The organism is Agrobacterium sp. InxBP2, assembly GCF_026191755.1.
GTDB classification, from domain to species: Bacteria; Pseudomonadota; Alphaproteobacteria; order Rhizobiales; family Rhizobiaceae; genus Agrobacterium; species Agrobacterium pusense.
Window position 1 is genome coordinate 1 of the sequence record NZ_JAINDY010000027.1, and the last position, 57,671, is coordinate 57,671.

The following is a 57,671-nucleotide window of genomic DNA, read 5'->3' on the forward strand; positions in this document are numbered from 1 at the left end:
ATTCCTTGATTTATTTAGAACGAAAGACTTCGTCGCCAGCAGCGCCGCCGCCCTCGTTCAGTGAGCGGACTTATAAATCCATCACCTCAAACAAGTCAACACACCTACCGTCAAAAAACTGACATTTTTGGTAAGTTGTTGAAATATATTAGGATAATTAGCCATTTATGCGAAAACCCACAGAATGCGCCAAATCCCGCGAGCGTTTTGCTGCGCACCGGCCATCTGCGCCTTTTAAAACGTCCGAGCCTTCCCGCGGCGACCGCCATTTTGCCGGTGGCATATCTTCGAAAGCGGCGTGGCCGGCTGTCAAACCGTCGTGTCGTGCATTAAAACAACAAGAAGACGCTCATATGCTACCCTAATACCAGGCTCCTTTGCATGACCAGAACACCAGCGCCAATAAAGACCGACTTACCTGAACTTCCCGTCAGCGCTGTTCTCGCGGAAATCGCAGGTGCCTTGTCGGGGGCGAGACGTGCGGTTCTCTCGGCCCCTCCCGGGGCGGGCAAAACGACGCTGGTGCCGCTTTATCTCCTACAGCAGAGGTGGCGGGGCGACGGAAAGATCATTCTTCTCGAGCCACGCCGGCTTGCGGCCCGCGCAGCGGCGGGACGCATGGCCGATCTCCTGCATGAAGATGTCGGTGACACCGTCGGATACCGCATGCGGCTCGACAATCGTATTTCATCAAAAACCCGGATCGAGGTGGTAACGGAAGGCGTATTTGCCCGGATGGTTCTGGATGATCCCGAGCTTTCCGATGTCTCGACGGTGATATTCGACGAATTTCATGAGCGCTCGCTCGACGGAGATTTCGGGCTGGCGCTGGCCCTCGACGTCCAGGCCGGTTTGCGTGAGGACCTGCGGATCCTCGTCATGTCCGCAACTCTCGACGTTGAGCGCATCAGTGCGCTTATGGGTGGCGCTCCGGTCATTCAAAGTCTTGGAAGGACCTTTCCGATCGACATTCGTTACGAGGAACGCTGGCAGGGCATGCCGGTCGATGAAAAGGTGGCAAGGGCGGTTAAGGAAGCCCATGCATCGGAAACGGGGTCCATTCTGGCCTTCCTGCCCGGACAGTCGGAAATTACCCGGACGGCCGCAAGGCTGGAAGGACATTTCCCCGACGATACGGATATCATCCCGCTTTACGGCAATCTTTCTCAGAAGGAGCAGGACGCCGCAATCAAGCCGGCAGCCTCCGGGCGACGGAAGATTGTCCTTGCAACATCGATAGCGGAGACCTCGATAACCATCGATGGTGTGAGGGTCGTGGTCGACAGCGGTCTGCAGCGGTTGCCGGTTTTCGAACCGGCGACCGGCATCACCAGGCTTGAGACCGTGCGAGCATCACGCGCCTCGGCCGATCAGCGCGCCGGCCGCGCCGGCCGAACCGAGCCCGGTGTTGCCATTCGCCTCTGGCATCAGGGGCAGACGGCAGCACTCAGTGCATTTACGCCGCCGCAAATTTTGGCGAGCGATCTTGCCGGCCTTGCGCTCGATCTTGCCCATTGGGGTGTTCATGACCCCTCGTCTCTCGCCTTTCTGGACGCGCCACCTGAGGCTGCCCTCAAAGAATCGGTCGCACTCCTGAAAAATCTTGGCGCCCTTGATGAAAGCGGCGCAGTGACGCCGCAGGGCCGCCTGATGCGAGGCCTCTCCCTGCCGCCGAGGCTCGCAGCGATGGTGATTGCAGCCGCAGGCGAAGGCTCGGGAAAAAAGGCGGCGATGCTTGCGGTCATGCTGACGGAACAGGGCCTGGGCGGAAATGATATCGATCTCGATGACAGACTGCGGCGCTTTCTTGCCGATAGAGGTGAAAGGGCGCAGGCGGCGCGCAAGCTGGCTTTCCGCCTTCTCGACACAGTCGGTGATATGCCGGCGGCAAACGACCTGCCGAGCGAGGCAGGACCGCTTCTGCTGCACGCATATCCGGACAGGATCGCGCTTCAGCGCGGCGCGCGCGGCCGGTATGTCATGGCGAATGGCCGCGGGGCTGAACTGGCTGAAACGGAGCGGCTGGCGGCGAGCCGAATGCTTGTTGTCGCTGACATTACGGGACGAGCCGCGCAGCCGCGCATCCTTGCGGCGGCCGGCATCGACAGGGCCGATATAGAAGAGCGTATGCCACATCTTATCGTTCAGCAGGATCAGCTGCTGTTCGACAAGGCGAGCGGACAGGCGCGGGCGCGTCGGGTAGTGCGTCTGGGCGCCATCATTCTGGACGAAACGCCCCTGCCCCGTCCCGACGGTGAGCAGGCAGCGCAAGCGCTCGCCAACGGCGTTCGGGATTTCGGCATCGGCATACTTCCTTTTTCGAAAGAGACCGCGCAATTGCGCGATCGGATCGGATTTCTGAATGCCAGCATCGGAGAGCCCTGGCCGGATGTCAGCGACGAGGCGTTGCTTTCGCGGCTGGACGAATGGTTCATCCCTTTTCAGCATGGCGTCCGGAGCCTTCAGGACATCCGGCCCGGCAGTCTTTCCGAAGGGATTCTGTCCCTGGTGCCACATGAGGTCGCCCGAGATCTCGGCAGGCTGGCGCCGACCCATTTCGAAGCGCCGACGGGCCAGCGGCATCCCATCCGCTATGACGCCAGCGAGCCGACGCTTTCCATTCGCGTGCAGGAGCTTTTCGGGCTGAAGGCGCACCCGGCCATTGCGCAGGGGCGGTTGCCGCTGCTCCTGGAATTGACGTCGCCGGCGCACAGGCCGATACAGACGACGCGTGATCTTCCCGGCTTCTGGGCGGGATCGTGGAAGGACGTGCGGGCAGATATGCGTGGTCGCTATCCGCGTCATCCGTGGCCGGAGGATCCCGCCGATGCCCTGCCGACCAGCCGTGCGAAACCGCGCGGAACGTGATGATGACAAGGGTAAAGGAGACGAAGGTGGCTGGCCATCCGATCGAAACCACCAGGCTTGGCCGCGCCAGCCGCAGGATAAGGTTGCAGACCATTGTGTGGCTTCGCTGGCTGGCGGTTGCGGGACAGACGGCGACGATCCTGCTTGTCGCCTTCGGGCTGAATTTTCCGCTGCCACTTTTGGCCTGCGGCCTTTTGATCGCGGCGCTGGCGCTCGCCAACCTTTTTCTCACCGCCCGTTTTCCCTCCACCTACCGGCTGGAGCCGTGGGAAGCGACATTGCTGCTGGCCTTTGACCTTTTGCAATTGACGGCGCTGATCTATATCACAGGCGGACTTTCCAATCCTTTCGCGCCGCTGATCTGCGTGCAGGTCATCATTGCCTTTGCCTCCCAACCGTTGCGGCATTCCCTCATTCTCCTCGGCTTTGCCGTCATCTGCTCGACGGCGATCGCCTTTTCGCCCTTTCCGGTTCCCTGGTATCCGGGTGAGGTCTTGCCGATCCAGCTTCTGCTGCATGTCGGCACCTGGGTGGCGATCATTGCCACCACGTCTTTCGCAGCTTTTTATGCCTATCGCGTTTCCCACGAAGCCAATCAGCTCGCGGATGCGCTGGCTGCGACCGAACTGGTGCTGGAACGGGAAAAACATCTTTCACAGCTCGACGGCCTGGCGGCCGCCGCAGCGCACGAGCTGGGTACGCCCCTTGCGACCATCAGCGTCGTCGCCAAGGAGATGGAGCGGGAACTTGGGGATGATGAGAAATATGGCGAGGACATAGCGCTGCTGCGCAGCCAGAGCGAAAGATGCCGCGACATTCTGCGTCGTCTCACCTCCCTGTCCGCCGACAATGAGGAGCACATGCGCCGCCTGCCGCTTTCATCGCTGATCGAGGAGGTAATGGCGCCGCATCGCGAATTCGGCATTCGTCTGGAACTGGTTGAAAAGAACAATCGCGCCGACGAGCCGGTCGGAATCCGCAATGCCGGCATCATCTACGGCCTTGGCAACCTCATTGAAAATGGCGTGGATTATGCGCGCGAAAAAGTCACCGTAACGGTGGATTACGATCATCAGAACGTTGCAGTCATCATTGAAGACGATGGGCCAGGTTATGCCCATGACGTGCTTGCCCGTATCGGCGAGCCCTATGTGACCGAACGTCACAATGACACACGTGCAGGTGGGCTCGGGCTCGGGCTCTTTATCGCCAAGACCTTGCTGGAGCGCTCCGGCGCCACCGTCGCGTTCGAAAATCGCGGCACAACCGGAACCGGCGCGCGGGTCACAATCGTCTGGCCTCGGGCGCTCATGGAGGATAAAAGAAGCCGTTGACTTTACCATTCACGCTGAAGCGGCAATAAGAACAAGATAAGCCGATGACGTTGCCGGAAGGCCGGAGACATGAAGACAGAAGACCAGACCTCATCCAAAAGCGCGCCGGCGGACGATATCGATCCTATCGGACCTGACAAATCTCTGCTGATCGTTGATGACGATGGCCCTTTCCTGCGGCGGCTTGCCCGGGCCATGGAGACACGTGGCTTTATTGTCGACACTGCCGAGACCGTGAGCGAAGGCATCGCGCGTTCCAAGGCTGCGCCGCCGAAATATGCGGTTGTCGATCTGCGGCTTGCGGATGGCAACGGGCTGGAGGTGATCGAAGCCATCAGGCAGAACCGCGACGACACGCAGATCGTCGTTCTGACCGGCTACGGCAATATCGCCACCGCTGTTACCGCCGTAAAGCTGGGGGCGCTGGACTATCTGGCCAAGCCTGCCGATGCCGACGACGTGTTCAACGCCCTGACGCAGCGCAAGGGTGAAAAGACGGAAGTGCCCGAAAACCCGATGTCAGCCGACCGGGTTCGGTGGGAGCACATTCAGCGCGTTTATGAAATGTGCGAGCGCAACGTCTCGGAAACGGCGCGGCGACTGAACATGCACCGAAGGACGCTGCAGCGTATTCTCGCGAAGCGCGCGCCCAAATAAGCGCCTATTCGCCAAAGCTGCGCCCGGTGGTCCATTCCGCCAGCATAAGCCGGGTCGCAGCGGTTCTGGAAAAATCCAGCATGACAGATTTGCGGGTCGCCGGCGGCAATTTATGTTCCGGCGCGTCGCGAAGCATGTGAGCGCCATACCCATCCGACAGTATCAATCCGCATTCCTCCGGGAATATATCGGTTGGAACTTCCGGATGGGTGGCAAAAAACAATCGATCGCAATGCAGGCGGTATTCCGGCCATTTGCGATCGACGCGGAAATCCTCGATCGAGGATTTGATCTCGATGATCCAGATTTCACCCTTGACCGACAGGCTGATGAGATCTGCCCTTCGCCCGCTTGCAAGCGGCAGTTCCGGCAAGACCGAGTGGCGCATTTCGTGCAAGAGCACCTGCACGCCGCGGCGCACCAGCATCGCCTTGTCCGACTGGCGGCCGTCGATTAACGGATTATTGTTGGTAACGGAAAGAATAGTCATGGATAAAGGCTGCTGAAGCGTTTGGCCTATTGTTGCAAAAAAGGCAATCAACCGGCAATTTTAAATGCGGTGCCGTTTCGCGGCTGCACAACGGCTTGCCAAGAGCGGCTGAATGGAAAATAACCGATTTATCCTATTAAGCCTACTCCTTCGCACAATTTGGCGAATTTTCCGCGAGAACGACATGCGCATCCGTACCCCATTGACCATACTCGGTCTGACGGCAGCACTGGCACTGGCCGGCTGCGCCGAAACTACCTCCCAATCCGCCACTCCAACATCAGGCAAGATCGCAGCCTCCGTACCGGTTGCTGATCCCGTTCCGGCGAAAGTCGAGACGGTGCAGATCTTCAATGATGTTTATGGTCCGGTGACCGATGCGGGCTATGCGCTGCCGGCCATTCCGATCAACCGTGTGAATGAGAAGTACCGTCGCCAGATCGTCGAGTTCCAGACCAACGAGCGTCCCGGCACGATCATCGTCAATACGCGCGATCGTTTCCTTTATTATATCCTCTCCGGCAACCGCGCCGTGCGTTACGGCATCGGCGTCGGCAAGGCTGGTTTCGCCTGGGCCGGTGAAGCCTATGTGGCCTGGAAGCAGGAATGGCCGATGTGGCATCCGCCAAAGGAAATGGCAGACCGCAAGCCGGAAGTGGCGAAATATGTCGAGGCCGGCATGGGCCCCGGCCTTTCCAACCCGCTCGGCGCGCGCGCCATGTATCTCTTTAACGAAAAGGGACAGGATACGCTGTTCCGTATCCACGGTTCGCCCGAATGGGCCTCGATCGGCACCGCCGCTTCTTCCGGCTGCATCCGCATGATCAACCAGGATGTGATCGATCTTTACAGCCGCGTCCGCCCAGGCCGCAGCACCAAGGTCGTCGTGATCCAGTAAGGGCCGCAACAGCAGATCAAGAAAAAGCCGCCGGGAAACGTCCCGGCGGCTTTTTTACTGGTGAAAAGGGCGGAGATTACGCCGCCTGCTTTGCCTTCAGCTCGAGGCGGCGGCGGTGCAGGACCGGTTCAGTGTAGCCGTTCGGTTGCTCCCGGCCCTTCAACACCAGTTCGACAGCAGCCTGAAAGGCTACCGATCCTTCAAAGTCAGACGCCATCGGCAGATAGGCCGGATCGCCTGCATTCTGCGCGTCGACCACAGCCGCCATGCGCTTCATGGTCTCGACGATCTGCGCCTCTGTCACGACGCCGTGGCGCAGCCAGTTCGCCATGTGCTGCGCTGAAATGCGAAGCGTCGCGCGATCCTCCATCAGACCGATATTGTTGATGTCTGGTACCTTGGAGCATCCGACACCCTGATCGACCCAGCGCACGACATAGCCTAGAATACCCTGCGCATTGTTGTCGAGTTCACGCTGGATTTCTTCCGGCGTCCAGTTGGGACGCGGCGCAACCGGCACTGACAGAATGTCGGAAAGCTTCGCACGGCCGCGGCTTTTCAGCTCTTGCTGAACAGCGGCGACATCGACCTTGTGATAATGCGTGGCATGCAGCGTCGCAGCGGTCGGCGACGGCACCCATGCGGTGTTGGCGCCGGCCTTCGGATGCGCAATCTTCTGCTCCAACATCGCCGCCATCAGGTCGGGCATGGCCCACATGCCTTTGCCGATCTGCGCATGGCCGGAAAGACCGCATTCTAGCCCGATATCGACGTTCCAGTTTTCATAAGCGGCGATCCAGGCGGCCTGCTTCATGTCGCCCTTGCGGATCATCGGACCCGCTTCCATGGAGGTATGGATTTCGTCGCCGGTACGGTCGAGGAAGCCTGTATTGATGAAGACCACACGATCCTTCGCTGCGCGAATGCTTTCCTTGAGGTTAACAGTGGTGCGGCGCTCCTCATCCATGATGCCCATCTTCATGGTGTTTGGCTGCATGCCGACAAGCTCTTCGACCCGCGTGAAAATCTCGTTGGCGAAGGCCACTTCTTCCGGCCCATGCATCTTCGGCTTCACCACATACATGGAGCCGGCCCGAGAATTCTGGCGTCGCCCGGAAGGGCCGACGTCATAGAGTGCAATGAGCGCCGTGACGACGGCATCCATGATGCCCTCGGGTACTTCACGCCCATCCCGGTCAAGGATTGCCGGATTGGTCATGAGATGACCGACATTGCGCACCAGCATCAGCGACCGGCCCGGCAGCGTCAGCGCGGAGCCATTGGGCGCTGTATAATAGCGATCCGGGTTGAGGCGGCGTGTGAAAGTGTGGCCACCCTTCGAGACCTCTTCCGTCAGGTCTCCACGCATCAGGCCGAGCCAGTTACCGTAGACCAGAACCTTGTCCTCGGCATCGACGGCGGCAACCGAATCTTCGCAATCCATGATGGTCGTCAGGGCGGATTCAAGAATGACATCAGAGATGCCCGCCCTGTCGCCCTTGCCGATTTCGGTCGAGGGATCGATCACGATTTCGGTATGCAGACCGTTCTTGCCGAGCAGGATCGTCGCGGGCTTTGCCGCTTCCCCGGTGAAACCCTTGAATTGCGTTTCGTCCTTGAGACCGGTCCCGCCATTGCTGGCAACAAGCTGCAGCAGCCCATCGACGATCTCGAAACCGATGACATCAGACCAGCTGCCGCTCAAAAGCGGAGCGGTTTCATCGAGGAAGTTGCGCGCCCAGGCGATGACCTTTTCACCGCGCTTCGGGTTATAGGCCCTGCCCTTCTCGGCACCATCGGCATCGGAAATGGCATCCGTGCCGTAAAGTGCATCGTAAAGCGAACCCCAACGGGCATTGGCGGCGTTCAGCGCATAACGGGCATTCATGACGGGAACAACGAGCTGCGGACCGGCGACGGCAGCAATTTCCGGATCGACGTTGCTGGTTTCCACCTTGAAATCAGGACCTTCCGGCAAAAGGTATCCGATTTCCCTCAGGAATGCCTCGTATACATCGAAATCCGAGGGGGCACCGTTCTCTCGGTACCAGCCGTCGATTTTTTCCTGCAACGCATCGCGCTTGGCGAGCAGTTCACGGTTCTTCGGAGAAAGCTCGTGAACAATGGCCGAAAAGCCTTCGAAGAACGCCTCGCTGTTTAGACCCGTGCCCGGCAGGACATCTTCAGTCAAAAAGGCATAAAGCCTGTCATCGATGGAAAGGCCGAATTTATTCGTGCGGCTCACATGCGCCTCCTCTATTCTGGAAACACAGATTGGACGCGGAGGCGGGCGCTCGTCAATTGCGGCAGCCAGCCAAATATTATTTCCTTTTTGGAAACAATGCAGCCGATAGTCGCCGTTTTCTACAAAAGCGCCTGGAGATCCTTGATGCGGTCATTCACCAGCCAGCCGTAATAATTTTCCTCCGGCAACAGTGGCTGTTCCCCGCCTGCGGCGCGCTGGCGGTTCTTTTGGGCCAGAATGGCAGCGCGCTGTTGCGACCCACCGACATTATAAAGCGTGGAGGTCACGCCCGGATTCTTCGAAATGTCCATATCGGCAATCGACCGGTAATCATCGATCGATCTGCGGATAGAGGCCGCCATGAAAGCCAGCGAGCGGTCGGGGTCCATGATGGCGGTGTAGACCGCGGTGGCGTCGTTCTCGTCCAGCTTCTCATAACCCGACGTTCTCGCCACCATGTCGGACAGCATCAGCGCCGTCAGCGGATTTATTTGGCCGAGGCCGAAGGTCTGGCCGGCATAAAAGGGCTGGAAGAACACAGCACTGAAACGGTTGTTCGGATAGGTCACGCCATCGACGGTCTTGCCGCGGAAACTGTCATCCCATACATCTTCCCGGCAGTTCCAGAGACTGTAAGAATCCTTCTTCGACTGGCATTTGGAAAATTGCGAATGCGTCAGAAACTGCGCAATCGTTTCATCCTTATAGCCGAAACGGAAGCTGCTACCCGCGTAAGAAGCTGCCTTGACGTAATAAGACTGCAGCCGGTCATAGGCATCGACATTATAAGTGTGTTCGCCAACGATCGCGCCGATCATATGGATCGGATCAATCCCGTAACGCCCGGCCGTCGACTTGATCTTGGCGATCAGCGCCTTGTCAGAAGACAAAAGATCGATGACCTTCTGGTATTTGCGCTCAAAAGACGTGTTGGACGCCTTGGTTCTTTTTGCGGAAGCACCGGGAACGCCCGGTTGCTCGGCATTGCGATTGCCCGGCGGCACGACCGTTGCGGCCTCCACATAAGAAGACGCGGTGACGGTGAACGTCAAAGCAGCGGCAAATGCCAGAAGAGTTTTGCGCACGAGCGAATGCCTTTTCTCAAGCCTGCGGCTTCTGCCAGCGAAAGGTGCTGGAAAACCTGATCATTCCACTAAAACGGTTCCAATCGGAATGCAGCCCTTCCCATAAACAAAATGCGGGCTGAATGCGAGATGAGGCAGATAAAATAAAAGAGTGCGGCAAATATGGCCGCACTCTTCTTTCCTCGATCCCTGAAGTCTTCAGAGAATATAGCGCGAGAGGTCCGTATCGGCGGCGAGGTCGCCGACATGTTTACGGACATATTCCTGGTCGATCTTGACGGCGGAACCGCCACGATCCGGCGCGTTGAAGGAAATTTCGTCCAAAACACGCTCCATTACCGTCTGCAGACGGCGGGCACCGATATTTTCGACCGACGAGTTGAGATGAACGGCCACATCAGCCAGAGCATCGATGGCGTCGTCGGTGAAGTCGAGATCCAGTTCTTCCGTCGCCATCAGCGCCTTGTACTGGCGGATGAGGCTTGCTTCCGTCTCCGTCAGGATACGGCGGAAATCTTCCCTCGTCAGTGGCTTCAGCTCAACGCGGATCGGCAGGCGGCCCTGAAGCTCAGGCAGGAGATCCGACGGCTTCGCCACATGGAAGGCGCCCGATGCGATGAACAGGATATGGTCGGTCTTGACCGGCCCATATTTGGTCGAAACCGTCGTGCCTTCGACGAGCGGCAGCAGGTCGCGCTGCACGCCTTCGCGCGAGACGCCGGCGCCCATGCCGCCATCGCGGGCCGCAATCTTGTCGATCTCGTCAAGGAAGACGATGCCGTCATTTTCCACCGACTTGACCGCTTCGCGCTGGATCATCTCATTGTCCAGCAGCTTGTCGGATTCGTCGCGGATAAGGTCGGCATAGGATTTCGACACCGTCGTGCGCACCTTCTTGGTGCGTCCGCCCATGGCCTTGCCGAACATTTCCGACAAGTTGAGCACGCCAATATTGGCGCCCGGCATGCCCGGGATTTCGAAACCGGGCATGCCCGATCCGCTATCGGCCACCTCGATGTCAATTTCCTTGTCGTCCAATTCACCATCGCGCAGCTTCTTGCGGAAGCTCTCGCGCGTGCCTGGTGACGCGGTTGAGCCGACCAACGCGTCGAGCACGCGCTCTTCCGCGCTCTGATGCGCCTTGGCCTGCACTTCGGCGCGCTTCTTTTCGCGCACGAGGCCGATACCAATCTCTACAAGGTCACGAATGATCTGCTCGACATCGCGGCCCACATAACCGACTTCGGTGAACTTGGTGGCTTCAACCTTGATGAAAGGCGCGCCGGCCAACTTGGCGAGGCGGCGCGAGATTTCCGTCTTGCCGACACCGGTCGGCCCGATCATGAGAATATTTTTCGGCATGACTTCGTCGCGCAGGCTCTCATCGAGCTGCTGGCGACGCCAGCGATTGCGCAGCGCAATCGCGACCGCCCGTTTTGCATCGTGCTGACCGATGATGTGGCGGTCCAGTTCCGAGACGATTTCCCGGGGAGAAAAAGTGGTCATTCTGTCCTCTCGGCTTTCCTGTTCCGGCCGGCCATTCGGCCCGGCCCACAGGACCCATTGGTGAGAAATACGCTTACTCGGCGTCGAGCGTTTCCACGACGAGATTGTGATTGGTATAAACGCAGATATCGGCGGCGATATCGAGCGCCTGCCGGGCCACGTCTTCGGCCGACTTGTCGGTATCCATCATGGCGCGGGCGGCAGCGAAAGCATAATTGCCCCCGGAACCGATGGCGATTGCGCCGTGCTCGGGCTCCAGCACATCGCCATTGCCGGTAATGGCAAGCGTGGTGGATTTATCGGCGACCAGCATCATCGCTTCGAGATTGCGCAGATATTTATCCGTGCGCCAGTCTTTTGCGAGTTCCACGGCGGCGCGCATGAGCTGGCCGGGATATTGCTCGAGTTTCTTCTCGAGGCGGTCAAGCAAAGTAAAAGCATCGGCCGTCGCGCCTGCGAAACCGGCAATCACTTCACCCTTGCCGATGCGGCGAACCTTGCGGGCGTTGCCCTTCATGACGGTCTGGCCGAGGCTCACCTGCCCGTCGCCAGCCATGACGACCTTGCCGCCCTTTCTGACTGTAATGATTGTTGTCATCAAACACCTGTCTGCCCTGCCGGGCCTGGAGTTAACGGGCCGGGTTGCGGCCCTTTTCGGGTTCTATGTAAGTCTGGTTTTTGCGATTGCAATCATCGGGATCACACCGGGTTTTCCGCAGGTCAGCCAATACGATGGAACAACTGGATATTTGTGTCCCGTGCTGATAAGGAACGGCGACATTTTCACGGAGCGGCCAAAATGGCAGAACGTAAAGGCGAGATTATCCGCAAGACCAACGAAACTTCGGTTTCGGTGCGTGTGGATATCGACGGCACCGGCAAATCGAAAATTTCCACCGGCGTGGGATTTTTCGACCATATGCTGGACCAGCTGAGCCGCCATTCGCTGATCGACATGGAGATCGAGGTTCAGGGCGACCTGCACATCGATGATCATCACACCGTGGAAGATACTGGCATCGCCATTGGCCAGGCGATCGCGAAGGCGCTTGGCGAGCGGCGCGGTATTACCCGCTACGCCTCGCTCGACCTTGCCATGGACGAGACGATGACCAAGGCCGCCGTCGATATTTCCGGCCGGCCGTTCCTCGTCTGGAACGTCAATTTTTCCGCGCCAAAGATCGGCACCTTCGACACGGAACTGGTGCGCGAATTCTTTCAGGCGCTCGCCCAGAATGCCGGCATCACGCTGCATATCCTGAACCATTACGGCGCCAACAACCATCATATCGCCGAAACATGCTTCAAGGCCGTTGCCCGCGTTCTTCGCACGGCAACCGAGATCGACCCCCGGCAGGCAGGCCGCGTTCCCTCAACAAAGGGCATGCTGGCCTGACGCCAAAGCTGTCAGGAAGCCCATGACAAGCTATCTCGTTCTGGAAGCCCCCAACGGGCCGGACAGGGACCACAAGACGACCCGATTCATTGCCGATCGTTTCGTCTGGCTGGCTCTCTTTGCGCCATGGTTATGGCTTGCGATCAACCGGCTGTGGCTGGGGACGGCTATCGTTGTCATCGCACTCGTTGCGGCCGGACAAGTCTCGATGTTAGCCGGATTCGAACCTGCCGGAATTCTTGTTGGTTTCACGATTGGGCTCATAACAGCGCTGGAGGGACGCAATTTTCTCGTCCGGCACCTGATCCGCAAAGGTTGGACGCTGAAGTCAGTCGTTTCCGCCCCTGATCTTTCGAGCGCCGAAGACATATATTTCTCCGGTCTCTCCGAAAACGCTGACGCGGAAGAACAGCTGTCGCACCCGGTCTGGACCCCTTCGCCGCAAAAGAGCGGCGGCAAAAACTTCGTCAACGATCCCGCCGGATCGTTTCTTTTCGACTTGAATGGAAGGCGCTGACATGCGTGTCGCGATCATCGACTACGGCTCGGGCAACCTGCGTTCGGCCACCAAAGCTTTCGAGCGTGCCGCGCGTGAAGCCGGCATCAACGCAACCATCGATTTGACCGACAAGCCGGATCACGTCGCCTCGGCGGACCGCATCGTGCTGCCTGGTGTCGGTGCTTATGCCGACTGCCGCGCCGGTCTGGATGCCGTTCCCGGAATGCATGAGGCGCTCCTTGAAGCCGTCGAGAAAAAGGCGCATCCCTTCCTCGGCATCTGCGTCGGAATGCAGCTCATGTCATCCCGCGGGCTGGAAAAGACTGTTAGCACCGGGCTCGGCTGGATCGAGGGTGACGTCGTGGAAATGACGCCTGCCGATAAGAACCTGAAGATTCCGCAGATCGGCTGGAACACGCTGGAAATCCGCCACGCCCACCCCCTGTTCGACGGCATCAAGACCGGCGCGGATGGCTTGCACGCCTATTTCGTGCATTCCTATCATCTGGCGGCCAAGCACTCGACGGATGTCATCGCCACCACAAATTACGGTGGCGCGATGACGGCTTTCGTCGGTCGCGACAATATGGCCGGCGCGCAGTTCCACCCGGAAAAAAGCCAGACGCTCGGCCTTGCCCTGATTTCCAATTTCCTGCGCTGGAAGCCCTGACATGATTCTTTTTCCCGCAATCGACCTTAAAGACGGCCAGTGCGTTCGCCTGAAACTCGGCGATATGGACCAGGCCACCGTCTATAATACCGACCCCGGCGCACAGGCGAAAGCTTTCGAGGATCAAGGCTTTGAATGGCTGCATGTCGTTGATCTCAACGGTGCGTTCGCCGGCCAGACGGTCAATGGCGCGGCGGTTGATGCCATTCTGAAGGCGACGAAAAACCCGGTGCAGCTGGGCGGCGGCATCCGCACGCTCGATCATATCGAGGCCTGGCTGAGCCGTGGGCTTGCTCGCGTCATTCTCGGCACCGTGGCGGTGCGCGATCCGGTTCTGGTCATTGAAGCCTGCAAGCGTTTTCCCGACCAGGTCGCCGTCGGTATCGATGCCAAGGGCGGCAAGGTTGCGGTGGAAGGCTGGGCGGAAGCCTCCGAACTCGGCGTGATCGAGCTTGCCAAACGTTTCGAAGGTGCCGGCGTCGCGGCCATCATCTACACCGATATCGATCGTGACGGCATTCTGGCCGGTATAAATTGGGCCTCGACGCTGGAACTGGCCGACGCCGTCTCCATCCCGGTCATCGCGTCCGGTGGTCTTGCCTCCATCGACGACATCAAGCGCATGTTGCAGCCGGATGCGGCAAAGCTCGAAGGCGCGATTTCCGGCCGCGCGCTTTATGACGGCCGTATCGATCCGGCGGAGGCGCTCGCCCTCATCAAGGCCGCAAGGGAGGTACGCGTATGACCCTAAAAGCCCGCGTTATTCCCTGCCTGGATGTGAAAGACGGCCGTGTCGTCAAGGGCGTGAACTTCGTCGATCTGATCGACGCCGGCGACCCGGTCGAGGCGGCGAAAGCCTATGATGCGGCAGGCGCGGACGAACTCTGCTTCCTGGACATTACCGCCTCTTCGGATAATCGCGACACGATATTCGATGTGGTTTCGCGCACGGCCGATCATTGCTTCATGCCACTGACCGTCGGTGGCGGCGTTCGCGCCGTCGCCGACATCCGCAAGCTGCTTCTGTGCGGGGCCGACAAGGTTTCGATCAATTCCGCAGCGGTCAAGGATCCCGACTTCGTGGCGCAGGCGGCCGACAAGTTCGGCAACCAGTGCATCGTCGTTTCCATCGACGCCAAGCGGGTTTCGAAGGATGGAGAAGAAGGCCGCTGGGAAATCTTCACCCATGGCGGCCGCCAGCCGACGGGTATCGACGCCGTGGAATTCGCCATCAGGATGGTCGAACGCGGCGCTGGCGAATTGCTCGTCACATCGATGGACCGCGACGGCACAAAGAGCGGTTACGATATCGGCCTGACGCGCAGCATTGCCGATCAGGTTCGAGTCCCCGTCATCGCTTCGGGGGGCGTCGGCACACTGGACGATCTGGTGGCAGGGGTTCGGGATGGCCATGCGACTGCGGTGCTTGCCGCTTCGATCTTCCACTTCGGCACTTATTCGATCGGTGAAGCCAAGAACTACATGGCCGAGCATGGCATCGCCATGCGTCTCGACTGATTGCAGGATTCCCCCATGAGCGCATTTTCCCTTTCCGATCTGGAGCGCATCGTCGCAACCCGCGCCGCTGCCTCTCCTGACGAATCCTGGACGGCCAAGCTGGTTGCGGCCGGCCAGGAGCGTGCGGCGAAGAAACTCGGCGAAGAAGCCGTGGAAGCCGTCATTGCGGCCATCGCAAAAGACCGCGACGGGCTGAAGAACGAAGCGGCGGACCTGCTTTACCATCTGCTGGTGGTTTTGAAGATCGCCGACATCCCGCTGAATGAGGTTTTCGCCGAGCTGGAGCGCAGGACCGGGCAAACCGGTCTTGCGGAAAAGGCAGCGAGGCCGACATCATGAAGATCGAGGCAGGCAGCGGGGAGAGAGGCATGCCGAGCACACTCGATCATTTCCGACCGGATGAATATTCGCCCTACCACTTCTTCAGTTCGGAAGAATGGTCGAAGTTTCGTGCCGACACGCCATTGACGCTTTCTGCCGACGAGGTCAAACGGCTGCGTTCGCTGGATGATCCGATCGATCTGGATGAGGTGCGGCGCATCTACCTGTCTCTGTCGCGCCTGCTGTCTTCCCATGTGGAAGCATCGCAGCTGTTGTTCGAGCAACGCAACCGCTTCCTCAACATGGCTGACGTCAACAAGACGCCCTTCGTCATCGGCATCGCCGGCTCCGTTGCCGTTGGCAAATCCACGACGGCACGTATTCTGAAAGAGCTTCTGGCGCGCTGGCCTTCCAGTCCCAAGGTCGACCTCATCACCACTGACGGATTTCTCTATCCGAACGAGGTATTGCGGCGCGAGAATCTGATGGAGCGCAAAGGCTTCCCGGAGAGCTACGATATCGGCGCGCTCCTGCGTTTCCTGTCGGCCATCAAGGCGGGCCAGCCCAATGTCAAGGCGCCGCGTTATTCGCACCTGACCTATGACGTTCTGCCGAACGAGTTCACTGTCATCGACCAGCCGGATATTCTCATCTTCGAAGGCATCAACGTGCTGCAATCGCGCGACCTGCCGGCAGGCGGGAGGATCGTGCCGATCGTTTCCGACTTCTTCGATTTCTCGATCTATATCGACGCTGATGAAGGCCTTATTCACAACTGGTATGTGAACCGGTTCATGAATCTGAGAAAAACCGCCTTCCGCGATCCTAATTCATTCTTCAACCGTTATGCCTCGATCAGCGAAGAAGCGGCGCTCAGCATTGCTGAAGGCCTCTGGCAGAACATCAACCTGAAGAACCTGCGGCAGAACATCGTGCCGACCCGCCCGCGCGCCGACCTTATTTTGCGCAAGGGCAAAAACCACCTGATCGACACGGTCGCGCTTCGCAAATTGTGAAAGATGCCGCGAAGGCGGCATCTCTGTCGCAGCGATTACAAGGCGTTATCAGGCAAGGTCTGGAATGCGCAGCACCTGGCCGGGGTAAATCTTGTCGGGATGGGTCAGCATCGGCTTGTTGGCTTCGAAGATGATATTGTTCTTCGCACCATTGGCCTTGCCATATTGGGCTTCCGCAATCTTCCAGAGGTTGTCACCCTTCTTGACGGTGTAGAAGACGGGTTCCTTTGCCGGCGCTTCGGCCACAGTCAGCTCGCCGGCCTCGACCTTGGAAATGCCGAGCGTGTTGCCGACCGCGATGACTGCTTTTTCGAAAATCGACTGATCGGCCACTTCGCCCTTGAGGACGACCTTGTCATCCACAACCTCGACCTGAACCTTGTCCGTGCCGAGATCGTGGGAAGCGAGTTCCTTCTTCACCGCTTCGACATCAGGGGCGTCGTCACCGCCGATACCAAGCTTCTTTCCCGCTTCCTTGATGAAATTGAACAGACCCATAGCACCCTCCTTGGTTGTAGGGAGGCTTACCAGACGATATTTGAAGCTCTATGACAAGGGCGAAAGATTCGTCGTCTGATCGTCGCCTATTCGCCCGAAGGTTTGCCGCGCATCTTCTTGATATCGGAGCGACCGGACTTCGCCTTGAGGCGGCGCTCGACGGAGCCCTTGGTGGGTTTGGTGGCCTTGCGCACCGGCGGCGGGGGGGCGGCGGCTTCGAGGATCAGTTCCTTCAGGCGCTCGCGCGCATCCTCACGATTGCGCTCCTGGCTGCGAAACCGGCTCGCTTCGATCATCAGCACGCCTTCTTTTGATACGCGCCTGCCACCGAGCCGCAACGCATTGACCTTCACCCTTTCCGGAAGGGAGGGTGAATTCGCAATGTCGAAAAATAGCTGAACCGCTGTCGAAACCTTGTTGACGTTCTGGCCGCCCGGCCCGCCGGCCAGCACGAATTGCTCCGTCAGCTCCCAGCCGGCAATAGTGATGCGGTTATTGATGTGAAGCGGGTCGCTGGCCATGTTTTCTCTCCGCGCCGGTGATGCCACAGATCGTGAAAAATGAAAACAAGGACAAAACGAAAGAACCCGGCAAAAAGGAACCCGGCACTTGGGCCGGGTTCCCTTCCTCCTCATAAACGAGGCTTATTCATTCTGCCGCGAGCAAAAGGCCCGGCGCTGCGTCACGAACCTTGCTGTCGACGTGGTCTTCGAACTTGGTGAAGTTCGTGACGAACATCGACACCAGCTTCTTCGCTTGCGCGTCATAAGCTGCGCCATCGGCCCAGGTGGAACGCGGATCGAGGATCGCGCTGTCGACACCCTCAAGCGACTGAGGGACGGCGAAGCCGAAATTCGCATCGGTGCGGAACTGTGCGTTCTTCAGATCTCCAGTGAGAGCGGCGGTCAGAAGCGCGCGGGTGGCCTTGATGGGCATACGCTTGCCAATGCCGTAAGCGCCGCCGGTCCAGCCGGTATTGACCAGCCAGCAATCCACACCGTGCTTGCCGATCAGCTCACGCAGCAGGTTGCCATATTCGGCCGGATGGCGCGGCATGAAGGGGGCGCCAAAGCAGGTAGAGAATGTCGCTTCCGGCTCGGTCACGCCCTTTTCCGTGCCGGCGACCTTGGCGGTGTAACCGGAGAGGAAGTGGTACATGGCCTGCTCCGGTGTCAGCCGGGCAATCGGCGGCAGAACGCCGAAGGCGTCAGCCGTCAGCATGATGATCGTCTTCGGGTGGCCGGCAATGCCCGTCTCCGATGCATTCGGAATGAAGTGCAGCGGATAGGCGCTGCGGGTGTTTTCCGTCAGCGAATTGTCGTTGAAATCAGGAACGCGGTTTTCGTCCAGCACGACGTTCTCGAGAACCGTGCCGAAACGGCGGGTAGCGGCGTAAATTTCCGGCTCGGCTTCCGCCGAAAGCTTGATCGCCTTGGCATAGCAGCCGCCTTCGAAATTGAAGATGCCGTGTTCGCCCCAGCCATGTTCGTCATCGCCGATCAGCGTGCGCGACGGATCAGCCGACAGCGTGGTCTTGCCGGTGCCGGAGAGGCCGAAGAAAACGGCAGAATCACCCTGCGGACCGACATTGGCCGAGCAATGCATGGGCATGACACCCTTGGCCGGCAGCAGGTAGTTCAGCACCGTGAAGACCGATTTCTTGTTTTCACCGGCATAAGACGTGCCGCCGATGAGAACGAGGCCGTTGGTCAGATCGCAGGCGATGACTGTTTCCGAACGGACACCATGACGGGCCGGATCTGCCTTGAAGCTCGGCAGGTTGATGATGGTGAGCTTCTGCTTGAAGCCCGCCAGTTTTTCCTGCTTCGGACGGATCAGCAGATTGCGGATGAACAGCGAATGCCAGGCGAGCTCGGTGACGACGCGTGTCGGCAACGCATTTTCCTCATCGGCGCCGCCGATCAGGTCCTGAACATAGAGCGTCTTTCCGGCGGCATGGGCCAACATGTCCTGGCGCAACAACTCGAAGTTTTCCGGCGACAGCGGCTTGTTGTTGTCCCACCAGATGGTGTTCTCGGTGGACGCGTCGCGCACGACGAATTTGTCCTTCGGAGAACGGCCCGTGTGCTGGCCGGTGACGGCGCGCAGCGCACCATCGATGGTCAGCTCGGCCTCGCCGTTGCGGATTGCCTCTTCGTATAGTTCGCTCTCATTGAGGTTATAAAAGACGCGGGAAGCCTTGCCCAATCCGAGTTCTGCAACTCCGTTGGCAGGATTATGAACCCCAATCTCGGTCATGACGCGTTCCTTGTTAATGACGATAAGGCCGTTGAAATTTTCACGGAAAATACGTGGCACCTCTTGGAAACGCAAGAGCCGAAGTTTAAAAAACTTAGTAATTTCAATATATTAATCGATTTAAAAGATTTTATTTCTTTTTAAATCGGTTGAAGACGCATTAAAATTCAGCTGCGGCGTCTCTACGAAATCTCCCCGTCCTATCCTTGCGATTTTGGGGTGAGTTTTCCTTTGCCACAATTTGTTCCACCTTTATACTCAAGAGAGTGGCTCGCGGCGCACAACCTGGCTGGGTGAATGTCGGGAGTTACGAGAAAATGACGATGGAGACCAACTACATGCAGACGATCGCGCTTGTCGACGATGACCGGAATATTCTCACTTCGGTATCGATCGCGCTCGAAGCCGAAGGCTACCGGGTCGAAACGTATACGGACGGCGCTTCCGCGCTTGACGGGTTGATCGCCCGTCCGCCGCAGCTCGCCATTTTCGATATTAAGATGCCCCGCATGGATGGCATGGAGCTTTTGCGGCGCCTTCGCCAGAAGTCGGATCTGCCGGTCATCTTCCTCACCTCGAAGGATGAAGAGATCGACGAATTGTTCGGCCTGAAGATGGGCGCGGACGACTTCATCACCAAGCCGTTCTCGCAACGCCTTCTGGTGGAACGCGTCAAAGCCATCCTGCGCCGCGCCAGCAGCCGCGAAGCATCCGCCGCAACCGGCAACGTTCTGAAGCCGACGGCAGACCAACAGGCGCGCACACTCGAGCGCGGGCAGCTCGCCATGGATCAGGAACGGCATACCTGCACCTGGAAGGGCGAACCGGTAACACTGACGGTAACCGAATTCCTCATCCTGCATTCGCTGGCACAACGTCCAGGTGTCGTGAAAAGCCGCGACGCGCTGATGGATGCCGCTTATGACGAGCAGGTCTATGTGGACGACCGCACCATCGACAGCCACATCAAGCGTCTTCGCAAGAAGTTCAAACTGGTCGATGGCGACTTCGATATGATTGAAACGCTTTATGGCGTAGGATATCGCTTCCGCGAAGCGGCTTGAACGAGCCGACTCACGCAGAAGGCACCGCCCGGTATGGGGTGGTAAGGACTTGAATACGTGTTGAAAAAAACGCCGGAAACCGTCTCGGACAGTGACGATGCCGAAGAACGCGGCAGCGAACGCCGCCATCGTATCCATCCGCTGACGATCATCCGGCGCATTTTCGGCAATGCGGTGTTTTCCAGCCTCACGCGCCGCATCCTGTTCTTCAACGTCGCCGCGACGGTGGTTCTAGTCGGCGGCATTCTCTATCTCAACCAGTTCCGCGAGGGGCTGATCGATGCGCGCGTGGAAAGCCTGCTGACGCAGGGCGAAATCATAGCCGGCGCGGTTTCCGCTTCCGCCTCTGTCGATACCAACTCAATCACCATCAACCCGGAAAAGCTGCTCGAATTGCAGGCGGGACAGAGCATTACCCCTGCCCCCAATGATGAGGACCTGAGTTTCCCCATCAATCCGGAACGCGTGGCGCCGGTGCTACGGCGGCTGATTTCGCCAACGCGCACCCGCGCGCGGCTGTTCGATGCCGATGCCAATCTGCTGCTCGACTCCCGCCATCTTTATTCGCGCGGTCAGGTGCTGCGCTTCGACCTGCCGCCAGTAACGCCCGAGACGCAGACCTGGGGCGACTGGTTCACCAGCATGTTCAACCGCATGCTGCAGCCGAGCAGCCTGCCGCAATACAAGGAAGCGCCCGGCGGCGATGGCTCTATCTATCCGGAAGTGATGAACGCGCTGACCGGCGTGCGCGGCGCGGTCGTGCGTGTCACGGAAAAGGGTGAGCTGATTGTTTCCGTGGCCGTACCGGTACAGCGCTTCCGGGCCGTGCTCGGCGTTCTGCTGCTTTCGACACAAGCGGGCGATATCGACAAGATCGTGCATGCCGAGCGCCTCGCCATCATGCGCGTCTTTGGCATCGCCACGCTGGTCAACATCGTGCTGTCGCTGCTCCTCTCCTCCACCATCGCCACGCCGCTGCGGCGGCTGTCGGCGGCCGCGATCCGCGTGCGCCGCGGGGCGAGAACCCGTGAGGAAATACCGGATTTCTCGGCGCGCCAGGATGAGATCGGCAACCTCTCTATTGCGCTGCGTGAAATGACGACGGCGCTTTACGACCGTATCGATGCGATCGAAAGTTTCGCCGCCGATGTCAGCCATGAGCTCAAGAACCCGCTGACCTCGCTGCGCAGCGCCGTGGAAACCCTGCCGCGCGCCAAGACCGAAGAGTCCAAACAGCGCCTGACCGAGATCATCTTCCACGATGTGCGCCGTCTCGACCGCCTGATCAGCGATATTTCGGACGCCTCACGGCTTGACGCCGAACTGGCGCGCGCCGACGCCGCGCCGCTCGATCTTGATGTGCTGATGAAGGGTCTGGTGGATATATCCCGCCAGATAAGCACCAAGAAGAAAAGCGTGACGATCGACTATGTTGTCGACCGGAAAGCGGGCGCAAAGACCTCCTTCGTGGTGAACGGCCACGATCTGCGTATCGGCCAGATCGTCACCAACCTCATCGAGAATGCGCGCTCCTTCGTTGCCGAAGAAAGCGGCCGCATCACGGTACGCCTCTCCCGTCACAAGGATCGTTGCATCGTGCAGGTAGAGGACAACGGGCCCGGCATTCAGGCCGAAGATATCGACCGGATTTTTGAGCGTTTCTACACCGACCGGCCGGCGAGCGAAGGTTTCGGACAGAACTCCGGTCTTGGTCTTTCCATCAGCCGCCAGATCGCGGAAGCCCATGGCGGCAGCCTGCGGGCAGAGAACGTCGTCGACAAATATGGCGTGATATCAGGCGCGCGCTTCACCCTGTCGCTGCCGGCGGCCGAAACCCATGAACGCTGAACGCTTCAACCTGCATGCAACCGCCATCGTTGTTCAAAACACCGGCATCCTTTTCACGGGGCCGTCGGGCAGCGGCAAAAGCGAACTCGCCTTCAGCTTCCTGACGGAGGCGGAACGGTGCGGATTGCCGGCCGCATTGATCGCGGACGATCAGATTTTCGTGTATCGCGATGGCGAGGCCATCATCGCCGAACGGCCGGAAGCTATCGCCGGCCTGTTGGAATTACGCGGCAGCGGCATTGTTTCACTTAAAAGCATTGCGCGCGCGCCGCTACATTTCGCCGTCACGACAGTTGTTTCACCCGAAAATCCAAGACTTCCCGAAGATGACGAGATGTTATCGCTGCCGTGCGGCGGGCATCTTCCGCTTCTGCGTATTCCGCTTTCAAGTCTCACGCCCTATGGAAAATTTGCTGCACTTGCTCAGAATCTTTTCAAAACGAATGTGAAGTGACGATGATTCGGGCGATTTTAGGCTTGCGATTCGCATTTTCCTCATCAAGATGAAATCCCACCGATGGACAGGATTGCCGCGTTGCGATAGTCGGCAATGAGAGTGCGTGTGCAAGGGAGCATTTCATGATCGGACTAGTGCTTGTCACCCATGGCAAGCTGGCTGAGGAGTTTCGTCATGCGTTGGAGCATGTCGTCGGTCCCCAGAAATTGATCGAGACGGTCTGTATCGGTCCCGAAGACGACATGGATCAGCGCAGGCAGGATATCATCGACGCTGTCGCGCGCGCCAATGACGGCAATGGCGTCATCATCCTGACGGACATGTTTGGCGGCACGCCTTCCAATCTTGCGATTTCGGTCATGAATAACGGCAATGTCGAAGTCATCGCCGGGGTTAACCTGCCGATGCTGATCAAACTTGCCGGCGTTCGCAGCGAAGACAATATGGACAAGGCCCTTCAGGACGCATCCGATGCCGGCCGCAAATATATCAACGTCGCCAGCCGCGTTTTAAGCGGCAAATAAGAAGTCAGCCCATGTCGCCACTCTCCCGGGAACTACCGATCATCAACAAACGCGGTCTCCATGCCCGGGCATCAGCGAAATTCGTTCAGATGGTTGAAGGCTTCGACGCGACCATCACGGTTTCGAAAGACGGCATGACCGTCGGCGGCACCTCGATCATGGGTCTCATGATGCTGGCGGCCAGCCCCGGATGCAGTGTCTATGTCGAGGCGAGCGGCAATCAGGCCGAAGAGGCGCTCGCCGCACTTGAGGCCCTTGTCGCCGACCGGTTCGGCGAAGAAGCCTGAGCCGGCGCCATATAAAGACATAAAGACTTCTTTATATCATTATTGCCAGATCGTTCGTGGCCTGCTAAACCGCTGCTACGTAAAAAGCCGGGCCGCAATGTGCGGCGCTTCTGATCTGGAGAATCTCATGAGCCTTGAGAAGGACTACATCGTCGCCGATATCAACCTTGCCGCATTCGGCCGCAAGGAACTGGACATCGCCGAAACCGAAATGCCGGGCCTGATGTCCTGCCGCAAGGAGTTCGGTGAAAGCAAGCCGCTGAAGGGCGCCCGCATTTCCGGTTCGCTTCACATGACGATCCAGACCGGCGTTCTCATCGAGACGCTGAAGGAACTCGGTGCAGACATTCGCTGGGCCTCCTGCAACATCTTCTCGACCCAGGACCATGCTGCAGCGGCCATTGCGGCAGCCGGCATTCCGGTCTTTGCCGTCAAGGGTGAGAGCCTGACGGAATATTGGGAATATACCGACAAGATCTTCCAGTGGACCGACGGCGGTCTCTCCAACATGATCCTCGACGATGGCGGCGATGCCACCATGTACATCCTGCTGGGCGCACGCGCGGAAGCTGGCGAAGACGTGCTCTCCAATCCCGGCTCCGAAGAAGAAGAAATTCTCTTCGCGCAGATCAACAAGCGCCTCAAGGCTTCGCCCGGCTGGTTCACCAAGCAGCGCGACGCGCTGAAGGGTGTCACCGAAGAAACGACGACCGGCGTGCACCGCCTCTACGACCTCAGCAAGAAGGGCCTGCTGCCTTTCCCGGCGATCAACGTCAATGACAGCGTCACCAAGTCCAAGTTCGACAACAAGTACGGTTGCAAAGAATCGCTGGTTGACGGCATTCGCCGTGCAACCGACGTGATGATGGCCGGCAAGGTTGCCGTGGTGTGCGGATACGGCGATGTTGGCAAGGGTTCGGCCGCTTCGCTGCAGGGCGCCGGCGCCCGCGTGAAGGTGACCGAAATCGACCCGATCTGCGCACTGCAGGCCGCCATGGACGGTTTCGAAGTCGTTCGCCTGGAGGACGTTGTTTCCTCCGCCGATATCTTCATCACCACGACAGGCAACAAGGACGTCATCCGCATCGAGCACATGCGCGAGATGAAGGACATGGCGATCGTCGGCAATATCGGCCACTTCGACAACGAGATTCAGGTCGCATCGCTGCGTAACCTGAAGTGGACGAACATCAAGCCGCAGGTCGACATGATCGAGTTCCCGAAGGGCAACCGCATCATCCTGCTGTCCGAAGGCCGTCTTCTGAACCTTGGCAACGCCACCGGTCACCCCTCCTTCGTCATGTCGGCCTCCTTCACCAACCAGGTTTTGGGCCAGATCGAACTCTTCACCAAGCAGGGCGAATACAAGAACGACGTTTACGTGCTGCCGAAGCACCTCGACGAGAAGGTCGCACGCCTCCATCTCGAGAAGCTTGGTGTGCGCCTGACTGAACTTTCCGACGTTCAGGCAGATTATATCGGCGTCTCGAAGCAGGGCCCGTTCAAGGCGGACCACTACAGATATTAATTTCATAGTTAATATCCACTGAAATTACACAATATCTAGATGCCGCGCGCTTGACAAAGCGCGCGGCATCTTTTTTGCGCGCTCCCTTTTCGCAGATTTATGAAGGCGGTATTGTCATCAGACTTGATTCGGACGCACCACAGGGCGGTGCGGGCGAAATGGGATGTCTTGTCGAAGATGCGGCACATAGGACGGAGACAGACCGGGGATGTCGGTTCAAAATTCGGATCTGCGCAAGCAGACAGTTCAACGCGTTAAAAACACGCAAGCGGGCGTGGCATTGAGCGCACAGACTCTGGTGCGTTTTGGCGCATCTGCGGACGGAAAACCGGTGTTCACTTTTCCTGGAAACGCTCTGGCACGTTGCCGGCTGGCAATCCGTGCGATCCGGACCGGCATTTCACGGCTTCCCGTCCTGCTTTCCGGCACGTTTTTGGCCGGTTCAGCCACCCTGGCGCTGGCGCAGGATGGACTTGCGGCCAAAGCCGGCGCCCGGCTGTTTTCATCAGGTGAAACCATAACCTATTCGCTTTTCGTGGGTATGCTTTCCGCGACGCTGTTTTCAGTCGTCTGGCTGGTGCGCCAGCGCGGCAATATAGAGGCGGAGAGCAGCGAATTTCGCCAGGCGCTTGCCCAGTCTCACCACAAGATCGCCAAATACGAAGCGCTGATTTCCGACAAGAGCCGCCGCATCGTCATCTGGGATGGCGCAGAAAACCGTCCGGAATTTCTGGGGCAGCTGCCGGCCGAGACAGGCGTGCCGCAGGCGGACCAGGATTTTCTGGCCTTTGGCCGCTGGCTGAAACCGGCATCCGCCAGTCAGCTTGAGAAATCCATTGAGAAACTTCGTAGCCACGCACAGAGTTTCGATCTCACCATCGAAACGCATCGCGGCGAAGTTATCGAGGTTCAGGGCCGGGTTTCCGGCGGCAATGCCTTTGCACGCTTCATCGCCCTCAACAATCTGCGTGCGGAGCTCGCCGAACTGCAGGTGGAGCGTGAACGGCTGATCGCTTCCGTCTCGACTTTTCAGGAACTTCTCGATTCCATCGAGCAACCCGTCTGGCGTCGCAATGGCGAAGGCGAACTTATCTGGGTGAACCATGCCTATGCACAGGCAGTGGATGCGCGGAACGCTGAACAGGCCATTCAGGAGAAACGAGAACTTCTGAACACGGTTACCCGGCAGAAGATACGCGCGGCCGCGACCCCGGAATCGCCCTATCACGACCGTATTTCCACGGTGGTTGCGGGTAATCGCAGTTTCTTCGATGTCGTCGACATCAAAACGGCGGGCGGGTCTGCCGGTATCGCCATCGATGCCACCGAGGCCGAAACCATCAGCGAGGAACTGAAGCGGGTTCTGAAGAGCCACGCCGAAACGCTGGATCATCTGGCAACGCCCGTCGCCATTTTCGACGGCCGGCAGCGGCTGCAATTCTATAATCAGGCTTTTGCGACCCTGTGGGGCCTCGACCTGGTGTTCCTCGAATCCGGGCCTGACAATTCAGAGCTTCTCGACAGGTTGCGCACCGCCGGCAAATTGCCCGAGCAGCTCAACTGGAAGAACTGGAAGGAGACGGCGCTCTCCGTATACCGTTCGCTCGATACCAAGACCGATCTCTGGCACCTGCCCAACGGGCAGACACTGCGGGTGATTGCCACGGCTCATCCGCAGGGTGGCGCAACCTGGGTTTTCGAAAACCTGACCGAGCAGGTCGATCTGCAAATGCGCTACAACACATTGGTGAAAGTGCAGGGCGAAACCATCGACCATCTGGCCGAGGGGGTCGCCGTGTTCGGTGCGGACGGTCGTATTCGCCTGTCGAACCCGGCATTCCGGGCGCTGTGGGGCGTGACTGCCGAACAGGCCGAAACCGGAACGCACATCCGCGCCATCGAAACCGCCTGCGCACCATCCTACGACGGGCCGGACGGCTGGCGCGCCTTCAGCCAGTTCATCACCAGTTTCGATGATGAGCGGCCATCCCGGCAAGGCACACTGGAACTGCTTTCCGGCCTCGTCCTCGATTATGCGATCATTCCGTTGCCGGATGCGCAGACCATGCTGACCTTTGTCAACATGACGGACAGCGTACGGGCTGAGCGCGCCCTTATGGAAAAGAACGACGCTCTTCTCAAGGCAGATGAGCTGAAGAATGACTTTGTGCAGCATGTTTCCTATGAGCTGCGTTCGCCGCTGACAAACATTATCGGCTTCACCGATCTCCTGAAGACCCCGGGCCTTGGGGAATTGACGGAGCGGCAGGCGGAATATCTCGACCATATTTCCACGTCCTCCTCGGTCCTTCTGACGATCGTCAATGACATTCTCGATCTTGCGACCGTCGATGCCGGCATCATGCAACTCAATTATTCGGATAATGACCTGAACGAATTGCTGGAAGATGTTTCGGTGCAGATCGCGGACCGGCTGCAGGAAAGCGGCATTTCACTTCAGATCGTCGCCCCGGCTCATCTCGGCAGCCTGGTGGCAGACCACCAGCGCCTGAAGCAGATCCTCATCAAGCTCCTAACCAATGCGATCAATTTCGCGCCGGAAGGGTCTTCAGTTACGCTTTCCTGCCAGCGCAGCGAAGGTGACTTCATATTCTCTGTCGCGGACAAGGGACCGGGCATCCCGGAAGACATGCTGAAAACGGTCTTCGACCGTTTTTCGACCCGCGGCAATGGCGGCCGGCGAACCGGCGCCGGGCTTGGCCTTTCCATTGTCGAAAGTTTCGTCAGTCTCCACCACGGAACGGTTAGCATAGACAGCCGGCCCGGCAACGGCACCACCGTCACCTGCCGCATTCCTTCCGCCACGCGTCCGCATTCCATTGCCGCAGAATGAGCGAAAATGTCTTGCCGATCACCATTCCTCTTGCGGGGGAAAAGGACACCATCAGGCTCGGTGAAGACCTCGCGCTGGCGCTGAAGCCCGGCGATTGTCTGGCGTTGGTCGGCGACCTTGGCGCCGGTAAATCGACGCTTGCCCGCGCCTTCATCCGGGCGATGGCGGACGAGCCGGATCTTGAGGTTCCGAGCCCCACCTTCACCATCATCCAAACCTATGCCACCCGCATTCCGGTCGCCCATCTCGACCTCTACCGGCTTTCGGATGTTTCCGAACTGGATGAGCTCGGCATCGATGAGATGCTGGAGGATGGCATCTGCCTGATCGAATGGCCGGATATAGCAGGAGAGATTCTGCCACCCGGCCAGACCGTAACCCTGACGCTGACACATTCCGGTGAAGGGCGGATCGCCTCCATCGAGGCTCCGGCAAAACCGAAAGCGCGGCTTGAGCGGGTTTTTGCCATCCGGGAATTCCTCGCCAGAAATGGCAGAGGTGACGCGGTCCGCCGCTTTCTGAGCGGCGATGCTTCCACCCGTGCCTATGAGACCATCTCCACCGATGGCCCGGACCTTATCCTGATGGATTGGCGCCGCCCCTTGAAAGGCGCCATCGTCGCCGACGGCAAGACCTATGCGGAGATTGCCCATCTCGCCCAGGATGCCCGCTCCTTCGTGGCGATCGGTAATTATCTGCGGAATCGCGGCTTTTGCGCGCCGGAGATCATCGCAGCGGACATCGACCAAGGCATTCTCCTGTTGCAGGATCTGGGGCTAGATGGAGTGTTAGCCGCCGATGGCGCCCCAATCGAGGAGCGCTATCTGGAAAGCGTTGCCTTTCTGGCGGCACTTCATCAAGCGTCACAACCCGGTCCCCTGCCCGTGGGTGATGGCAGCACCTATGAGGTTCCACCCTTTGACCGGCAGGCGATGAAGATCGAGGTCTCGCTGCTGGTGGAATGGTATCTGCCCTATAAGCGCGGCAGGCCACTGTCCGATGGCGAGAAGCAGGAATATTACGCCATCTGGGACGCTCTGATCGATTCGCTTGCGGATTGCGAAAACGGGCTGCTGCTGCGCGACTTCCATTCGCCAAATATCCTCTGGCAACAGCAGAATGCCGGCATACGACAGGTCGGCCTGATCGATTTTCAGGACGCGATGATTGGCCCGACCGCCTATGATCTCGCTTCCATTGTTCAGGATGCCCGGGTTACAATCGAGCCCGGATTGCAGGCACGCCTGCTTTCGCATTATCTCGAGAGCAGGCGACACACGCCTTCTTTCGATGAGGCTGCTTTTCTCAAGGCCTTCTCCATCATGTCGGCGCAGCGCAACTGCAAGCTTGCCGGTATCTGGGTCAGGCTGATGGAACGGGATGGCAAACCCGGTTATATGAAGCATATGCCGCGGACGTTCCGCTATCTCGCCGCAGCGCTTTCGCATCCGGAACTTGCGCCGCTCAGAGACTGGTGCCTGCGCATGGGCATGGACTTTAACGACTGAAAGACGGTTGACCACGATGACGATCAAAAACGCGATGGTGCTGGCCGCCGGGCTCGGTACTCGGATGCGCCCGATCACCGATACGATCCCGAAGCCACTCGTACAGATCGCCGGCAAGCCAATGATCGATTATGTGCTCGACGCCCTGGTCGAAGCCGGTGCCGAAACAATTGTCGTCAATGTGCACCACCACGCCGAGCAGATGGTCGCCCATCTTCAGCGCCGCGCCGATGCCGAAATCCTGATTTCCGACGAACGCTCCCAGCTGATGAATTCCGGCGGCGGTCTCGCCAAGGGTCTGAAGCTTCTGGAACCCGGCCCGGTCTTCGTCATGAATGCCGATCTCTTCTGGATCGGTGAGCAGCTGCACGTGGCCAGCAATCTGCGCAAGCTAGCACAGTTCTTCGATCCCGGTCGGATGGATATGGCACTGCTCTGTGTCGACATGGATCGGACCACCGGCCACAATGGCAAGAGGGATTTCAACCTCGCCGGGGACGGAAGACTGACCCGCCTTCGCGAGGGCGACACGAACCCCGTCGTCTATGCCGGCGCCATCGCCATGGACTCGCGGCTGCTTGACGACGCACCCGCGGACGCTTTCAACCTGAATATTTACTTCGATCGCGCGATTGAAAAGGCCCGGCTTTACGGGCTGCCGCTGGATGGTCACTGGATTACCGTCGGCACGCCGGACGCCATAGACGATGCTGAGAACATCATCCGGCAATTCAGGGAAAAACGCTCTGCATGACGGGCTCCCACCACGCAAAGCGCGTTCTGACGATCGCCGCGGGAACACCGTTCCTCAAAACGCTTGCGGAAACGCTGTGCGACGGAAGACTGGCGGCAGGCTATCGATATGACCCGGCCGATCCCCTGTCGCTTGCCAAGGTGACGATATATGTGCCGACGCGACGTTCGGCCCGCGTGCTGCGCTCGGAATTCGTCGATCTTCTTGGCGGCCGTTCCGCCATTCTGCCGCTCATCCGGCCCCTTGGCGAAACGGATGACGACAGCGGTTTCTTCGATGTCGAAAACCCTGAGATCATGGATCTCGCGCCGCCGATTTCCGGCACCGGCCGACTGATCGAACTCGCGCGTCTCATCCTTGCATGGCGCAACAGCCTGCCGGACGCCATCCGGGCGATCCATTCCGATTCGCCGCTGGTCGCCCCCGCCAGCCCGGCCGACGCGATATGGCTCGCGCGTGCGCTGGCAGAGGTGATCGACGCGATGGATACGGAAGAAAAAGATTGGGAAGCGCTTCAGCATCTCGATACCGGTGATCACGCTCAATGGTGGCAGCTCACGGCCGATTTTCTAAAGATCGCCAGCATCTTCTGGCCCGCCCGGCTTGCCGAACTCAACAGATCTTCGGCCGGACGGCACCGAAACGCCATCCTCCGGGCAGAAGCGAACCGAATTGCCACATTGCCGGACACCGGTCCGATCATCGTCGCTGGCTCGACAGGCTCCATTCCCGCCGCCGCCGATCTCATCGCCGCCGTTGCAGCTTTACCGCAAGGCGTGGTGGTGCTTCCGGGGCTTGATCTTGCCATGCCGGAAGAGCAATGGCAGGCGATAGCCGAGGACCCCACCGATCCTTCGAGCCGCACTCACTCGCAATACGGGCTTTATGTCCTGCTGCAGAAACTGGGCATCCTGCGTGACGATGTGGCTCCGATCGGTGCCCTCGATAACGATCTGGAAAAGCGCGCCGCGGTGTTTTCGGCAGCGCTTGCGCCGGCCAAATCCACCAGTGACTGGAACCGATGGCGTGAAGACCGGGATTCCGCAATTTTCTACGATGCCTTTGCAGCGGCCACGCTGATTGAAGCTGCCAACGAGCGCGAAGAGGCCACCGCCATCGCAGTGGCGCTCAGGCTTGCGCTCGAAGCACCAGCCTCGGAACGGCCTTCGCAGGCGGCCCTGATAACACCCGACCGTGGGCTGGCGCGGCGCGTGGCAACGGAGTTGCAACGCTTCGGCATCGAAGCCGACGATTCCGCCGGCACGCCGCTTTCGGCAACCGCCCAGGCCGGCCTCACGCAACTCGCGCTGGAGGCGATCCTGAGGCCCGGAGACCCGGTGCCGATCATTTCCCTTCTGAAACACCCGCTCGCCCGTTTCGGGCTCTCGAGCGAAGCTTTCACCAGAGCTTCGAAGGCGCTTGAGCTGATTGCGCTGCGAGGCGGCCGCGTCGAAACTGAAGTGGGCAATCTGGAAACGGTTCTTGACACCCAACTCCTTGCGCAACGCGAGGACAGACATCCGCCCGCCTGGCGGCTGGCCCTGCCTGACGGAAGCGTTGACGCCGCGCGTGATCTGGCGCGACGAATTGCAATGGCCACAGAGCCGCTGCGCTCCGCCTTCGTCCGCCGCGACCGATCTGGCCGGGCCTTTACCGACAGGTTGCCTCTTTCCGACTGGGCGGAACGGACCGGCCGCGTGATGGAAGCCATCTGTGGGGATGAAAATACAGATCTTGCCGCTCTCTGGTCTGGCGAGGCCGGAGACAAGCTTTCCAGCCTCTTTGCCGAACTGATGGAAAGCGGAGATATCCTCGACGCGGACGGTCCGCAATGGATCGATATATTCGCGGCGCTTGTGGCAGGGGAATCAATCAAGCCAAGATCGATGCGCCATCCGCGCATCTTCATCTTCGGCGCGCTGGAAGCGCGGCTGCAAAGTGTCGATACGGTCATCATCGGCGGTCTCAATGAAGGCCTCTGGCCGGGCCAAACGGCGAATAATCCGTTTCTTTCCCGCACCATGAAAACTGCGATCGGGCTGGAGCCGCCGGAACGGCGTATCGGCCAGCTCGCGCATGACTTTGAGATGGCCAACGGCACGCGACACATTTTCTACACCCGGGCGCTCAGGCAGGGCTCCACGCCTGCCGTCGCCTCACGCTGGCTGCAAAGGCTGCTGGCCTTGGGCGGCGAGGATTTTGCCAAGGTCCTTAAAAAACGTGGCGAGACATATCGCCATTGGACGGGTCTGATGGATGAGAGCATCGAGCAGGAGGCGGCAAAGCGCCCTTCCCCGAAACCGCCGGCTGAATTGCAGCCGACGCGTTACTCCTTCAGCGAAGTGGGCCGCCTGCGCCGCGACCCCTATTCGATCTATGCGCGGCGCATTCTGAAGCTCGACGCGCTTGACCCGTTCAACCGCGACCCGAACGCAGCCGATCGTGGCACGCTCTACCACACGATCATCGAGCGCTATTCCCGTGAGGGGCACATTCCCGGTACGTCGGCCTCGCTTTCGGCCATGCAGCGCATTCTCGACGAATGTTTCGATGCTGAAAACCTGCCTCCCCATGTAGATGTGATCTGGCGGCCACGTTTTGCAGCGGTGGCGCGCGCCTTCATCGACTGGGAAAAAGAACGTCATCCATCCATTCGTCACAGCTTTTTCGAGGCGCGCGCGGGCCAGGAAATCGTCGAAGCAGGCATAAGGCTCACCGGCGTCGCCGACCGCATCGACATCAAGACGAACGGTCAGGCGGATATTATCGACTACAAGACGGGGCTCGCGCCTTCCGTCAATCAGGCGCGCGCTCTGCTCGATCCGCAGCTTGCGCTGGAGGCGGCGGCCTTGATGCGCGGCGCCTTCCGCGAAGCCGGTTCGCCCACACCGGAAAACCTCATCTATGTTCGCCTGCGGCCGGGCGAGCGTTTTTTCGCCGATCAGGTCAATAACGAACATTCCAGCCGAAGCGGGAAAAGACCGCCAAAATCGGCGATTGAGCTCGCGACGGAATCGATAGAACAGCTCACCAAATTCGTTCATTCGCTGCGCAACGGGGAAAACGGCTTCGCCTCGCGCCTGGTGCCGGAAGAACAGCAATCCTACGGCGGGGAATATGATCACCTCGCCCGCGTTTCGGAATGGTCGACGGCAGAACCGGGAGACGGCGATGACGATTGATCCTTTCGACGCCGGCCCCGCCGCCGACACACCTGAAAGCTGGATCGACTGGACCAGCGCCCGGCAGCGGCTTGCTTCCGATCCCGCCAGTTCAGCCTGGGTGTCGGCCAATGCCGGTTCCGGCAAGACCCACGTACTGACCCAGCGCGTCATCCGCCTGCTTCTGGCTGGCTGCCGGCCTTCGGCGATCCTCTGCCTCACCTATACCAAGGCCGCAGCATCGGAAATGTCGAGCCGCGTCTTCGACCGTCTGGCGGAATGGGCTACTTCGCCGGATTCCGATCTCAAGGACCGCATCGCCGCCATCGAAGGCAAGGCGCCGGATCGCATCAAGCTCGCCGAGGCGCGCAGGCTCTTCGCCAAGGCGCTGGAAACACCGGGCGGTTTGAAGATCCAGACAATCCACGCCTTCTGCGAGGCGTTGCTGCACCAATTTCCGCTGGAAGCCAATGTCGCCGGCCATTTCTCCGTTCTCGACGACCGCGCCGCAACCACGCTGCTGGCTGAGGCGCGCCGTTCGCTCCTGACCGCTGTTTCGACGGAAAGCGATGCGGACCTGGCGCAGGCGCTGGCCTATGTTCTCGATCTCGCCGATGAAAGCGGGTTGGAAGCGCTGCTTTCCGCCATCATCGCCAATCGCAGTGCCCTGCGGGCCTTCCTTCTGGATGCCAAACAGTCAGGCGGCATCGATGCCCGGTTGCGGCAGGCGATGCAGATTGCAGATGGAGAGACCGAAGAAACTGCCGCGGCCGCTTTCTGGCCTCTGCCCGGCCTCTCCGGCCTCGCGCTCGATACGTACCTCACCCTTGCCGACGAGGTGGGTGGATCACGCGTCATCGATGTCGCCTATGCACTCAGGGAAGCAAAACGACAACCAGACCCCGTGCGGCGGATGGAATTCATCGAAGCCGCCCTGCTGACGGCCAAGGGTGAAAAGAAATCGGATGCCTATGTCATCAACAAGGGCATGCAGAAATCCGCCCCCGAACTTCTCGACGCGCTGACGCTGGCGCGGGACCATGTCGTTGCGTGCCGCAACCGTTATCGTCTGGTGAGGATGCTGGCGGCGACCAAATGCGCCCTTGTTCTGGCGGAAAGGCTGATCGGTGATTTCGAAGACCTGAAGAAACAGCGAAGCCAGCTCGATTTCGAAGACCTGATCGAGCGCGCGGCCAACCTCCTCAACCGCGACACGGCGGGTGCGTGGGTGCATTACAAGCTGGATCAGGGCATCGACCATATTCTGGTGGATGAGGCGCAGGACACGAGCCCGGTGCAATGGTCGATCATCCAGTCGCTTGCGGCGGATTTCTTCACCGGCGAGAGCGCCCGCATGGGGCGGCGTACGCTGTTTGCCGTGGGCGATGAAAAACAGTCGATCTATTCATTCCAGGGCGCGCGGCCGGAACGGTTTTCGCAGGAGCGCGAAGAGACCAAGAGACGGGTCGATTCGGTCGAACAGGCCTTTCACCGCATCCGCCTGCCGCTATCCTTCCGATCCACGGAGGATGTACTGGCGGCTGTCGACCAGGTGTTTTCGGACCCGAATAACGCAAGCGGCCTCAGTGCCGATAACGAGCCGGTGGAGCACCGGTCCAACCGCGCTGGCCATCCCGGCACCGTGGAAGTGTGGGATATGGTGGCACCTGAAACCACCGAGGACGAAGAGGATTGGACAGCCCCCTTCGATGCGCTGCGGGAAAGCGCGCCGGCCACCATAATTGCCCGCCGGATCGCCGCGCGCATCGCCGATATGATCGGACGCGAGACCATCATCGAAAAAGGCGTGGAGCGCGCCATCGAACCGGGCGACATTCTGGTGCTTGTCAGAAAACGTCATGCCTTCGTCAATGCACTGACCCGGGAGCTGAAACGGCGCAAGAACATACCCGTTGCCGGCGCTGACCGCCTTCGTTTGACCGACCACATTGCCGTGCAGGACCTTCTGGCGCTCGGTCATTTCGTTGTCCTGCCCGAAGACGACCTTTCCCTTGCCGCACTTTTGAAAAGTCCACTCTTCAACCTGACGGAAGACGACGTTTTCGACATTGCCGCCATGCGATCGGAAACGGAGAGCGTCTGGAAACGGCTGCAAATCCTTGCGCAGGAAGAGAATAGCCATCTTTCCAGCGTTACCGCCAAGCTGGAAGGTTTTATCGCGCTTTCTAAAACGGCCACCGTGCATGATTTCTTCGCAGCGGTGCTTACACTGCACGACGGACGCAAAAAATTTCTCGGCAGGCTTGGCAACGAGGCAAGCGACGTTCTGGATGAATTCCTGTCCTTCGCGCTGGATCACGAAAGGACCGGCCTGCCCGGCCTGCAGGCCTTTCTCTCCGTCCTGGAAACTGACTCACCGGAGGTGAAGCGGGAGCAGGACAAGGATCGCGGCGAAGTTCGCATCATGACCGTGCACGCCTCCAAGGGGTTGGAAGCACCGGTCGTTTTTGTCGTCGATGGCGGTTCGAAGGCCTTCAATCACAGCCATGTGCCTAAACTGCGTTTTGTCGAAGCGGGTGAAGACGCCTTCCCGGTCTGGTTGCCCAGCAGCGGATTTTCAAACCACCTTATCCGATCAGATGAAGAGCGGCTGAAGACCGCCGCAGAAGATGAATATCGGCGGCTGCTTTATGTGGCCATGACGCGCGCCGCCGATCACCTCGTCGTCTGCGGTTATCGCGGCCAGAAGGAAAATCCCGAATGCTGGCATGCCATCGTCAAAAAGGCGCTTGCCAACAACGAAGACCATTGCAAGCCCCAGCTTTTCACGGCGGATGGTGAGGAATGGCAGGGGCTTGTCTGGCGCAAATCCGAACCGCGCTCGACACCTGTCCCACAAAGGCCGTCGGATACGCCGCAGCAGGAAGACTATGCCCTTCCAGCGGGACTTCTTACCCCTTTGCCGGCCCTGCCCTCTCTACCGAGACCGCTCAGCCCTTCCGGCGCGGGCACCATCATCGATGACGGTGCGGATGATCTCGCCGTGCGCTCACCACTGTTCGGGGGGAAAGCCGAGGTCTCTTCATTGGCGCTGCAGCGCGGACGGTTGGTGCATCGCATGCTTCAGGCGCTGCCCGATTTTCCGGCGTTCGAACGGGAAGAGGCGGCGCGCCGTTATGCTGAACGCGCGGCGCGGTTCTGGCCTGTTACCGAGCGCGAGCAATTGGTACGGGCCGTTTTGCGTGTCATGTCCGAACCCGCGGTTCAGCCGGCCTTCTCTGCCAACAGTCGCGCGGAAGTGTCGATCATGGGCACGATGGCCCTTGGCCGGCAGCAATATGCCGTCTCCGGCCGCATCGACCGGCTGGCGGTCGAGGGAGATCGCGTCATCCTGATCGATTACAAGACCAACCGAGTGCCGCCCCGCGAAGCGCGTGAAATACCCTTCTCCCATACGGCGCAGCTTGCCATTTATCGGGAAATTCTGGCACCGCTTTATCCCGGCAAGGAATTTGTCTGTGCGCTGATTTATACGGAAAATGCTGCCTTTATAACGGTTGGCGACGATGCGATGAGAGAGGCCCTTGCCGCAATAAAGACAAAGTGAGATACCGGGGCATTGAAATTTCGACGCGCCCGCATCACATCGATAGTGGAAAAGATTTACTGAAAGGAGAGCCAGATATGGCTACCGTAAAAGTCGATGCCGCCAACTTCCAGTCCGAAGTCCTTGAATCCTCCGAACCCGTCGTGGTGGATTTCTGGGCCGAATGGTGCGGCCCGTGCAAGATGATCGCGCCGAGCCTCGAGGAAATTTCCTCCGAGCTGGCCGGCAAGGTCAAGGTCGCAAAGCTGAATATCGACGAAAACCCGGAACTGGCCGCTCAGTTCGGCGTTCGCTCCATCCCGACGCTCGCCATTTTCAAAAGCGGTGAAGTGGCTGACATCAAGGTTGGCGCTGCTCCCAAGACAGCGCTTTCGGCCTGGATTTCCGGCGCCGCATAAGCAATATCAACGGAATGAAAAAAGCCCGGCATCGCTGCCGGGCTTTTTTATTGCGGAACCGTGCCGTTGAGGGCAAGTGCATTGCCAGCAAGGTAAAGCGAACCGCCGATCAGGATGCGCGGCGCCGGTCCTTCAGGGTCGAAGCGGCGCGACAACTCTTCCAGGGCATGTGTCAGAGACGATGTTGGCGCTGCAACGAGGCCAGCATCGAAGGCGGCATGGGCGAGTACCACAGGGTCGATCGCCGCATCCGTGCCGCCGATCGGCACGGTAAAGACATATTCGGCGATATCGGCGAAGGCCTTGAAATAGCCCACCGGATCCTTGGTGTTGATGAGGCCGGCAATGATGAAGAGCGGCCGCGGCGTCTTTTCCTCAAAACCCGCCATTGCCTCGGCAATCACTTCACCCGCACCGGGGTTATGGCCACCGTCGATCCAGATTTCCGCATCTTTCGGCGCCATTTCAGCGATTTTTCCAGTCAGGATGCGCTGAAGACGACCGGGCCATTCCACCGTGGTCATGGCCTTTTCGATCATCCGCTCCGTCACCTCAAAACCGGCAGCCTTGACGGCGCGGATCGCGGCGGCGGCATTGGCAAGCTGGTGACGGCCCGGGAGCCGTGGCAGCGGCGCATCCGTCAGTCCGAACTCATCCTGATAGACCATGCGGCCGAATTCTTCATGGGCGGAAAAATCCTGGCCATAGACGGACACCGGGCAACCGAGCCGTTCCGCCGTGGCGACAAGTGTTTCGAGCGCCGCGTCATATTCCTGATGGCCAATGACGACAGGTGAGCCCTTTTTCATGATTCCCGCCTTTTCGGCGGCAATCAGTTCCACGCGATCGCCGAGATAAGCCTGGTGATCAAGCGAAATCGGCATGATGACGGAAACCGCCGGGTTATTGATGACATTGGTCGCATCGAAACGGCCGCCCAAGCCAACCTCAACGACCGCGGCATCGGCGGGCTGTTCCGCAAAAAGCACGAACATAGCCGCAGTCAGGATTTCGAAAACCGTGATTGTCTGACCTGCATTGGCAGTTTCAATGCGGCGCAGCGCGTCCGCAAATATCTCGTCTTTGACGTAACGGCCTTTATCGCCCGCCACGCCTATACGGTATCGTTCGTGCCAATTTACCAGATGCGGTGAGGTATGAACGTGGACGGAGAGTCCTGCAGCCTCGAGGAGGGCACGGCAAAAGGCAGTAACCGAACCCTTGCCATTGGTGCCGGCTACATGGATCACCGGTGGCATTCTGTTTTGTGGATTGCCGAGTTTTTCGAGAAGACGGGAAATTCTGTCGAGTGAAAGATCAAAGCCCTTGGGGTGGAGCTGCATCAGCTCTTCAATGATCTTTTCTGCCTCACCGATCGCGGGCTTCGTCATGTCTTCCGTTCGCCTTTCAGGCGTTTTGCTTGTCATTTGTCCGCCGCCCTAAAAATGAAATCAGGCAACGTATAGCATCATCCCGAAGGCAATTTATGCCTCCGGGCGACATATTTTTTTTCCTCAGGCCGAAGCGGCCAGCGGGACGACAGCGTTTGCATTGTCAGCGGGCGCTTTGATCATGATCTTGAGCAGATTAGCCAGCGTGTCCGGGATTTCGCGACGATCAATAACCATATCCACCATGCCGTGCTCCAGCAGGTATTCCGAGGTCTGGAAGCCTTCCGGCAGCTTTTCGCGAATGGTCTGCTCGATCACGCGCTTGCCGGCGAAGCAGATTTCAGCGCCCGGTTCGGCAATATGCACGTCGCCGAGCATGGCATAGGAGGCCGTGACACCGCCCGTGGTCGGGTTCGTCAGAACCACGATGTAAGGCATGCCAGCTTCCTTCAGCATGTTTACCGCAACAGTGGTGCGGGGCAGCTGCATCAGAGAAAGAATGCCTTCCTGCATGCGCGCGCCACCGGAGGCCGGGAACATGACGAGCGGGCAGCGCTCGGAAATGGCGCGCTCAAAGGCCTTGACGATAGCTTCACCGGCGGCGATGCCGAGCGAACCGCCCATGAACTGGAATTCATGCACGACGGCCACGATCTTCAGGCCCTTCAGCAGGCCAACGCCGGCAAGGATGGTATCCTCCTGCTCGGTCTTCGCGCGGCTATCACGCAGGCGATCGGTGTATTTCTTGGAATCGCGGAACTTCAATGGGTCCTGCGCCACCTTCGGCTGCGGCAGAGCCTCATAGACGCCGCCATCGAAAAGATCGGCAAGACGAGCTTTTGCCGGCATCTTCATGTGATAGCCGGACGCAGGGATGACCCACTTATTGTCCTCGAGATCCTTATGGAAGACCATTTCGCCCGTTTCCGGGCACTTGATCCAAAGGTTTTCCGGAACCTCCGGGCGGCGGCCGAGCATGGAATTGATCCGCGGCCGAACGTAATTGGTGATCCAGTTCAACTGTCTACTCCTGACTGGGCCGCGCGCTTATTCCGCAGCGGCGAGGCGCGATGCACGCACGCCCGTTGAAAGTCCTTTTACCAGCGTCGTAACCGCCGGCACGGTATCTGCGGTTGCCTGTCCATCCTTGGTCAGGCTGCCGGCAATCTGGTTGACGATGGCGGAACCCACTACCACACCGTCCGCCACGGCACCGATTGCCTTGGCATGATCAGCCGTCTTGACACCGAAACCGACACAGACCGGCAGTTCCGTATGCGCCTTGATACGACCGACAGCGCCCGAGATCAACGACGGATCGGGAAGCGCTGAACCGGTGATACCGTTCATCGAGACGTAATACACGAAACCTGAGGTATTTTTAAGGACGGTCGGCAGGCGTTTGCCATCGGTGGTCGGCGTTGCAAGACGGATGAAGTTGATGCCGCGCGCAAGCGCCGGAATGCAGAGCTCATCATCCATTTCCGGCGGCAGATCGACCACAATCAGGCCATCGATGCCTGCCGCCAGTGCGTCGTCCAGAAATTTTTCGACGCCATAGATATAGATCGGGTTGTAATAGCCCATCATCACAATCGGCGTTGAATCGTCTTCCTTGCGGAACTCCCGAGCAAGATCGAGCGTGGTTTTCAGCGTCTGTCCGCCCTTCAGCGCGCGCTGGCCAGCGAGCTGAATGGCCGGGCCGTCCGCCATTGGGTCGGAAAACGGCATACCGAGTTCGATAACGTCGGCACCGGCTTCCGGCAGCGCCTTCATGATGCCAAGCGAGGTCTGGAAATCCGGGTCGCCGCCCATGAAATAGGTAATCAGGGCCGGGCGATTTTCCGCGCGCAGATCGGCGAAGCGCTTGTCCATACGTGCAGTCATGATCTTATACATCCATTCCAAGGAACTTGCTGACAGTGTGGACATCCTTGTCGCCGCGGCCGGAGAGATTCATCAGGATGATCTCGTCCTTGCCCATTTTCGGCGCACGCTTGATGACCTCGGCCAAAGCGTGGCTCGGCTCCAGAGCCGGAATGATGCCTTCAAGGCGGGTTAGCATCTGGAAGGCATCCAGCGCCTCATGGTCCATGATCGGCACATATTCGACGCGGCCGATGTCGTTCAGCCAGGAATGTTCAGGGCCGATACCGGGATAATCGAGGCCTGCGGAGATCGAATGGCCTTCCTTGATCTGACCATCCGCATCCTGCAGCAGATAGGTGCGGTTGCCGTGCAGCACGCCCGGCGACCCGGCAGTGATAGAAGCGCAATGCTCTTCGCCCGAAAGGCCCTTTCCACCCGCCTCGACGCCAACGATGCGGACGCTCTTGTCATCAAGGAAAGGATGGAAGATGCCGATGGCGTTAGAGCCGCCGCCAACTGCCGCAATGACCATATCTGGCAGACGGCCTTCCGCTTCCAGCATCTGCGCCTTGGCTTCCTCGCCGATAACGGCCTGGAAATCGCGGACCATTTCCGGATAGGGGTGCGGGCCCGCGGCAGTACCAATCAGGTAATAAGTGTCGTCGACATTGGTGACCCAGTCACGCAGTGCCTCGTTCATGGCATCCTTCAGCGTGCCGTGGCCGGCCGTGACCGGCTTTACCTCGGCGCCGAGAAGCTTCATACGGAACACGTTCGGCGCCTGACGCGCGACGTCCGTCGCGCCCATGTAAACGACGCAGGGCAGACCGAAACGTGCCGCCACCGTGGCCGAAGCAACGCCGTGCTGGCCGGCACCGGTCTCCGCGATGATGCGGGTCTTTCCCATGCGCTTGGCAAGCAGGATCTGGCCGAGGCAATTGTTGATCTTGTGTGAACCCGTGTGGTTCAGTTCTTCGCGCTTGAAGTAAATCTTCGCGCCGCCGAGTTCCGCCGTCAGGCGCTCCGCGAAATAAAGCGGGCTTGGACGACCGGTATAGTGTGCGCCGAGATGCTTGAGCTCAGCCTGAAACTCGGGATCGGTCTTGGCCTTGTCCCATTCCGCCTGCAAATCCAGAATGAGTGGCATCAGCGTTTCAGCAACGAAGCGACCTCCGTAAATGCCGAAACGTCCGTCCTCATCAGGACCAGCGCGAAAAGAATTGGGTGTTGGCGCGTCGTTCACTTCAAGCTCCCTTTGGGCCTTTCGACCAATCATTCACCACATCGAAAAAAGCGTCGATCATGGACAGATCCTTGACGCCCGGCGCGCTTTCGACGCCAGATGACAAATCTATTCCGCTCGCCCGGGTTTCTGCCAGAGCCTCGGCGACATTGTCCTTGTTCAGCCCCCCGGAAAGCATGTAATCGATGCTTCCGTCAAGGGAGCGCAGGATGGTCCAGTCGAAGGAAACACCGTTCCCGCCCGGAAGCTCCGAACCAGCGGGCGCCTTGGCATCCAGCAGAAAACGATCGGCTACCCCGTTATAAGGACCAATTTTGGCAAGATCAGCGGCATCGCGAATGGAAATCGCCTTCATGACCGGCAGGCCGTAAAGCGCCTTGATGGTCAACAGCCGCTCCGGGCTTTCACTGCCGTGCAGCTGCAGAATGTCAGGTTTTACAAGATCGACGATTTCATCGAGGTAATCATTATCGGCATTGACGGTGACGGCGACCACCTTGGCTGCGCCACGGGCGGCTTCGGCCAGCTTACCGGCTAAATCGGGCTCGATGTTGCGTGGACTTTTTTCAAAGAAAATAAAACCGACATGCGACGCGCCGCGCCTGATGGCGCGCTCCAGCGCTTCCGGTGTCTTCAATCCGCAAATCTTGATATCCGGTTTCATATCCGCGACCTGACACGAAATGCGACGAGAGTCGAGCCAAATCGCATCCGTTATTGATGGAATGTTTCACGTGAATCCAGATGGCGATCGACGCCCTAAGTTTCAATCGAAATCGATGGCGTGGAGTTTGGAGCCATTATGTTTCAGCCAGTCCTTGGCTTCATCGGTGTGCGGGCAGAGTTTTTCGCACAAAGCCCAGAATTTCGGTCCGTGGTTCATTTCCCTCAAATGCGCGACCTCGTGGGCGGCGAGATAATCGATGACCTTTTCCGGAGCCATGACTATGCGCCAGGAAAAGCTCAGGTTTCCATCATGGGAACAGGAACCCCAGCGGCTGCGTGTATCCTTCATGCTGATCGATCGCACCGGCCGGCCGGCCGCTCTGGCATGAACGGCCACAAGCCGCTCCAGGTCGGCCTTCGCCTCCTTTTTCAGGAAGGCCGCTATCCGCCGTCTCAGATGCTCGGGCGCGCCGCTGACTTTCAGAACGGGCGCGCCATCAGCGTCTTTCGCGACATGCGTCAGGCCGCGCAGGCTGCCCGTATGGTCAATACGGTGGGCTATGCCCCTGATATCGATGGTCGTGCCGGAACGCAGACCGTCGTCAGGACTGAACTTCGGAAGTTTGCCTTCCAGCCAGCCCTGATGTCTCTCGAGAAAATCATCCACCTGGCGATGATGCAGACCCATCGGGATCGTCAGCTTCAGCGCCCGGCCGCCCGGCTCGATGCGCAAGGTAATGCGCGTCGCCCGCGGGTTCTCCCTGACCGTGATCGGCACCTGCCGGCCTGCCACCGAGACGGTGCGCTGGCTCGGCACGACCTTCTTTGGCGCCGGGGACTTCAGGGATTTTCTGAGGAGCGAAAACATGAAGCCTTCATAACCGATTCGTCCATCCCTTGGCCACGCAAATGCGCGGCGTCACCTACCGTTCTGCCGTTAGGTCGTCTTGTGTTTACCAATGAAATCCAGCATACGCGGTACGATCTCCTTGCGGAAGCGCGAACCGTTGAAGACACCGTAATGCCCTACATCCGGCTGCATGTAGTGCGCGCGTTTATCTTCAGGGATGTTGCGGCAGAGATCGTGCGCTGCCTTTGTCTGGCCGACGCCGGAAATATCGTCATTCTCCCCTTCGACAGTGAACAATGCGACCTTGCGGATGGCAGCGGGATCGACCGCCCTGCCCCGATGCAGCATGTTTCCCTTCGGCAGCGCATGGTCGATGAAGACGGTTTCCACCGTCTGCAGATAAAATTCCGCCGTCAGATCCATGACGGCCAGATATTCATCGTAAAATTCGCGGTGTTTTTCGGCGGAATCGCCGTCATTCTTGACCAGGTTGAGGTAAAAATCCTTGTGCGCCGTCATGTGCCTGTCGAGGTTCATGGACATGAAACCCGACAGCTGCAGGAAGCCCGGATAGACGTTGCGGCCGAAGGCTGGCTGCGGCCACGGCACCTGCATGACGACATTGTCGCGGAACCATTCGATCGGCTTGGCCTTGGCGAGACCGTTGACGGCGGTGGGGTTGATGCGCGTATCGATCGGCCCGCCCATCAGCGTCATGGAAGCGGGTGCAAACGCGTCACCATCCGCCTCCATCAGGGAAACGGCAGCCAAAACAGGCACGGATGGCTGGCAGACAGCAACCACATGGGTGCCGGGGCCGATCTGCCGCAGCATCTCGATGACATAGTCGATATAATCGTCGAGATCGAAGGTTCCCTCCGCTGCCGGCACCATCCGGGCATCGGCCCAATCGGTGATGTAAATATCGGTCGAGGGCAATAGTGCCTCCACGGTCCCGCGTAGCAGGGTTGCATAGTGGCCGGACATCGGGGCCACCAGTAGCACCTTCAGGTTGGACTGGGGGGCTGGATCGAGTTCTTTTTTGAAATGAAGCAGATTGCAGAACGGGCGCGACCAGACGGTCTCCTCCGTGACAACCACGGTTTGGCCATCAATGACCGTGGAGCCGAGACCGAATTCAGGCTTGACGTAGCGGCGCGTCAGCCGTTCGAAAACCTCGAAACCGGCATCGAGGCTTCTGCCGAAGGCCGTACTGGACAGCGGATTAAGAGGATTGTTGCAGGCCTGGCGCATCATATCGGCACCGGCACGCAGCGGTGCCATGGCCGCATGGTTCATTTCATAGAGGTGGTAGAACACTGATGACGCCTCCCTCGCGATCACGCTCTTTTTTTCAACCATAGCAGCTTTTCGCAGGTGCACAAAATCGAAGGCGCCGGCGGTTTCCCGCCAGCGCCTCACTTTCCGTCGAACGCCGTTTAATCAGATGTCGGCGACGAAGGTCTGCTTCTGAGAACCGAGACCCTCGATACCGAGTTCGACGACATCGCCAGCCTTCAGGTAACGCGGCGGCTTCAGGCCCATGCCGACGCCGGGAGGCGTGCCGGTGGAAATGACATCGCCGGGATGCAGCGACATGAACTGGCTGAGGTAGGAGACAACGTGGGCCACGCCGTAAACCATCGTCTTGCTGGAACCGTCCTGCATGGTCTGGCCGTTGACCTTCAGCCACATTCCGAGGTTCTGCGGATCGGTGATTTCGTCCTTCGTCACCAGCCACGGGCCGATGGGGCCGAAAGTGTCGCAGGACTTACCCTTGGTCCACTGGCCCGCGCGCTCCGTCTGGAAGGCGCGCTCGGAAACATCGTGCGAAACGCAATAACCGGCGACATAATCGAGAGCATCCGCCTCGGAGACATATTTGGCGGTCTTGCCGATGACGACGCCAAGCTCGACTTCCCAGTCGGTCTTTTCCGAACCGCGCGGGATGACGACATTGTCATTCGGACCAACGATGGCCGAGGTGGCCTTCATGAAAATGACCGGTTCCGGCGGTACGGTGGCACCCGTTTCAGCGGCATGGTCGGAGAAGTTAAGGCCGATGCAGATGAATTTCCCCGTTCCCGCAACGCAGGCGCCGATGCGCTCTTGGTTCAGCACCGGAAGTGTGCCGACATCGATCGCGGCGATCTTTTTGAGACCCTCGGGAGAAATGGCTTCGCCGCCGATATCTTTGACATGGGCGGACAGATCGCGGACTTTTCCTTCCGCGTCGAGGATTGCAGGTTTTTCCTGGCCGGGCTGGCCGACACGCATCAATTTCATGGAACTCTCTCCCGGTTGTCAGACAAGGTGATGCATATATGAACGATGCATTCATACTTGTCACCCCTTGACTGCGCCGAGTTTCGAAAAATACCTTTTCCTTCCCGTCAATCAAAAGGACATGGCCCGTGACGAACAGCAATAACCGGCAATCAGAATACCCCGTTGATCCCCTCTTCCTCGATCGCTGGTCTCCGCGCGCCTTCGATGGTCACGCCATGCCGGCGCAGCATCTGATGACCATTCTGGATGCGGCGCACTGGGCGCCCTCCGCCTCCAATCATCAGCCGTGGCGGTTTGTCTATGCACACAAGGACAGTAAAGACTGGCCGCTCTTCGTGGAACTGCTGATGGAGGGAAATCAGCGCTGGGCAAAAAACGCCTCCGTGCTGCTTTTCGTCATTTCCCGAGACTACAATATCTCGCACGACGGCGAGAAGAAACCGTCAGCAACCCATTCCTTCGATGCCGGCGCCGCCTGGTTTTCACTTGCCATGCAGGCGCACCTGCTCGGTTACCATGCGCACGGCATGGCCGGCATATTCAAGGACAAGATCGTCGAAAAACTGAATATACCGGAAGGCTACAAGGTGGAGGCAGGAGTCGCCATCGGCACGCTCACCGACAAGTCCGTTCTTCCTGATGATCTGGCGGAACGGGAGGTGCCAAGCAAACGCCTGCCCCTTTCCGATGTTGCCTTTGAAGGTCGCTTCACCGGCAAGGCTGACTGATCACCATTATCCGCATAAAATCAAAAGGCCCGGCGGAGATTACCGCCGGGCCTTTTGTTAAAGTTTCGTTTCACGTGAATCGTTACGCGAAACATTCCCCAAATTTAAATATCCAGGTTAGCGACGCTGAGTGCATTTTCCTGGATAAAGTCGCGGCGTGGTTCGACTTCGTCACCCATGAGGCGGGCAAACAGGCCGTCGGCATCAGTCGCGTCACTTACTCTTACCTGCAGCAGCGAGCGAACGTTGGCATCGAGTGTGGTTTCCCAAAGCTGCTCGGCATTCATTTCGCCAAGACCCTTGTAGCGCTGCATGGAGAGACCCTTGCGTCCGGCAGCGAAAATCGCATCCAGAAGCGCGCGCGGGCCGGCCAGCTCCATCGTGCCATCCTTGCGTTGCAGAACCGGCGGCGTGGCGTAGATATCACGCGTGCGGGCCGCAAGCTGGTCGATGTGCCGGGCATCGGCAGAACCGAGCAGGCCCATATCCAGCGTCGAGACTTCCTTGACGCCGCGCACCATGCGTTCGAAGCGCAGACCGCCGTCTTGCAGCACAGTGCCGGACCAGCCGCGTTCGGTCTCTTCAGCAATCATATCGAGACGCCGGGCCACTTCGGCAACAGTTTCCTCCGCACGCGCCGCGTCGGCGGAAAGCTCGGGGTTGAGTGCGCCGGCAATGGCCGCCTGCTCCACGATGGAGCGGCTGTAACGGGAATGCAGCCCGTCGATCAGCGAGCGCATGCGCAGCGCATCCAGAATGACTTCACGAAGATCGGCGCCAACACGCACTTCGCCAGAGCCGAGCGTCAAAGATGCTTCCTCGATACCCATGGAAATCAGATACTCTTCCAGCGCTTTTTCGTCCTTCAGGTACTGAACGGATTTACCGCGCGTCACCTTATAAAGCGGCGGCTGGGCGATATAGAGATGGCCGCGTTCGATCAGTTCCGGCATCTGGCGGAAGAAGAAGGTCAACAGCAGTGTACGGATGTGGGCGCCATCGACGTCAGCATCCGTCATGATGATGATCTTGTGGTAACGCAGCTTATCGGCGTTGAACTCGTCCTTGCCGATGGAGGTGCCGAGCGCCGTAATCAGCGTGCCGATTTCCTGGCTGGACAACATCTTGTCGAAACGGGCGCGTTCGACATTGAGGATCTTGCCGCGTAGCGGCAGGATTGCCTGCGTCTCGCGCGAGCGGCCTTGCTTGGCCGAACCGCCGGCGGAGTCACCCTCGACGAGGAACAGTTCTGATTTTGCCGGATCGCGCTCGGAGCAGTCGGCGAGCTTGCCGGGCAGAGAGGCAATATCGAGCGCTCCTTTGCGGCGTGTCAATTCGCGCGCCTTGCGGGCGGCTTCTCGGGCGACAGCGGCTTCAACCACCTTGCCAACGAGGATTCTCGCGTCGGATGGATGTTCTTCGAGCCAAGTGGAGAGTGCTTCGTTGACGAGGCTTTCGACAACCGGACGCACTTCAGACGACACAAGCTTGTCTTTCGTCTGCGAGGAAAACTTGGGGTCTGGCACCTTGACGGAAAGGATGGCCGTCAGACCTTCACGGCAGTCCTCACCCTGAAGGCTTACCTTTTCCTTTTTCAGGATGCCGGAGGTTTCGGCATAGGAGGTGACCTGGCGGGTCAGCGCGGCGCGGAAACCTGCCATATGGGTGCCACCATCGCGCTGCGGAATGTTGTTGGTGAAGCAAAGCACGTTCTCGTGGTAGCTGTCGTTCCACCAGAGTGCGACCTCAACCGTAATGCCATCCTTTTCACCCTTGATGGCGACCGGCTTATCAACCAGCGGCTTCTTGGCGCGGTCGAGATAACGGACGAAGGCCTCGAGGCCGCCATCATACAGCAGTTCTTCCTGCTTGACGTCGGAATGGCGCTTGTCGGTGAGCAGGATGCGCACGCCGGAGTTCAGGAATGCGAGTTCGCGCAGGCGATGCTCCAGCGTTCCATAATCATAGTCGGTCATGGTGAAGGTTTCAGGGCTTGCCAGGAAGGTGACTTCCGTGCCCGAACGGCCTTCATATTCGCCGATAACGGAAAGCGGCGCGTCGGCGACACCATGGGTAAAGCCAATCTCGTGCACCTTGCCATTGCGGCGGATGCGGAGCTTCAGCCAGACGGAGAGCGCGTTGACCACCGAAACGCCGACACCGTGCAGACCGCCCGACACCTTGTAAGAATTCTGGTCGAACTTCCCGCCCGCATGCAGCTGGGTCATGATGACCTCGGCGGCAGAAACGCCCTCGGAGGAATGGATGTCAGTCGGAATGCCGCGTCCGTTATCGGTCACCGTGACGGAGCCGTCGGCATTCAGGGTCACCGTCACCAGGTCGGCGTGGCCCGCAAGCGCCTCATCGATGGCGTTGTCGACGACTTCGTAGACCATGTGATGCAGGCCGGAACCGTCATCGGTATCGCCGATATACATGCCGGGCCGTTTGCGCACGGCATCAAGGCCCTTGAGGACCTTGATCGAATCGGCTCCATATTCCGCGTTCGCGCCGACTTCGCTTGACGATGTTTCGGTCATAAGTACTCTTTCCAAAGTTTTCCTGGCCAGGTTTCCAGTGAGAGGGCCTGAAGCCAGCGAATCACTCAAATCCGACATGCGACTATAGAAATTCTATACCCAATCCCAAAGGCCGCATGCTTCAGGATGCTGCATAAAGCAGGGGATAGAGGGGTTTCAATCGCAAGAACGGCTTTTTTGCAGCACGGCTGACAGTTCCTCTACCACACTCGGCGGCAGCTTGCGAATATCCCGTGCCAGCCGGTTGGCGAAAGCCGTATATTGCGGCGGCAGGCCGACTGTGTCGATCACCACCTTCGGGTCGGATGAGCCGGCAAGGAAGAACAGTTCCTCGGCCTCGTCCCAGATGATGTTGAAATATCCGGCAATGCGCTGGAGGAGATCGAAGCTCGGCTTGCCGCGCTTGCCATGCTCAAGCGCTGAAAGGTAGGCCGGAGAGACGCCGATGGCGGCGGCCATTTGCTTCTGCGTCACACCCTTGCGCTCACGAAGCTGCCGCACGGCCAGCGCAAAGGGCGTCATGACTTTTCACCTCGCCGACGCGAAAGCCGCACATAAAGCGCGCCATCGCCGCCGTGATTGGCCGACGCATCCTCATAGGAGGAAATCAGGTGGCGATATTCGGGTTTGGAAAACCACATGGGCACCGCCCTTTTCAAAGCCCCGTCACTGCCAATCGATCGACCTTTGCCGGTAATGACCAGCACATGTCTTAGACCCCGCTCATGTGCGCGCAACAGAAAATCGAGCAGTACGGCGTGGGCCTCACTCTGGAACATGCCGTGCAGATCGATCCGTCCTTCCAATGGCAGGCGGCCGCGGGTCAGCTTACGCTTGACCGGTTTTTCCATCGGCTGGTGGATTTTCGGCTTTTTATCCGGAGCTGGAGGGGGCGGCTCAGCCGGCTCCGCAAGCATGCGCGGAAAGGTGCTTTTACCGGTCAGAGAAACATCTGGTTCCCCCGCAGGGTCCTCCACGTCATCGAAAGCCAGCAAGTCTTCGAGCCTGCCGGAGATCGGCCGTGTGGTTTTTGCGACCTTTCCCCACAGAACGCGTTCTTCCTTGCCGAGCTTGCGACTGTTCTTCATCGCCGATACCTCTGCGCAGCAACCCGCGGTACCAGTATATAAAAATCTGCCTCATTGCGCACCGTGCCGGCAAGTTCTCCGGCTTCGAAACCCGAACCGGTAAAGATATCGCCGCGGGCGGGGCCAATGATGGCCGACCCGGTATCGAGCGCCAGCATCAGCCGCGCAAAAGGCTTTCCATCATCGAGATGGGTAAGCGACGGCGAATGGATGAAGAAGGGAAGCCCGAACGTGTGGATGAGCCTGTCCACAGCAAGCGAGCGCCCAGCGACGAGCGGTACTTTTGCGGCGGCGACCGGTCCCATATCCTCGTCGGCAACATCCGCCTCCCGGAAAAAAATGTAGGAGCGGTTATGCCATAGTACTCCATCCACCTGATCGGGATGGTCAGCGAGCCACTTGCGGATCGTCTGCATCGACACGGTTTTCGGATCGAGTTCTCCGCGATCGAGAAGCAGACGTCCGATCGGTGAAAAAGCATGGCCTGCCTTGGCCGCATAGGTAATGCGCTTTATCGCACCATCGGGAAAAACCAGACGTGCCGCGCCCTGCACATGGACAAAAAACAGATCGACCTTCGATTTCGCCCAGGCGATCTCAAGCCCCCTGCCCTCCAGATAGCCTTCATCGATCGCGCGGCGATCGGGGAAACAGGAAATCCCGTCTTCATCCTGCCTGCCGAAAGCATAGGATGTATCGAAGCCGACGGGCCGATTGGTATCGTCGATATCCACTAATTCGGGTGGTCGGCGGTAAATGGGATAACGCCAGATGTCGTCAGGTTCAGACGAGACTTCCAGTTCAGGCTCGTAGAAGGCGGTCACAAAACCGCTTTTTCCCTGCGACGGAAAAATCCTGAAAGGAACACAGTTGGTTTCAAAGAACCGGCGCGCCTGTTCGGGACTGTCTGCCTCGCATTTCTCAGCGACCTCCAGCAGCGACACCAGTTCCGCCGCCGTCACACCGAGTGCGCCAGTGCGATAGGGTTTTGCGCTCCGAAGATGCGACAGAATTGCGGTCATCGCCGGAAAAAGGCTAGCGGGATCGTCTTGCCGCCACCCGGGCATGTCGCTGAAAGAAACTTCTTCGATCGAAAAGGGCGCGGTCATTGCTCGGATTCGGTGGCGATCAGCTTCCAGTTCGGATCGCGTGAGCGGATATCGCGCGAGAAGGTCCAGATGTCATCCACCTCCGCAACCGCATCCGGATCACCATCGACCAGCTTGCCATCCTTGTCATAGGTCGCCGAGATGAGCTGGCTGACGATCCGGAGCGTTATCTGCACCTCGGAATCGCGAATACCCGCCTGGGTGATATCGGCTTTCTCTATGCCAACAAAAGTCGATTTCACGACCTCGCCGCGGCCTTCCCTTTCGGAAATCGCTGCGTCGAAACCTTCAAACACCTCTTTGGATAGCAGGTTCTTGAGCGTCTTGCGGTCGCCATCGGCAAAACCCATCACGATCATCTCGTAGGCCATGCGGGCGCCGTTCAGGAATTCCTTCGGGCGGAAGGACGGATCCTTCGTCATCACCTCACGCAGGGAGGCATTGAGTGCGCTGTCTGCAGGCGCCAGTGCATCCACCTCGGCGAAGCGGTTTTCATCTTCCGCCTCGGCGCGCTTCGGCAGTGTCACGACCTTGTTATCATCCGTGACGGGACCCTTCGCGACATCGCGCGGGCTATAAGGATCAAAAGGCGGCTTTTCATTGCCCGTGCGACGACCAAGGACGCTGCGCAGCTGAAAGAAGATCAGCACCGCTGCAACGAGAAAAAACAATGTGATAAAGTCGCTGAAGCCCATCTTTTACCAAAACCGCCATTTAAATTCGAAAACCACACCATCATATAGTCTGCATCTTACCATCATTCAAATATGCAGATTCAATCATCGGTGTCCCGCGAACCGGCAATCTGCCAGAGATGCACACGCAAGGCTAGAAGATGCGTTTTTCCTTTCTCCCAATCATCGTCCTGATGATGCCCATCCTTGAAATTGCCGGTTTCATTATTGTCGGCAAGGCAATAGGCCTGTGGCTGACACTGGCTCTCGTCCTGTTCACGTCTTTCCTGGGATTGCTCATATTGCGCCTGGGCGGCCTTGGTATGGTGAGAAATCTTCAGGATGCGGGCCGCACGGGCGCACAGCCTGCGGACGAACTCGTCAATGGCGCGATGCGCGTCGTGGCGGGCATCCTGTTGTTCATTCCGGGTTTCATCACCGACATTCTCGGCCTCCTGCTTCTGTCGCCGGCCATTCGCCGGTTTTTCTGGAAAGCCTTCGGACCGCGCGTCGTCGTGGCTGGTTCATTCAGACAGCCCGGCGCCCGGCCGGGCGATTATTCCGGTTTCAGCAATGGCCCGGGATCTCATGGCAATTCGAAGGTGGTGGATCTGGACGAAGAGGATTTTCGCCGCGACGGGCCGAAAGACTCTCCCTGGTCGAACAGGCCCGGTAATCGCGACCTGCCCAAGCCCTGACACCGCGTCGATCGCATGGCGACGACCCGATCACGAAGGGTTGTAAGCCCGGAGTCGAAATGATAGACCGCCTTCCACGAATTCACGCCGCGAGGAACCGTAATGACCGCTGAAAATGGCGCACAGGGCGCAGCTAGCCCTTCTCTCAACATTCTTGCCCAGTACATCAAGGACCTTTCCTTTGAAAATCCGGGTGCTCCTCGTTCGCTGCAGGCCCGTGAGAATGCGCCGTCGATCAACATCAATGTCAACGTCAATGCAAATCCGATTTCCGGTTCGGATTTTGATGTCGTGCTGACACTGAATGCCGAAGCCAAGGATGGCGATAAGGTTTTGTTTGCGGCCGAGCTGGTCTATGGCGGTGTCTTCCGCATTGCCGGCTTCCCGCAGGAACACATGCTGCCGGTGCTGTTCATCGAGTGCCCGCGCCTGCTCTTCCCCTTCGCCCGCCAGATCATTGCCGACGTTACCCGCAACGGCGGTTTCCCGCCGCTCATGATCGATCCGATCGATTTTGCGCAGATGTTTGCGCAGCGCGTTGCCGAGGAACAGGCAAAGGCTCAGGTTCAGGCTGTCCCGAACTAAGCAGCGGCCATCTTCCATTACAGACAAACAAAACCCGGGTTCTTGGCCCGGGTTTTTCTTTACGCAGATTTGCGATTTAAGTATCTGAGCAGGCTTCAGTTCTGGTACCGGTTCCAGATCGCCTTGTCCCCCATGCCGAGAACGAGTTTGCCGTGGGCGGCAACCGTCTCTGCATCCAGCCGCGATGGCAGGGGGCGGGGCCGTCGCAGGGGCTCCAGCGGAATGTCTTCCTCAATGACAATGGTCTCCTGCCTGGCGGCAGAGCCGAAGCCGAGCGCGGTCTGGCGGCCGCCGATCATTTCGATATAGACTTCGGCCAGAAGCTCGGAGTCAAGAAGCGCGCCATGCTTGGTGCGATGGGAATTGTCTATTCCATAACGGCGGCAAAGCGCGTCCAGCGAATTCGGTCCCATGGGGTGCTTGCGGCGGGCAAGCGACAGCGTATCCGTCACCAGATCAGCGGCGACCGGTTCGATCCCGAGACGGGCGAATTCCGCGTTGATGAACCCCATATCGAATGTCGCATTGTGCGCCACCCAGCGCGCACCTTCGAAGAAATCCCGAATCTTGTCGACAACTTCAGCGAATTTGGGCTTATCCTGCAGGAACTCGTCGGTAATGCCGTGAACGGCAAGCGCATCGGGATGAACCTTGCGATCTTCGGGATTGATATAAAGATGCAGGGTGCGGCCAGTCGGGAAGTGGTTGATCAGTTCCACGCCGCCGATTTCGATGATCCGGTCCAGCTTCGACTCCAGACCTGTGGTTTCCGTATCGAAAATGATCTCACGCATGCATCTCTCCACGGCGCGACTCAGCGGTCAGCTTCTGCAAAATGTCTCTTACCTGATCCCGGGCCGCTTCGACACCATTTCCGGAATCGATGATAAAATCGGCACGTCTACGCTTCTCCGCATCGGGCATCTGCCGGGCAAGGATCATTTCGAATTTTTCTTCGGTCATTCCTGGTCGTGACAGGACTCTTTCGCGCTGGATCTCTGGTGCACAACTCACCACCACGACTTTATCGACACGGCTTTCCGCACCCGTTTCGAACAGCAGCGGAATATCCAGAAGCGCAAATTTCCGGCTGTTTTTCCTTGCTTCGGACAGAAAGGTTTCCTGTTTTTTCCGAACCAGTGGATGGACGATTTCTTCAAGCCTTCTGAAATTAGCCGGATTCTTTCTCAAGATGCCACCGAGTTTTTCCCGGTCCACGACACCGGAAACCGTAGTGCCCGGAAAAGCTGCCTCGATCTGAGCTACGGCCTCCGCCCGATAAAGACCATGAACGACCTCATCCGAGTCCAGAACCGGAACACCTTCTTCGGCAAACAATTTCGCGGTTGTCGTTTTTCCCATTCCAATCGAGCCGGTGAGACCGATGACAATCATCAATGTTTCTCCATGTCCCCGATGATCAGAGCACGCAGGGTCTCATCCACCTCCGGCATCTTGCCGAACCATCGCATGAAGCCCGGCTTTGCCTGATGAAGCAACATGCCGAGACCATCGACGGTCGTGATACCCTGCTCTTCCGCCATCTGAAGGATCGGTGTTCGCAATGGCACGTAGACGATATCGGTCACCACCGCCCTGGCAGCGAGTTGCGAAAAATCGAGATGCGGCGCCTCAGCACCATCCATACCGAGCGATGTCGTATTCACGAACAGCCCGGCGCCCTGCATGACCTCCTGCAGCGCTGCCTGGGGATGGGAAAAGACGCGTGGGCCAAAACGATCAGCCAGTTCGCGAGCACGTTCGAGGGTCCTGTTCAGGACATGAATTTCCGCGATGCCCCGGTCGCGCAGCGACTGAATGACGGCACGGCTTGCGCCGCCGGCGCCAAAAACGACCGCCCGGTCCGTTTTGTCCCAACCGGGATGCCGCTCATCCAGGTTAGACACGAACCCGTAACCATCGGTATTGGTGGCATGGAGTTTACCCTCCTCCATCCAGATGGTGTTGGCGGCACCCAGTTCTTCCGCCAGAGCATCAGGACGATCCGCCAACCGGTAAGCGGCCTCCTTGTGAGGGATGGTGACGTTGCCGCCCACGGCCGTACCGGGCTTACCTTCCTTCACGGTTGCAATGAAATTCGCAAAATCGTCCGATGCGACCTCGACTGCCTCATAGTTACCGGTGATACCGAATTTCTTGAGCCAGTATGAATGAATGATCGGCGACCGGGAATGCTTGATCGGGTAACCAACAACGAAAGCGTTTATGGTTAATGTTTCACGTGAATCAGCCATCGATGACACCCAGGTCGCGCAGTTTCGATAAAAGCGGCAGAAGCGGCAGGCCGAGGATCGTGAAATAATCGCCTTCAATCGAAGTGAATAGCTGGATTCCCTCTCCCTCGAGCTGATAGGCGCCCACGCTGCTTAGAGCTTTTTCACCCACTCTCTGGAGGTGACGGGAGACAAATTCGGGGCTCAATGTTCGCACGGCAAGTTCAGCACTGGAAACCACCTTCCATATCACCTCCCCGCCGCGAACGAGGACAGCCGCGCTGTTCAAGCGGTGAACCTTACCGGACAATGACAGCAGATGTGCTTCGGCCTCGGACATGGTCTTCGGCTTGTGATAGACCCGCGCACCGAGTGCCATGGTCTGATCGCAGCCCAGAACCAGTGCGTCCGGATGAAGCGAACCGACGGCGAGAGCCTTGGCAGTCGCGAGTTGTTGTGCAACTTCCTCCGGGCTGGCGCCCGTACGTTCCAGTCGCTCATCGAGCGCGCGCTCATCAATATCCGCTGGTATCGCCGAAAATGTCAGCCCCGCATTGCGCATCAGCATCTGGCGGGATGCGCTGGACGAGGCGAGGATCAACTCTTGTTTCATCGACTGTCTGCTCCTGATGGTGCGATCCGGATTATCGCGTCCTCGGGCGAAGGGCAAGGATGGCAGCAGCCGTTTCCTCAATGGAACGGCGTGTGACGTCAATCAGAGGCCAATTGTTGCGGGCGCAGAGCGCACGCGCATATTTCAGCTCTTCCATGATCGTGGTGCGATCCGTGTAACGGCGGCTGTCAAATCCGCCGGTTGCGCCCAGTTCGCGGTTCTCGCGAACCTGCGATATGCGATCCGACGTCGCCACGAGACCGACGATCAGAGGCCGGGTGGCGGCATAGAGGCTTTCGGGCAAAGGCACGTTGGGTACAACCGGAATGTTTGCGGTCTTTATACCCCTGTTGGCGAGATAGATGCTGGTCGGAGTTTTCGACGTGCGGCTGATGCCGATGATAACGACATCCGCCTCGTCATAGGTCTCCGGCATCTGACCGTCATCGTGATCCATTGCAAAATTGAGCGCTTCGATCCGCGCGAAATAATCCGCATTGAGGGCGTGTTGCGCACCGACCCGCCGTCTTGATGGCGCGCCTAGATAAGTCTGAAAGATGCCGATAATGGGTTCAAGCACGTTGACACAGGGCACGCCGATCGCGTGACAGCGCAAATCCAGGAATTCTGCCAGTTGCTGATCGACGATGGTGTAGAGGACAATGCCCGGTTCCTTGTCGATGAGGTCAATGACCTGCGCGAGCTGCTTCTGGTTGCGGATCATCGGATAGACGTGTTCCACCGGCATGGATGCGTGAAACTGTGCCGAGACCGCGCGGCCGGCAGACATGAGAGTCTCACCTGTTGAGTCCGAAATCAGGTGCAGATGGAAGAAGCTTTTTTTGTTCTCCACGCTGTTTTTCTCCCGCTGTTGATAACCCGGGACAAATGTCCGAACGAGCCTGCGGGTCGAACCGCGCCGTGAATAAAGTGGTGTTTTTCCACAATCCGCAAGTGGCTTTCACCATGCTCCGGGCAGCCTGTGAATTGCTGGAAGAGTTGACACTTGTCCAACCCGATTCACAGCCTGTCCACAGGTCAAGAACTTTCCAATAAGAACATAATCCATTGAAAATTCGAGATAAATTACGATTTTTCCAGGTTGTTCAAGATCGCTGCCGAAATTTATCCGACCACCGTGCTGAAAAGATGCGGCTGCGGCATTTCGACTGGAATGATTTTAATCCTTGCTACCCACAGACTCTAAGAAATAGAAAATCTTTTAAATCTCTTTGATTTTATTTTTTTAGAAGTTGGGTGTGATGAGCGAACGCAAGGTTATGACTGTTTTGAACGGGAAGACGGTCACGCCGCCGCCCATATGGCTGATGCGTCAGGCTGGACGCTATCTTCCGGAGTACCGGGAAACGCGGAAGAGCGCCGGAAGTTTCCTGGATCTCTGTTATAATCCCGAGTTGGCAACCGAGGTGACGCTTCAGCCCATTCGCAGGTTCGGGCTGGATGCAGCGATTCTTTTTTCCGACATTCTGGTGATACCCGACGCGCTTCACCGCAATGTGTCCTTCACCGAAGGCAGGGGCCCCGCCATGGACCCGATCGATGTCAGCGGTATTGAAGAACTCGATGCGTCTGATGTCATGGCGCATCTTTCGCCTGTCTTCGAAACGGTGTCGCGCCTTCGCAGTTCATTGCCGGATGAAACGACGCTTCTTGGCTTTTGTGGCGCACCGTGGACGGTCGCGACCTATATGATTGCCGGTCATGGAACGCCCGACCAGGCGCCGGCGCGGCTATTCGGTTATCGGGAGCCCGCCGCGATGGAAAAGCTTTTGGCTTTTCTCGCTGAGGTTTCTGCGGATTATCTCGTGGCGCAGATCGATGCAGGGGCAGATGCCGTGCAGATTTTCGATTCCTGGGCGGGC

At 58.7% G+C, this 57,671-nt stretch carries 53 protein-coding genes (1 of these 53 running past the window's edge); 27 read left to right on the top strand and 26 right to left on the bottom strand.

The features are described from left to right. The first annotated feature begins 381 nt into the window (after positions 1-381). The 3 genes from hrpB to K7A42_RS09715 all read left to right on the top strand — a co-directional run bounded on the left by hrpB (position 382) and on the right by K7A42_RS09715 (position 4,859). A complete protein-coding gene (hrpB, locus tag K7A42_RS09705) occupies positions 382-2,868 on the top strand; it encodes an ATP-dependent helicase HrpB (RefSeq protein WP_153776887.1) in 2,487 nt (828 codons plus the stop codon). 26 nt (positions 2,869-2,894) lie between these two features. Further along, positions 2,895-4,202 carry a two-component system sensor histidine kinase ActS gene (actS, locus tag K7A42_RS09710; RefSeq protein WP_081093539.1) on the top strand — a complete coding sequence of 436 codons (1,308 nt, stop codon included), beginning with the start codon at positions 2,895-2,897 and terminating at the stop codon, positions 4,200-4,202. A gap of 69 nt (positions 4,203-4,271) precedes the next feature. Next, entirely contained in the window at positions 4,272-4,859 is a 588-nt protein-coding gene (locus K7A42_RS09715; protein WP_035208068.1) for an ActR/PrrA/RegA family redox response regulator transcription factor, read from the top strand. Between the two features lie 4 nt (positions 4,860-4,863). Here the strand turns inward: K7A42_RS09715 and K7A42_RS09720 are convergent, their stop codons facing one another. After that, the gene (locus K7A42_RS09720; protein WP_004444350.1) at positions 4,864-5,349 is read right to left on the bottom strand and encodes an MmcB family DNA repair protein; all 486 of its coding nucleotides are present in this window, start codon (positions 5,347-5,349) and stop codon (positions 4,864-4,866) included. A 184-nt stretch (positions 5,350-5,533) separates the two neighbouring features. On the opposite strand from K7A42_RS09720, the gene K7A42_RS09725 reads away from it, so the two are divergent. Beyond that, positions 5,534-6,247: a L,D-transpeptidase gene (locus K7A42_RS09725; protein WP_006700126.1), complete on the top strand. Its 714-nt coding sequence runs from the start codon at positions 5,534-5,536 to the stop codon at positions 6,245-6,247. Positions 6,248-6,323: 76 nt separating this feature from the next. Here the strand turns inward: K7A42_RS09725 and K7A42_RS09730 are convergent, their stop codons facing one another. The 4 genes from K7A42_RS09730 to hslV form a co-directional block, all read right to left on the bottom strand. Then, complete coding sequence (locus tag K7A42_RS09730; protein WP_282455082.1) at positions 6,324-8,492, bottom strand: malate synthase G; 2,169 nt, start codon at positions 8,490-8,492, stop codon at positions 6,324-6,326. A 119-nt stretch (positions 8,493-8,611) separates the two neighbouring features. Further along, complete coding sequence (locus K7A42_RS09735) at positions 8,612-9,577, bottom strand: DUF1402 family protein (RefSeq protein WP_006700124.1); 966 nt, start codon at positions 9,575-9,577, stop codon at positions 8,612-8,614. A gap of 198 nt (positions 9,578-9,775) precedes the next feature. Next, positions 9,776-11,083 carry an ATP-dependent protease ATPase subunit HslU gene (hslU, locus tag K7A42_RS09740; protein WP_004444342.1) on the bottom strand — a complete coding sequence of 436 codons (1,308 nt, stop codon included), beginning with the start codon at positions 11,081-11,083 and terminating at the stop codon, positions 9,776-9,778. A gap of 73 nt (positions 11,084-11,156) precedes the next feature. Then, positions 11,157-11,681: an ATP-dependent protease subunit HslV gene (hslV, locus tag K7A42_RS09745; protein WP_004444336.1), complete on the bottom strand. Its 525-nt coding sequence runs from the start codon at positions 11,679-11,681 to the stop codon at positions 11,157-11,159. A gap of 201 nt (positions 11,682-11,882) precedes the next feature. Between hslV and hisB the strand changes: the two genes are divergently transcribed. From hisB to coaA, 7 genes are read left to right on the top strand one after another with little or no spacing between them, the layout of a single operon-like run. Next, entirely contained in the window at positions 11,883-12,479 is a 597-nt protein-coding gene (gene hisB / locus K7A42_RS09750) for an imidazoleglycerol-phosphate dehydratase HisB (protein WP_022555327.1), read from the top strand. A gap of 22 nt (positions 12,480-12,501) precedes the next feature. Next, on the top strand, positions 12,502-12,996 hold the full coding sequence (locus tag K7A42_RS09755) for a DUF2628 domain-containing protein (RefSeq protein WP_004444333.1): 495 nt from the start codon (positions 12,502-12,504) through the stop codon (positions 12,994-12,996). Between the two features lies 1 nt (position 12,997). Continuing rightward, entirely contained in the window at positions 12,998-13,648 is a 651-nt protein-coding gene (hisH, locus tag K7A42_RS09760; RefSeq protein ID WP_004444331.1) for an imidazole glycerol phosphate synthase subunit HisH, read from the top strand. Position 13,649: 1 nt separating this feature from the next. Beyond that, on the top strand, positions 13,650-14,393 hold the full coding sequence (gene hisA, locus K7A42_RS09765; RefSeq protein ID WP_282455083.1) for a 1-(5-phosphoribosyl)-5-[(5-phosphoribosylamino)methylideneamino]imidazole-4-carboxamide isomerase: 744 nt from the start codon (positions 13,650-13,652) through the stop codon (positions 14,391-14,393). Further along, positions 14,390-15,166 (top strand): imidazole glycerol phosphate synthase subunit HisF, encoded by a 777-nt coding sequence (hisF, locus tag K7A42_RS09770; RefSeq protein ID WP_282455084.1) that lies wholly within the window; start codon positions 14,390-14,392, stop codon positions 15,164-15,166. Before hisA ends, hisF begins: the two co-directional genes overlap by 4 nt. A gap of 15 nt (positions 15,167-15,181) precedes the next feature. After that, complete coding sequence (locus K7A42_RS09775) at positions 15,182-15,505, top strand: phosphoribosyl-ATP diphosphatase (protein ID WP_004444325.1); 324 nt, start codon at positions 15,182-15,184, stop codon at positions 15,503-15,505. Continuing rightward, positions 15,502-16,503: a type I pantothenate kinase gene (gene coaA / locus K7A42_RS09780; protein WP_004444323.1), complete on the top strand. Its 1,002-nt coding sequence runs from the start codon at positions 15,502-15,504 to the stop codon at positions 16,501-16,503. The genes K7A42_RS09775 and coaA overlap by 4 nt, the downstream gene beginning before the upstream one ends. 48 nt (positions 16,504-16,551) lie before the next feature. On the opposite strand, the gene lysM is transcribed toward coaA, so the two are convergent. The 3 genes from lysM to K7A42_RS09795 form a co-directional block, all read right to left on the bottom strand. Next, on the bottom strand, positions 16,552-17,001 hold the full coding sequence (gene lysM, locus K7A42_RS09785; protein WP_269347094.1) for a peptidoglycan-binding protein LysM: 450 nt from the start codon (positions 16,999-17,001) through the stop codon (positions 16,552-16,554). Between the two features lie 86 nt (positions 17,002-17,087). Then, entirely contained in the window at positions 17,088-17,522 is a 435-nt protein-coding gene (gene arfB, locus K7A42_RS09790; protein ID WP_037090022.1) for an alternative ribosome rescue aminoacyl-tRNA hydrolase ArfB, read from the bottom strand. A 127-nt stretch (positions 17,523-17,649) separates the two neighbouring features. Continuing rightward, positions 17,650-19,260 carry a phosphoenolpyruvate carboxykinase gene (locus K7A42_RS09795; RefSeq protein WP_035208087.1) on the bottom strand — a complete coding sequence of 537 codons (1,611 nt, stop codon included), beginning with the start codon at positions 19,258-19,260 and terminating at the stop codon, positions 17,650-17,652. A gap of 338 nt (positions 19,261-19,598) precedes the next feature. Between K7A42_RS09795 and chvI the strand changes: the two genes are divergently transcribed. From chvI to trxA, 12 genes are all read left to right on the top strand, one after another. After that, positions 19,599-20,324 (top strand): two-component system response regulator ChvI, encoded by a 726-nt coding sequence (gene chvI / locus K7A42_RS09800; protein WP_006700117.1) that lies wholly within the window; start codon positions 19,599-19,601, stop codon positions 20,322-20,324. 57 nt (positions 20,325-20,381) lie between these two features. Further along, the gene (chvG, locus tag K7A42_RS09805) at positions 20,382-22,172 is read left to right on the top strand and encodes a two-component system sensor histidine kinase ChvG (RefSeq protein WP_004444315.1); all 1,791 of its coding nucleotides are present in this window, start codon (positions 20,382-20,384) and stop codon (positions 22,170-22,172) included. Next, positions 22,162-22,626: an HPr kinase/phosphorylase gene (locus K7A42_RS09810; RefSeq protein ID WP_282455085.1), complete on the top strand. Its 465-nt coding sequence runs from the start codon at positions 22,162-22,164 to the stop codon at positions 22,624-22,626. Before chvG ends, K7A42_RS09810 begins: the two co-directional genes overlap by 11 nt. Before the next feature lie 125 nt (positions 22,627-22,751). Continuing rightward, complete coding sequence (locus tag K7A42_RS09815; protein ID WP_003505374.1) at positions 22,752-23,153, top strand: PTS sugar transporter subunit IIA; 402 nt, start codon at positions 22,752-22,754, stop codon at positions 23,151-23,153. Positions 23,154-23,164: 11 nt separating this feature from the next. Further along, positions 23,165-23,440 (top strand): HPr family phosphocarrier protein, encoded by a 276-nt coding sequence (locus K7A42_RS09820; RefSeq protein WP_004444304.1) that lies wholly within the window; start codon positions 23,165-23,167, stop codon positions 23,438-23,440. Positions 23,441-23,567: 127 nt separating this feature from the next. Beyond that, positions 23,568-24,968: an adenosylhomocysteinase gene (gene ahcY, locus K7A42_RS09825; RefSeq protein ID WP_004444302.1), complete on the top strand. Its 1,401-nt coding sequence runs from the start codon at positions 23,568-23,570 to the stop codon at positions 24,966-24,968. A gap of 208 nt (positions 24,969-25,176) precedes the next feature. Then, positions 25,177-27,822, top strand: a complete 2,646-nt coding sequence (locus K7A42_RS09830) for a sensor histidine kinase (protein ID WP_282455086.1) — start codon at positions 25,177-25,179, stop codon at positions 27,820-27,822. Next, positions 27,819-29,330, top strand: coding sequence for a tRNA (adenosine(37)-N6)-threonylcarbamoyltransferase complex ATPase subunit type 1 TsaE (gene tsaE, locus K7A42_RS09835; protein WP_282455087.1), 1,512 nt, complete (start codon positions 27,819-27,821; stop codon positions 29,328-29,330). Before K7A42_RS09830 ends, tsaE begins: the two co-directional genes overlap by 4 nt. A gap of 16 nt (positions 29,331-29,346) precedes the next feature. After that, a complete protein-coding gene (locus K7A42_RS09840; protein WP_282455088.1) occupies positions 29,347-30,084 on the top strand; it encodes a nucleotidyltransferase family protein in 738 nt (245 codons plus the stop codon). Beyond that, entirely contained in the window at positions 30,081-33,266 is a 3,186-nt protein-coding gene (addB, locus tag K7A42_RS09845) for a double-strand break repair protein AddB (RefSeq protein WP_282455089.1), read from the top strand. Before K7A42_RS09840 ends, addB begins: the two co-directional genes overlap by 4 nt. Next, positions 33,256-36,813 (top strand): double-strand break repair helicase AddA, encoded by a 3,558-nt coding sequence (addA, locus tag K7A42_RS09850; protein WP_282455090.1) that lies wholly within the window; start codon positions 33,256-33,258, stop codon positions 36,811-36,813. Before addB ends, addA begins: the two co-directional genes overlap by 11 nt. A 77-nt stretch (positions 36,814-36,890) precedes the next feature. After that, complete coding sequence (gene trxA / locus K7A42_RS09855) at positions 36,891-37,211, top strand: thioredoxin (RefSeq protein WP_003516334.1); 321 nt, start codon at positions 36,891-36,893, stop codon at positions 37,209-37,211. Between the two features lie 47 nt (positions 37,212-37,258). Here trxA and K7A42_RS09860 read toward each other — a convergent pair whose 3' ends face one another. From K7A42_RS09860 to K7A42_RS09895, 8 genes are all read right to left on the bottom strand, one after another. After that, positions 37,259-38,638 (bottom strand): bifunctional folylpolyglutamate synthase/dihydrofolate synthase, encoded by a 1,380-nt coding sequence (locus K7A42_RS09860; RefSeq protein WP_282455091.1) that lies wholly within the window; start codon positions 38,636-38,638, stop codon positions 37,259-37,261. An 87-nt stretch (positions 38,639-38,725) separates the two neighbouring features. After that, entirely contained in the window at positions 38,726-39,622 is an 897-nt protein-coding gene (gene accD / locus K7A42_RS09865; RefSeq protein WP_174151119.1) for an acetyl-CoA carboxylase, carboxyltransferase subunit beta, read from the bottom strand. Positions 39,623-39,649: 27 nt separating this feature from the next. Then, entirely contained in the window at positions 39,650-40,489 is an 840-nt protein-coding gene (gene trpA / locus K7A42_RS09870) for a tryptophan synthase subunit alpha (RefSeq protein WP_282455092.1), read from the bottom strand. Between the two features lie 4 nt (positions 40,490-40,493). Further along, positions 40,494-41,714: a tryptophan synthase subunit beta gene (gene trpB / locus K7A42_RS09875; protein WP_004444279.1), complete on the bottom strand. Its 1,221-nt coding sequence runs from the start codon at positions 41,712-41,714 to the stop codon at positions 40,494-40,496. Between the two features lies 1 nt (position 41,715). Further along, positions 41,716-42,378: a phosphoribosylanthranilate isomerase gene (locus K7A42_RS09880; RefSeq protein ID WP_282455093.1), complete on the bottom strand. Its 663-nt coding sequence runs from the start codon at positions 42,376-42,378 to the stop codon at positions 41,716-41,718. A gap of 102 nt (positions 42,379-42,480) precedes the next feature. Continuing rightward, complete coding sequence (locus tag K7A42_RS09885; protein WP_037090036.1) at positions 42,481-43,248, bottom strand: M48 family metallopeptidase; 768 nt, start codon at positions 43,246-43,248, stop codon at positions 42,481-42,483. Between the two features lie 69 nt (positions 43,249-43,317). After that, positions 43,318-44,550: a polyhydroxyalkanoate depolymerase gene (locus K7A42_RS09890; protein ID WP_282455175.1), complete on the bottom strand. Its 1,233-nt coding sequence runs from the start codon at positions 44,548-44,550 to the stop codon at positions 43,318-43,320. A gap of 123 nt (positions 44,551-44,673) precedes the next feature. Next, a complete protein-coding gene (locus K7A42_RS09895) occupies positions 44,674-45,516 on the bottom strand; it encodes a fumarylacetoacetate hydrolase family protein (protein ID WP_035208046.1) in 843 nt (280 codons plus the stop codon). 128 nt (positions 45,517-45,644) lie between these two features. On the opposite strand from K7A42_RS09895, the gene K7A42_RS09900 reads away from it, so the two are divergent. Further along, on the top strand, positions 45,645-46,247 hold the full coding sequence (locus K7A42_RS09900) for a nitroreductase family protein (protein ID WP_006700108.1): 603 nt from the start codon (positions 45,645-45,647) through the stop codon (positions 46,245-46,247). A gap of 104 nt (positions 46,248-46,351) precedes the next feature. Here K7A42_RS09900 and gyrB read toward each other — a convergent pair whose 3' ends face one another. From gyrB to K7A42_RS09925, 5 genes are all read right to left on the bottom strand, one after another. After that, a complete protein-coding gene (gene gyrB, locus K7A42_RS09905; RefSeq protein ID WP_004444267.1) occupies positions 46,352-48,787 on the bottom strand; it encodes a DNA topoisomerase (ATP-hydrolyzing) subunit B in 2,436 nt (811 codons plus the stop codon). A gap of 156 nt (positions 48,788-48,943) precedes the next feature. Further along, positions 48,944-49,309: a helix-turn-helix domain-containing protein gene (locus K7A42_RS09910; protein WP_004444265.1), complete on the bottom strand. Its 366-nt coding sequence runs from the start codon at positions 49,307-49,309 to the stop codon at positions 48,944-48,946. Continuing rightward, positions 49,306-49,875 carry a Smr/MutS family protein gene (locus K7A42_RS09915; RefSeq protein ID WP_022555306.1) on the bottom strand — a complete coding sequence of 190 codons (570 nt, stop codon included), beginning with the start codon at positions 49,873-49,875 and terminating at the stop codon, positions 49,306-49,308. Before K7A42_RS09915 ends, K7A42_RS09910 begins: the two co-directional genes overlap by 4 nt. Next, complete coding sequence (locus K7A42_RS09920; RefSeq protein ID WP_282455094.1) at positions 49,872-50,984, bottom strand: murein transglycosylase A; 1,113 nt, start codon at positions 50,982-50,984, stop codon at positions 49,872-49,874. Before K7A42_RS09920 ends, K7A42_RS09915 begins: the two co-directional genes overlap by 4 nt. Next, positions 50,981-51,679 carry a Tim44/TimA family putative adaptor protein gene (locus K7A42_RS09925; RefSeq protein WP_004444258.1) on the bottom strand — a complete coding sequence of 233 codons (699 nt, stop codon included), beginning with the start codon at positions 51,677-51,679 and terminating at the stop codon, positions 50,981-50,983. Before K7A42_RS09925 ends, K7A42_RS09920 begins: the two co-directional genes overlap by 4 nt. 140 nt (positions 51,680-51,819) lie before the next feature. Between K7A42_RS09925 and K7A42_RS09930 the strand changes: the two genes are divergently transcribed. Then, complete coding sequence (locus tag K7A42_RS09930) at positions 51,820-52,356, top strand: FxsA family protein (protein ID WP_282455095.1); 537 nt, start codon at positions 51,820-51,822, stop codon at positions 52,354-52,356. Between the two features lie 102 nt (positions 52,357-52,458). Beyond that, positions 52,459-52,941 (top strand): protein-export chaperone SecB, encoded by a 483-nt coding sequence (secB, locus tag K7A42_RS09935; protein ID WP_022555303.1) that lies wholly within the window; start codon positions 52,459-52,461, stop codon positions 52,939-52,941. 95 nt (positions 52,942-53,036) lie between these two features. Here the strand turns inward: secB and dnaQ are convergent, their stop codons facing one another. Genes dnaQ through K7A42_RS09960 form a run of 5 tightly spaced genes read right to left on the bottom strand, consistent with a single transcriptional unit; the run spans position 53,037 to position 56,641 of the window. Next, entirely contained in the window at positions 53,037-53,735 is a 699-nt protein-coding gene (dnaQ, locus tag K7A42_RS09940) for a DNA polymerase III subunit epsilon (RefSeq protein WP_142186908.1), read from the bottom strand. Further along, positions 53,728-54,336 carry a dephospho-CoA kinase gene (gene coaE / locus K7A42_RS09945; protein WP_107340727.1) on the bottom strand — a complete coding sequence of 203 codons (609 nt, stop codon included), beginning with the start codon at positions 54,334-54,336 and terminating at the stop codon, positions 53,728-53,730. The genes dnaQ and coaE overlap by 8 nt, the downstream gene beginning before the upstream one ends. After that, positions 54,336-55,196, bottom strand: coding sequence for a shikimate dehydrogenase (locus tag K7A42_RS09950; RefSeq protein WP_282455096.1), 861 nt, complete (start codon positions 55,194-55,196; stop codon positions 54,336-54,338). Before K7A42_RS09950 ends, coaE begins: the two co-directional genes overlap by 1 nt. After that, positions 55,189-55,788, bottom strand: coding sequence for a Maf-like protein (locus tag K7A42_RS09955; protein ID WP_004444244.1), 600 nt, complete (start codon positions 55,786-55,788; stop codon positions 55,189-55,191). The genes K7A42_RS09950 and K7A42_RS09955 overlap by 8 nt, the downstream gene beginning before the upstream one ends. 31 nt (positions 55,789-55,819) lie before the next feature. Further along, positions 55,820-56,641: a pyruvate, water dikinase regulatory protein gene (locus K7A42_RS09960; RefSeq protein WP_004444241.1), complete on the bottom strand. Its 822-nt coding sequence runs from the start codon at positions 56,639-56,641 to the stop codon at positions 55,820-55,822. A 409-nt stretch (positions 56,642-57,050) separates the two neighbouring features. Between K7A42_RS09960 and hemE the strand changes: the two genes are divergently transcribed. After that, positions 57,051-57,671 carry the 5' portion of a uroporphyrinogen decarboxylase gene (gene hemE / locus K7A42_RS09965; protein ID WP_282455097.1) on the top strand. Its footprint extends 414 nt past the window's final position, so 621 of the gene's 1,035 nt are visible here — the first part of the coding sequence; the start codon lies at positions 57,051-57,053; the stop codon falls past the right edge of the window.

Excerpts from the sequence above, each read along its gene's own strand:
- dnaQ (WP_142186908.1), bottom strand. The coding sequence starts at position 53,735 with ATGCGTGAGATCATTTTCGATACGGAAACCACAGGTCTGGAGTCGAAG.
- trpA (WP_282455092.1), bottom strand. The coding sequence starts at position 40,489 with ATGACTGCACGTATGGACAAGCGCTTCGCCGATCTGCGCGCGGAAAAT.
- hrpB (WP_153776887.1), top strand. The coding sequence starts at position 382 with ATGACCAGAACACCAGCGCCAATAAAGACCGACTTACCTGAACTTCCC.
- K7A42_RS09830 (WP_282455086.1), top strand. The coding sequence starts at position 25,177 with ATGTCGGTTCAAAATTCGGATCTGCGCAAGCAGACAGTTCAACGCGTT.
- K7A42_RS09950 (WP_282455096.1), bottom strand. The coding sequence starts at position 55,196 with ATGGCTGATTCACGTGAAACATTAACCATAAACGCTTTCGTTGTTGGT.
- K7A42_RS09840 (WP_282455088.1), top strand. The coding sequence starts at position 29,347 with ATGACGATCAAAAACGCGATGGTGCTGGCCGCCGGGCTCGGTACTCGG.
- ahcY (WP_004444302.1), top strand. The coding sequence starts at position 23,568 with ATGAGCCTTGAGAAGGACTACATCGTCGCCGATATCAACCTTGCCGCA.
- K7A42_RS09720 (WP_004444350.1), bottom strand. The coding sequence starts at position 5,349 with ATGACTATTCTTTCCGTTACCAACAATAATCCGTTAATCGACGGCCGC.
- K7A42_RS09725 (WP_006700126.1), top strand. The coding sequence starts at position 5,534 with ATGCGCATCCGTACCCCATTGACCATACTCGGTCTGACGGCAGCACTG.
- trxA (WP_003516334.1), top strand. The coding sequence starts at position 36,891 with ATGGCTACCGTAAAAGTCGATGCCGCCAACTTCCAGTCCGAAGTCCTT.
- hslV (WP_004444336.1), bottom strand. The coding sequence starts at position 11,681 with ATGACAACAATCATTACAGTCAGAAAGGGCGGCAAGGTCGTCATGGCT.
- addA (WP_282455090.1), top strand. The coding sequence starts at position 33,256 with ATGACGATTGATCCTTTCGACGCCGGCCCCGCCGCCGACACACCTGAA.
- K7A42_RS09795 (WP_035208087.1), bottom strand. The coding sequence starts at position 19,260 with ATGACCGAGATTGGGGTTCATAATCCTGCCAACGGAGTTGCAGAACTC.
- arfB (WP_037090022.1), bottom strand. The coding sequence starts at position 17,522 with ATGGCCAGCGACCCGCTTCACATCAATAACCGCATCACTATTGCCGGC.
- K7A42_RS09910 (WP_004444265.1), bottom strand. The coding sequence starts at position 49,309 with ATGACGCCCTTTGCGCTGGCCGTGCGGCAGCTTCGTGAGCGCAAGGGT.
- hisH (WP_004444331.1), top strand. The coding sequence starts at position 12,998 with ATGCGTGTCGCGATCATCGACTACGGCTCGGGCAACCTGCGTTCGGCC.
- K7A42_RS09755 (WP_004444333.1), top strand. The coding sequence starts at position 12,502 with ATGACAAGCTATCTCGTTCTGGAAGCCCCCAACGGGCCGGACAGGGAC.
- K7A42_RS09860 (WP_282455091.1), bottom strand. The coding sequence starts at position 38,638 with ATGACAAGCAAAACGCCTGAAAGGCGAACGGAAGACATGACGAAGCCC.
- K7A42_RS09880 (WP_282455093.1), bottom strand. The coding sequence starts at position 42,378 with ATGAAACCGGATATCAAGATTTGCGGATTGAAGACACCGGAAGCGCTG.
- K7A42_RS09920 (WP_282455094.1), bottom strand. The coding sequence starts at position 50,984 with ATGACCGCGCCCTTTTCGATCGAAGAAGTTTCTTTCAGCGACATGCCC.
- secB (WP_022555303.1), top strand. The coding sequence starts at position 52,459 with ATGACCGCTGAAAATGGCGCACAGGGCGCAGCTAGCCCTTCTCTCAAC.
- lysM (WP_269347094.1), bottom strand. The coding sequence starts at position 17,001 with ATGGGTCTGTTCAATTTCATCAAGGAAGCGGGAAAGAAGCTTGGTATC.
- K7A42_RS09915 (WP_022555306.1), bottom strand. The coding sequence starts at position 49,875 with ATGAAGAACAGTCGCAAGCTCGGCAAGGAAGAACGCGTTCTGTGGGGA.
- K7A42_RS09895 (WP_035208046.1), bottom strand. The coding sequence starts at position 45,516 with ATGAAATTGATGCGTGTCGGCCAGCCCGGCCAGGAAAAACCTGCAATC.
- K7A42_RS09930 (WP_282455095.1), top strand. The coding sequence starts at position 51,820 with ATGCGTTTTTCCTTTCTCCCAATCATCGTCCTGATGATGCCCATCCTT.
- K7A42_RS09885 (WP_037090036.1), bottom strand. The coding sequence starts at position 43,248 with ATGTTTTCGCTCCTCAGAAAATCCCTGAAGTCCCCGGCGCCAAAGAAG.
- K7A42_RS09775 (WP_004444325.1), top strand. The coding sequence starts at position 15,182 with ATGAGCGCATTTTCCCTTTCCGATCTGGAGCGCATCGTCGCAACCCGC.
- hisF (WP_282455084.1), top strand. The coding sequence starts at position 14,390 with ATGACCCTAAAAGCCCGCGTTATTCCCTGCCTGGATGTGAAAGACGGC.
- chvI (WP_006700117.1), top strand. The coding sequence starts at position 19,599 with ATGCAGACGATCGCGCTTGTCGACGATGACCGGAATATTCTCACTTCG.
- coaA (WP_004444323.1), top strand. The coding sequence starts at position 15,502 with ATGAAGATCGAGGCAGGCAGCGGGGAGAGAGGCATGCCGAGCACACTC.
- K7A42_RS09810 (WP_282455085.1), top strand. The coding sequence starts at position 22,162 with ATGAACGCTGAACGCTTCAACCTGCATGCAACCGCCATCGTTGTTCAA.
- K7A42_RS09715 (WP_035208068.1), top strand. The coding sequence starts at position 4,272 with ATGAAGACAGAAGACCAGACCTCATCCAAAAGCGCGCCGGCGGACGAT.
- K7A42_RS09815 (WP_003505374.1), top strand. The coding sequence starts at position 22,752 with ATGATCGGACTAGTGCTTGTCACCCATGGCAAGCTGGCTGAGGAGTTT.
- coaE (WP_107340727.1), bottom strand. The coding sequence starts at position 54,336 with ATGATTGTCATCGGTCTCACCGGCTCGATTGGAATGGGAAAAACGACA.
- K7A42_RS09955 (WP_004444244.1), bottom strand. The coding sequence starts at position 55,788 with ATGAAACAAGAGTTGATCCTCGCCTCGTCCAGCGCATCCCGCCAGATG.
- K7A42_RS09820 (WP_004444304.1), top strand. The coding sequence starts at position 23,165 with ATGTCGCCACTCTCCCGGGAACTACCGATCATCAACAAACGCGGTCTC.
- hslU (WP_004444342.1), bottom strand. The coding sequence starts at position 11,083 with ATGACCACTTTTTCTCCCCGGGAAATCGTCTCGGAACTGGACCGCCAC.
- hisA (WP_282455083.1), top strand. The coding sequence starts at position 13,650 with ATGATTCTTTTTCCCGCAATCGACCTTAAAGACGGCCAGTGCGTTCGC.
- K7A42_RS09925 (WP_004444258.1), bottom strand. The coding sequence starts at position 51,679 with ATGGGCTTCAGCGACTTTATCACATTGTTTTTTCTCGTTGCAGCGGTG.
- gyrB (WP_004444267.1), bottom strand. The coding sequence starts at position 48,787 with ATGACCGAAACATCGTCAAGCGAAGTCGGCGCGAACGCGGAATATGGA.
- tsaE (WP_282455087.1), top strand. The coding sequence starts at position 27,819 with ATGAGCGAAAATGTCTTGCCGATCACCATTCCTCTTGCGGGGGAAAAG.
- hisB (WP_022555327.1), top strand. The coding sequence starts at position 11,883 with ATGGCAGAACGTAAAGGCGAGATTATCCGCAAGACCAACGAAACTTCG.
- addB (WP_282455089.1), top strand. The coding sequence starts at position 30,081 with ATGACGGGCTCCCACCACGCAAAGCGCGTTCTGACGATCGCCGCGGGA.